Genomic DNA, 53,214 nt, shown 5'->3' with positions numbered 1-53,214 from the left:
CAACCCACTCAACCCTCCGCACAACCCGCCTGAATCTTCCGATCCAGCCTCCGCTTCCAACGTCCGTCTCAGCGAAGGGGCGCGAATCGTACATCGGTTTTTCGTTTCGTCAAGCCGCCGGTCCGATTTATTTCCAGACCCGCTTCCCAACCCCTCAAAACCGCTCCAATCCGCTCCGAATCTTCCGATTCGCCCCACTTCTCCAAAGGCGCTCGCCTCTGCGAAGGGGGATAGATCTTACTTGCCGCCGACGAAATTGAGAAGAGGGGCGACGATTATTTTCATTGCATCAGGAGACCCGCAGCCGCCACGCCCAGCGCACGGCACATAAAGTCGCCTCGATACCGTGTGCTAGGATCCGGCCATGTTTTTGCGCACGGTGGGCAATCATGGGTGAACTCTACGACGACCGCCGCCAGGAACCGCGCTACGCCACTTCCGGCATCTATTACGTTGAATCCAGCGGCCGCGGCAACCCGGGCAAGATCCTGGATCTTTCCGTCAACGGCGCCATGTTGGAACAGGTCGAAGGCCAGGCGCTGAATTCCGGCAGCCGCGTGAACGTGGTGCTCAGCCTGCCAGGCCAGCCGGAATTCGTCGCCGATGTGCTGATCCAGCACATCGTGAACGGCCGCATCGGTGTGGAGTTCTACGACATGTCGCCGGAACACTTCTCCACCCTGGCCAAACTGATCGATCAGCACCAGCGTTCGCGCTGAAGCGCCCATCACTGTCTTCAAGGCTTTTCTGCAAGGATCCTCCATGTTCCGTCGCGCACTGCGGTCGCTGGCCGCGCTGAGCCTGCTTGTTTTTGTCTCCGGCGCGCAGGCGCAGGCGATTTCCTATGTGGTGCTCAAGGACAAGACGTTCTACGTCGAGCTGGCAGAGACCGAAGCCGCCCAGGCCCGCGGCCTGATGTTCCGTGAGCACCTGGCGCCGGACCGCGGCATGTTCTTCATCTTCCGCGACGAGGACATGCGCGCGTTCTGGATGAAGAACTGCTTCATCTCGCTGGACATCATCTATTTCGACAAAAGCTTCCAGATGGTCTCGGCCCAGACCAACGTACCGCCGTGCAAGACGCCGGCCTGTCCGTCCTATCCCAGCAGCGCGCCGGCCATGTATGTGCTGGAACTGGCCGCCGGCACCGCCGACAAGCTCGGCCTCAAGCCCGGCGACAAGGTGGAATTCCACCGCTGAACCTCGCTTGCGCCCGCCGCCGCAGGCGCGGCCGCAACGCGCAGGGCGTGATGGCAGGGCAACCCTGTCTGATAAGGCACCAGCGGCATCGATGCGGCCAGCATGGCGTAAAGCTCGTCGTCGCTCAGCGGTACGAACTGTTTCATGGCGTGACTCTTGAAGCTGGCATCCGGCCCGGATGCAGCGCCATTGACGCATCCGCAGATGCCGCACTGCTGTCCCGGAAATGGCGCAATCGTGACAGGTGTTCCTGCACACTCGGCGCCATGGGGTAACATGCCCACAGCAGCAGGAGGAATCGCATGAACGATCCCTGGCTAAGCCTGCAACACGCCGCCGACCACGACATTTCCCTGCTTTCCGCCGCCTTGCTGGTAGCCAAGGACGAATATCCGGGCCTGGCCTGCGGCGACTACGAACACCGCGTAGACGACTACGCCCGCCGCCTGACGCAACAGTTGCCGGAAGACGCCGACGAAACGCAGCGCCTGAGCCGCCTCAACAGCTTCCTGTTCGAGGAATTGGGTTTCGCTGGTGACGAGCACGACTATTTCGATCCGCGCAACAGCTACCTGAACGAGGTGCTGGACCGGCGCCTGGGCAACCCGATCTCGCTGGCCATAGTGCAGATCACGCTCGCGCAACGGCTGAGCCTGCCACTGGAAGGCGTGTCCTTCCCCGGCCATTTTCTGGTACGCATGCCGCTGGAAGGCGGCATCGTAGTGCTGGACCCGTTCCACCGCGGCCGCACCCTGGATCTGCCGGAACTGCGCCGCCGTGCCCGCAGCGAGCTGTCGGCGCGGGAGATCGACGACCAGCGCCTGGCCACCCTGCTCGAACCGGCCAGCCACCGCGCCATCGTCACCCGCATGCTGCGCAACCTGCGCCTGGGCTATGTGCAGAATGAAGCCTGGGACAAGGCACTGCGCTGCACCGACCGTATCGTGACGCTGGATCCGTTCGCCGTGGCCGAATTCCGCGAGCGCGGCAATCTGTACCTGAAGCTGGAGCATCACCGCGCCGCGCGGGACGACTTCAGGCGCTATCTCGCCCTGGCGCCGCAGGCCGAGGATGCCGAAGCGGTGATGAATCTGCTGATCGCCAGTTCCGCCAAGGCCGAGCGGCTGCATTGAATCGCGCGGGCGTGGCGGCCCGCGGGAGGATCAGACCTCGACCATCTCGAAGTCGGACTTGGTCACGCCGCAGTCCGGACAGGTCCAGGTGTCGGGTACATCTTCCCAGCGCGTGCCTGGCGCGATGCCATCGGCGGGCCAGCCTTCTGCCTCGTTGTAGAGGTAGCCGCAGACCACGCACATGAAGGTGCGGAACGGGGCGTCGGATGCGGTCGGGGCTGCGCTCATGGATGCAGGGGCCTGGCGAAGAGGGCGCGCATTGTCGCAGTGCAACGCACCCGGCTTCAAATAGGCCAGAATCCACCGGTTCCGCCTGTCCGGTTTCGCTTGCCCATGCGCCATCCCCTGCTGCCGCCGCCCGGCCTGTACGCGATCACCAACGGACCGCGGCCGGACCTGATCCCGGCCGCCGCCGCCGCCCTGCGCGGCGGCGCGGCGCTGCTGCAATACCGCGACAAGACCGCCGACGCGCCGCGCCGGCGCGAGGAAGCCGCCGCCCTGCAGGCGCTGTGCGCGGCGCACGGGGCGCTGTTCGTGGTCAATGATGACATCGAGCTGGCCCTGGCCTGCGGCGCCCGCGCGGTCCATCTGGGCGAGGACGACGGCGATATCGCCGCCGCCCGGGCCAGACTGGGCGATGCCGTGATCGGCGTGTCCTGCTACGACGATCTCGAACGCGCGCGCCGGCTCGCCGCCGCCGGCGCAGATTACCTGGCCTTCGGCGCCTTCTTCCCCTCGCCGACCAAACCCCAGGCCCGCCGCGCCAGCCTGGACCTGCTGCGCGACAGCGCCGGCCTGGGCCTGCCGCGGGTGGCCATAGGCGGCATACGGCCGGACAATGCCGCCGCCCTGGTCGCGGCCGGGGCCGATTACCTGGCCGTGATCAGCGACCTATTCGAAGCCCCGGACATCGCCGCCGCCGCCGCGGCCTATGCCCGGCTGTTCTCCTCAGCCCGGAAAACTTCCGCATGACCAGCAATCACGAACTGTTCGACCGCGCCCGCCAGCTCATGCCCGGCGGCGTGAACTCGCCGGTGCGCGCCTTCAAGTCCGTAGGCGGCGAGCCGTTCTTCACTGCCCGCGCCGACGGCCCCTATCTGTGGGACGTCGAAGGCCGGCGCTATATCGACTACGTCGGCTCCTGGGGGCCGATGATCGTCGGCCACAACCATGTGCACGTGCGCAGCGCCGTGGCCCGGGCGATAGAAAACGGCCTGTCCTTCGGCACGCCGTGCCCGGCCGAGGTGACCATGGCCGAGACCATCACCCGCCTGCTGCCGGCGGTGGAAATGGTGCGCATGGTGAATTCCGGCACCGAGGCGACCATGGCGGCGATCCGCCTGGCCCGCGGCTTTACCGGCCGCAGCAAGATCGTGAAGTTCGAGGGCTGCTACCACGGCCACGGCGACGCCTTCCTGGTCAAGGCGGGCTCCGGCGCACTGACCTTCGGCGTGCCCACCTCGCCGGGCGTGCCGGCCGGCCTGGCCGATCTCACCCTCACCCTGCCCTATAACGACCTCGCCGCCGCCCAGGCGCTGTTCGCCGAGCACGGCCGCGACATCGCCGGCCTGATCATCGAGCCCGTCGCCGGCAACATGAACTGCATTCCGCCGCGGCCGGGCTATCTGCAGGGCCTGCGCGAGCTGTGCACCCAGCACGGCGCGCTGCTGATCTTCGACGAGGTAATGACCGGCTTCCGCGTCGCCCTGGGCGGCGCCCAGGCGCTGTACGGCATCACGCCGGACCTTTCCACCTTCGGCAAGATCATCGGCGGCGGCATGCCGGTCGGTGCCTACGGCGGCCGGCGCGAGGTCATGCAGCAGATCGCACCCGCCGGGCCGGTCTACCAGGCCGGCACGCTGTCGGGCAATCCAGTCGCCATGGCCGCAGGCCTGGCGATGCTGGAGCTGATCCAGACCCCGGGCTTCTACGCGGAGATCGAACGCAAGACCCGCCTGCTCACCGACGGCTTGCGCGCGATGGCGGTGGAAGCCGGCGTGGCGATGACGACCAACCAAGTCTGCGGCATGTTCGGCATCTTCTTCACCGACCAGACCGTGGAAACTTTCGCCCAGGCTACCGCCTGCGACACCGCGCTGTTCAACCGCTTCTTCCACGGCATGCTCAAGCGCGGCGTCTATCTGGCGCCGTCGGCTTTCGAGGCCGGCTTCCTCTCCAGCGCGCACGACGACGACGTGATCGCCGAAACCTTGCGCGCCGCGCGCGAGGCGCTGCGCGAGGCGCGCCAGGCTTAAGCCTTCAGATCGGCCAGCGCGGCTCCCAGCCGCGCCAGGCCTTCGCCAATATCCGCGTCGGCGATGTTCAGCGCCGGCACGAAACGCAGCACGTCCGGGCCGGCCTGCAGCAGCAACAGGCCGCGCGCGGCGGCCTGGTCGAGGATGGCGCCCGCCTTGCCGCGCCAGTCCTGCGCCAATACCGCGCCCAGCATCAGGCCGCGGCCGCGCACCTCGGCGAACAGGCCCAGGCGCTGGTTGATCGCCGCAAGCCCGTCGCGCAGCGCCTGCGCCTGGCGCTGCACATTGGCCAGCAGGGCCGGCTCGGCAAGGCGCCGCAGCGCCACCCGCGCCACCGCTGCGGCGAGCGGATTGCCCCCGAAGGTGGTTCCGTGCGCGCCGAACTGCAGCACTTCGGCCACGCGCGCATTGGCCAGCATCGCGCCGATCGGGAAACCCGCGCCCAGCGCCTTGGCCACGGTGAGGATGTCCGGCGCGACGCCGTCGTGCTGCCAGGCCCAGAGCTTGCCGCTGCGACCCATGCCGCACTGGATCTCGTCGAAAACCAGCAATGCATCGTGGCGCTCGCACAGGCCGCGCAGGCCAGCCAGGAAGCCGGGCGCGGCCGGCACCACGCCACCTTCGCCCTGCACCGGCTCGACCAGGATCGCGGCCACGTCGCCCTGATCCATCGCCGCTTCCACCGCGGCCAGATCGTTGAAGGCGCAATAGCGGAAGCCGCCGGGCAACGGCTCGTAGCCCTGCTGGTATTTGGGTTGGGCGGTGGCCGTCACCGCGGCCAGGGTGCGGCCGTGGAAGGAGCCGTGGAAGGTCAGGATCACCCGGCGCTCGGGCGCACGGCCGTTGGCGGCAGCCCATTTGCGCACCAGCTTGATCGCGGCCTCGTTGGCCTCGGCGCCGGAATTGCACAGGAAAACACGCTCGGCGAAGCCCGAGGCGGCGACCAGTTCCTCGGCCAGGTGCAGCGGCGGTTCGCTGACGAAGACATTGCTGGTATGCCAGAGCTTCTGCGCCTGCTGCTGCAGCGCCTGCAGCAGTTCCGCATCGGCATGGCCCAGTGAATTCACCGCGATGCCGGCGCCGAAGTCGACGTAGTCGCGGCCTTCGCTGTCCCAGACGCGCGAACCCTGGCCGCGCTCCAGCACAATGCGGCGCGGCTGGTAAACCGGGACGTAGTAGCGGTCGGCTAGGCCCAGCAGGGCGGCGGTTTCGGGCGAGGCTTGGCTTGTGCTCACGGACAGCTCCGGCGAAGGGCGAATCCGGCCATTATGCGGCACGCCGCCGCCGCAGCCGGCGGTATCAACGCCATTGCGACCATTGGCCTTTGTCATTTGCGCCGGGCCTGCCGACACTGCGGCGACAACCGGCGGAGACCACCATGCGCTTTGAAACCCTGGCCATCCATGCGGGCGGCGAGCCCGACGCGGAAACCGGCGCGATCGCGCCGCCCATCCATATGTCGACCACCTTCCGCCACGGCCCCGCCGGCGAGCGCGTGGCCGGTTACGAATACGTGCGCGAAGGCAACCCGACCCAGGACCGCCTGGAAACCGCCGTGGCCGCACTCGAACAGGGCCAGGCCGCACTGGCCTTCGGCTCCGGCATGGCGGCGATGACGGCGCTGCTGGAATACCTGCCCGCCGGCTCGCGCCTGCTCTACCCGCGCGACTGCTACATGGGCCTGCGCGTGCTGCTGAGCGAATTCCTGCCCCAGCGCGGTGTGCAGACCGAAGCCGTGGACATGCGCGAGCCGGCCGCCCTCGCCGCCCGGCTCGATGCCTCGGTGCGTGCGGTCTGGCTGGAGACGCCGTCCAATCCGCTGCTCGAAGTGACTGACATCGCCGCAATTGCCGCGCTGACCAAGGCCAACGGCAGCCTGCTGTTCTGCGACAACACCTTCGCCACGCCGGCGCTGCAGCAGCCGCTGACCTTGGGTGCCGATGCGGTGATGCATTCCACCACCAAGTATTTCGGCGGCCACAGCGACGTCATGGGCGGTGCGCTGGTATTCGCGCGCAAGGACGAGCTGTACGAACGCACACTGCACCGGCGCCATGTCACCGGCGCGGTGCTGGCGCCGTTCAACGCCTGGCTGACCCTGCGCGGCCTGCGCTCGCTGCCGGCGCGCATGAGCTGGCACTGCGCCAACGCACGCCGGGTGGCCGAATTCCTCGCCGCCCATCCGCGCGTGACCGCGGTGAACTACCCCGGTCTTTCCGGTCATCCCGGCCACGCCGTCGCCGCGCGCCAGATGCGCGACTTCGGCGCCATGCTCAGCTTCCACGTAGCCGGCGGCCGCGAAGCGACCCTGGCCGCAGCCGGACGCCTGAAGCTGATCCACAACGCCACCAGCCTGGGCGGCTGCGAAAGCCTGATCGAGCATCGCGCCTCGGTGGAAGGACCGAATCCGGTCTCGCCGCAGGATCTGCTGCGGCTGTCGGTAGGCCTGGAGCATGCGGACGATCTGATCGCCGATCTGCAGCAGGCGCTTGGCTAGGAATTCAGGATTCGAGATCCGGGATGACAGGATTCGGATTGCAGCCGCGCCGCGCTCTTCGAATCGAATCCCGACACCGGCGCTACCAGGCGCCGGTGTTCGCCATTGAGGCCCAGGGCTCCCGCGGCGGCAGCGCCTCGCCGTTCTGCAGCAGTTCGATCGAGATGTGGTCGGGCGAACGCACGAAGGCCATGCGGCCGTCGCGCGGCGGCCGGTTGATGGTCACGCCATGCCGCTGCAACCGCTCGCAGGCGGCATAGATATCGTCCACGCCGAAGGCCAGATGGCCGAAGTTGCGCGCGCCGCCGTAGTCCTCGTCGTCGTAGTTGTAGGTCAGCTCGATCTCGGCCTCGGGATTGTCCGGCGCGCCGAGGTAGACCAGGGTGAAACGGCCCTGGGGATAATCCTTGCGCCGGGTCTCGACCAGGCCCAGGCCGTCGCGGAAGAAACGCAGCGAGGCTTCCAGGTCGCGCACTCGCACCATCGCATGCAGATAACGCATGGCTTGCTCCAGATTCAGGCTGGGCGGCGCCGGCTGCGGCGTCGCCGTGGCGGGCCGGATCGCACGCGGCGAAATCCGGCCGGAAATTTCAATCGAGGAAAAGATCGGGCAGTAAGGTCTTGCCCGGCGCCACTGCGTAGTGGCTGAAATCCTTCACGCCGGCGCGCTTGAGCACTTCCTCGTCGAGCAGGAACTGGCCGCTGAGCTGGCGCGCCGGCTGGGTGAAGATCCAGTGCGCCGCGTCGGCCATGATGTCGGGCTTGCGGCAGTTCTCCGGCCGGGCCATGCCGCCGAGCATAGCCAGCGCGGCGGTGTCGATCACAGTGCGCGGCCACAGCGCGTTGACGGCGATGCCGTCCTTGGCCAGTTCCGCCGCCAGGCCGAATGCAGCCATGCTCATGCCGTACTTGGACATGGTGTAGGCGGTGTGGTGCTGGAACCATTTGCCCGCCATGTTCAGCGGCGGCGCCAGCATCAGCACGTGCGGGTTCAGCGATTTCTTCAGCTGCGCCAGGCAGGCCTGGGTGCACAGGTAACTGCCGCGCACGTTGACCTGGTGCATGAGGTCGTAGCGCTTCATCGGCGTGCCCGACACGCCGGCCAGCCAGATCGCGCTGGCATTGTTGACCAGGATGTCGATGCCGCCGAAATGCTCCACCGCCTTCGCAACGGCGGCCTGCACCTCGGCTTCCTCGCGCACGTCGACCTTGAGCGGCAGGGCTTTGCCGCCGGCGGCCTCGATCTCCTCCGCAGCGCTGTAGATGGTGCCGGGCAGCTTGGGATTGGCCACGTTCGACTTGGCCGCGATGACGATGTTGGCGCCGTCGCGGGCCGCGCGCTTGGCGATGGCTAAGCCTATGCCGCGCGAGGCGCCGGTGATGAACAAGGTGCGGCCCTTGAGATGATTCATGGCGTTCCAGATGACGTTCAGGGATGCCCGAGCATCGGCGACTGCCGCCGCCAGGGCAAGAGTCAGGCGGCCTGGAAACGCGGGATGCAGCGCATCAATCCGTCCAGGCGCTGCAGCGGATCGGTCAGCTGCAGCCAGTGCTGGCGCTCGGCCGGCTGCACCGGCAGCAATTCCGCCAGACGGAAGCCGACCCAGCTCGCATCATCGAAACGGCGCCGCCCGGCCTGGGCATGTTCGCCGCCGACCTGTTCCAGCAGGCGTTCGAGAATCAGCGCGAGCAGGCTGTATTCCGGCGGCAGCGCCACAGCGGGCTCGTCCGGCCACCAGCGCACCTGGCCGTGGACCAGGCCGTTGTCGCGCACGCGCGTGGCGCCCGCGCGGAAGCGCCGGCCGCCGCGGGCGCGGATACCGAGCAGGCCGTCAGGCAGGGAATAAAAGTCTTCGATACGCGCCACGGTGCCCACCGCCGCCGGCGTGGCGGGCTCACCGCTCTCGCGCCCGGCCAGGATCAGGCAGACGCCGAAACCCGAATCGTTGCGGCTGCATTCGCGTACCAGGTCCAGGTAGCGCGGCTCGAAGATGCGCAGTGACAGCAAGCCGCCCGGAAACAGCACGGTATTGAGGGGAAACAGCGGGATATCGTCCTGGTTCACGCCGGCAGTGTAGGCGGCCGGGGCGTTCAAGGCGATGCCTGGCCGGCGGAAGGCTTGTGCACAGCGCCTGCACGGCGGCACCCGCTGTGTTCGTCCCGTCCGACGCGGGACCAGGCCGCCGGCCTTACGTCCCGCGAGGGTCCTGCTCCAGCGCCGCCACGAAGCGCCGCGGTGCATTCTCGAAGCCGCCGTTGGACATGAACACGACATGGTCGCCGGGGCACGCCTGCTGTTTCAGCGCGGCGAGCAGCGCGTCCACGCTCGCGGCCGCTGCGCCGCGGCCCTGCAGCCCGGCCACCACCTGGCCCGCATCCCAGGGCAGTTCAGGCCGCTGCAGCAGCACCACCGCATCGGCGTCGCGCAGCGACGGCGCCAGTTCCTGCGCATGCGCGCCCTGGCGCATGGAATTGGAACGCGGCTCCAGCCCGACCAGGATGCGCGCCGCGCCGACGCGGGCGCGCAGCCCGGCCAGGGTGGTTGCGATCGCGGTCGGGTGATGGGCGAAATCGTCATAGACCGCGATGCCGCTGACATCGCCCACCCGCTCCAGCCGCCGCCGCGCGCTGCGGAACGTGGCCAGGGCGGCGATGGCCGCGGCAGTGTCCAGGCCGGCGGCGTCTGCGGCCGCCAGCGCGGCCAGCGCATTCATCACGTTGTGCCGGCCGATCAGCTCCCAGCGCACTTCGCCGCGGTCTTCGCCGCCGGCCAGCACGCGGAAGGCGCTGCCGTCGGCCGCGACCAGGCGCGCCTGCCAGTCGCCGCTGTCCAGGCCAAAGCGCGTGACCGGCGTCCAGCAGCCCTGCGCCAGCACTTCAGCCAGGCGTGCATCCTCGGCGTTGACGATGAGCCGGCCATTGCCCGGTACGGTGCGCACCAGGTGGTGGAACTGGCGCTGGATCGCTTCCACATCCGGAAAAATGTCCGCGTGGTCGTATTCCAGATTGTTGAGAATGGCAATCTGCGGCCGGTAGTGGACGAACTTGGAGCGCTTGTCGAAGAAGGCCGTATCGTATTCGTCGGCCTCGATCACGAAGGCGCGGCCGCGGCCCAGCCGCGCCGACACCGGGAAGTTCTGCGCCACGCCGCCGATCAGGAAGCCGGGCTCGGCGCCGCAGCAATCGAGGATCCAGGCCAGCATGGCGCTGGTCGTAGTCTTGCCATGGGTGCCGGCCACGGCCAGCACCTGTCGGCCGCGCAGCACCTGCTGGCCCAACCACTGCGGGCCGGAGACGTAGTCCAGGCCCTGGTCGAGGAAATGTTCCACCGCCGGATTGCCGCGCGACAGCGCATTGCCGACCACGACCAGGTCCGGCGCCGGCTGCAGATGCGCGGCGGAATAGCCGGATTTCAGGTGGATGCCCAGTTGTTCCAACTGGGTGCTCATGGGCGGGTAGACGTTCTGGTCGGAACCTTCGACGTCATGCCCCAGCTCGCGCGCCAGCGCCGCGACGCCGCCCATGAAGGTGCCGCAGATGCCCAGGATATGCAGACGCATGCTCAGGCGCCTTCCGGCGGTTTGCCGAACAGCGCGCTGACCAGCACGGTCACGGCCAATTCCATCGCAAACGCGATCAGCAGGGCCGGCATGAAGCGGATCTCCAGCGCATGGCGCAGGATGTGCGCATCGATGACGAACTTCCACAGCCCGGCAATGATGATCAGCAGCATGCTCAGCATCTGCGTGCCGGTGACGCTCTCCGGCGGCGTGCCCGGCGTGGGCAGCGGCCCGGACAGGGCCAGTACCGGCAGCAATACCAGGGAGAACACCGCCGACACGAGCAGGCTGGCCAGGGCGGTCTGATTGAAGCGGGCCTGGCGCTGCTGCGACAGCAGCAGCAGGTAGAGCAGGCCCAGGCTCAGCGCGACCAGCACGGCGGTGCGCACCATCGCGACTTCCATGCCCTCGCCGAGCAATGAATTGGCAATGCCGGACACCGCCACCGTGGCCACGGCCACCGTGCCCAGTGCGGACGGTGAATACGGCAGATCCTGCGGACCGCGCCGCAGCAGCACGATGTCGCGCAGGATGGACAGGAATTCAGGCATGGGCGGTTCCGTTGGGCTCACGCCGCGGCGTCCGCAACGGACGCGCGGCGCGGGCAGCGCAGCAACCGGCGGCGGCTCAGGCCGCGCGGCGCGGCAGGGCCGACAGGATGCGCTGGTAGACTTCGCGCAGTTCGCCTACGCCGTCGAGCACGGTCAGGCGGCCCTGCTGCTCGTAGTAGCCGGCGACCGGCGCAGTCTGCTCGGCGTAGACGCGCAGACGTTCACGTACGGTTTCCGGCGTGTCGTCCTTGCGCCCCTGCTCGGCAGCGCGGCCGGCCAGGCGTTCAACGATGAGTTCACCGGGGACGACCAGCTGCAGCGCCACGTCGACCGGCTGCTGCAGGCGTTCCAGCAGCTGCTGCAGGGCTTCGCACTGGGCCAGGTTGCGCGGATAGCCGTCCAGGATGAAGCCGGCGCGGGCGTCGGGCTGGGCCAGGCGCTCTTCCAGCATGCCCAGTACGATATCGTCGGAGACCAGCTGGCCGGCATCCATCACGGCCTTGGCCTTGAGCCCGAGCGGCGTGCCCGCCTTGACCGCGGCGCGCAGCAGGTCGCCGGTGGAAATGTGCGGAATTTTCAATTCAGTCTTCAACATTTCCGCCTGGGTGCCCTTGCCCGAACCGGGCGCCCCGAGTAGCACGATACGCATGGATGGATGATTCCTGGAGAGGCCGCGGCAAACCGGGCCTAGGTTAGACTTGTACGTGAACGCTAGCGGGCGCCACCCGGTTAGTCAAACAACGGCCGGGGCGGCCCGGCGCGGCGATTTGTCGCTGCCCGCCGCGCCGCAGCGCCCGGCCCACGCCTTTCCAAACCAGCACGGCGGCCGCCCGCGCCGCCCGATTAGGAGTTTTTCATGCGTCAAGGCAAGCTCTTGTATGCCCAGTCCGGCGGCGTCACCGCCGTGATCAACGCCACCGCGGCGGCGGTGATCGAAACCGCCCGCGCCGCCGGCGTGCCGGTGCTGGCCGGCCGCAACGGCATCATCGGCGTGCTGCGCGAGGAACTGATAGACACGCGCAAGGAAAGCGCCGCCGCCATCGCCGCGCTGCGGCACACGCCGGGCGGCGCGTTCGGCTCCTGCCGCTTCAAGCTGAAATCGCTGGAGCAGAGCCGCGCCCAGTACGAGCGCCTGATCGAGGTGCTGCGCGCCCACGACATCCGCTATTTCCTCTACAACGGCGGCAACGATTCGGCCGACACCTCGCACAAGGTGTCGCAGATCGCCCAGGCCCTGGGCTATCCGCTGACCTGCATAGGCGTGCCCAAGACGGTCGACAACGACCTCGCCGTGACCGACTGCTGCCCCGGCTTCGGCTCGGTCGCCAAGTACACCGCCCTGTCCATACTCGAAGCCGGCTACGACGTGGAATCCATGGCCGAGTCTTCGACCAAGGTATTCATCATGGAAGTGATGGGCCGCCACGCCGGCTGGATCGCCGCCGCCGCCGGCCTGGCCGGCAAGAGCGCCGACGAACCGCCGCACCTGATCCTGTTCCCGGAAGTCACCTTCAACGAGGAAGCCTTCCTGGCCAAGGTCAAGGCCACGGTGGAAAAGGTCGGCTACTGCACCGTCATCGCCTCCGAAGGCCTGAAGAACGCGGCCGGCGAATTCCTCGCCGAAGCCGGCACCCGCGACGCCTTCGGCCACAGCCAGCTCGGCGGCCTGGCGCCGGTGCTGGCGCAGCTGGTCAAGAGCAAACTTGGCTACAAGTATCATTGGGCACTGCCGGACTATCTGCAGCGCTCGGCCCGCCACATCGCCTCGCAGACCGATTTCGAGCACGCCACGGCGGTCGGCAAGGCCGCGGTGGAAATGGCCCTGGCCGGCAAGAACGCGACCATGCCGGTAATCAAGCGCACCTCGGACGCGCCCTACCGCTGGAAGATCGAGGCGGCACCGCTGGCCAAGGTGGCCAACCACGAGAAGAAGCTGCCGAAGAACTACATCCGCAAGGATGGCTACGGCATCACCGAAGCGGCGCGCAAATACCTGGAACCGCTGATCCGCGGCGAAGCCTATCCGCCCTACGCCAAGGACGGCCTGCCCAAGTACGCCCGCCTGAAGAAAGTGCTGGTGGCCAAGAAGCTGCCGGAATACGTCATCGCCGACAAATGAACCGGTCCGGCCGCGCCGCCAATTGCGGCGCGGCCGGCTCCGCTCAGCTCGGGTTGCCGAAGCGGTTCGGCCCCGGCGTGCCGGGCAGGAAACCGTTGAACACCAGCGCGATCAGGCCGCCGACCGCCGGCACCAGGCCAATCAGGATCCACCAGGCGGATTTGTCCACGTCGTGCCAGCGCTTGGCCTGCACCGCGAGCGAAGGCCAGATCACCGCCAGGCTGGCGATCACGACAAGCACGCTGCCTATGCCGCCGCCGGCCTGCGGATTGCTCATGTCCGTAGTGAAAAACATGACGCAGCCCAGGATCAGGAACAGCACCAGCACGGCGACGACGAAGCCCCAGTACGCGCCGCGACCGATGCGCCCGTCAAACGAAAACAGCAATTGCCCCCAGCTCATGATCGGTCTCCCATTGATTGGCGATGCCGGCCGCACCCCGCGGACGGCGCCCCGGCGACCGCCCCGCAGGGCCGGGGTCGCCGGAGTCAACGCAAAGAACGCGCGCTGAAGGCCAGAGCGAACGCGGCGGACCGCACCGAACAGGCCGGCCGGCATTCCCCGGCGCGCGGCGAAGAAGCGCGGCCTCCGGATACCGGGGCAGCGCCGCCGCGGACACCGATGTATTGCAGCGCAAAAAACCACAACGCCGATCCGTGGCTATACTCGGCCGGTAGGTCTGCTGTACTTCCGCTTGAGTGTGCCGTCAGGTTCGCAAGCCCGGGGGAACGGGGCGGCGAACGGGGCGATTGCGTGTCCGGAAGCTGCATGCCGCCCGGGAAAGCCCGGACGGCGAGACTGTCAGTACGACTCCGGCCAACAATCGGCACCCACCTCCGGCCTGCTCGGGCATTCGAGCAATTGGGTTTGGACGGGAGGGTTCGATGCTGCAACAGTACGGTTTGTGGATTGCCCTGGCGTGTGCGGTTCTGGCCATCGCCTACGGTGGCTGGTCGATCAGCTGGATTCTGGCCAAGCCGGCCGGCAACGAACGGATGCAGGAAATCGCCGCGGCGATCCAGCAAGGGGCACGCGCCTATCTGAACCGGCAATACACGACCATCGGTGTGGTCGGTGTCGTGCTGTTCGTGGTCATGGGCTTCGCCCTGCACTGGTCCACCGCCATAGGCTTCGCCCTGGGTGCGGTGCTCTCCGGCCTCGCCGGCTACATCGGCATGAACATCTCGGTGCGCGCCAACGTGCGCACCGCCGAGGCCGCGCGCAGCGGGCTCAGCGCCGCGCTGGATGTGGCGTTCCGCGGCGGCGCCATCACCGGCATGCTGGTGGTCGGCCTGGGCCTGCTCGGCGTGGCCGGCTACTACGCCGTGCTGCTCAAGCTGGACTACAGTGTCAACGACGCGCTGCATGCGCTGGTCGGCCTGGCCTTCGGCTCGTCCCTGATCTCGATTTTCGCCCGCCTGGGCGGCGGCATCTTCACCAAGGGCGCCGACGTCGGCGCCGATCTGGTCGGCAAGGTGGAAGCCAACATTCCCGAGGACGACCCGCGCAATCCGGCGGTGATCGCGGACAACGTGGGCGACAACGTCGGCGACTGCGCCGGCATGGCGGCAGATCTGTTCGAAACCTATGCCGTGACCGTGATCGCGACCATGCTGCTCGGCGGCATCATGGCGGCCAAGATCGGCATTGACGCTTCCAGTGCCGCGCTGTATCCGCTGCTGCTCGGCGGCGTGTCCATCATCGCCTCGATCATCGGCACCTTCTTCGTCAAGACCAAGCCCGGCGCCAAGATCATGAACGCGCTCTACGCCGGCGTGATCGTCTCCGGCGTGCTCGCGGCCATCGCCTTCTATCCCATCACCACGGCGTTCATGGCCACGGCCCTGGTCGGTCCCATGAAGATCTACGGCTGCGCGCTGATCGGCCTGGGCCTGACCGCGGCCATGGTAGTGATCACCGAGTACTACACCGCGACCGAATACGGCCCGGTGCGGCATGTGGCCCAGGCATCGACCACCGGCCATGCGACCAACATCATCGCCGGCATCGGCGTGTCCATGCGTTCCTGCGGCTGGCCGGTGGTGGCGGTCTGCGCCTCGATCTGGGGCGCCTATACCCTGGGCGGCCTGTACGGCATCGCAGTCGCGGCCACCTCGATGCTGTCCATGACCGGCATGATCGTCGCGCTGGACGCCTACGGCCCCATCACCGACAACGCCGGCGGCATCGCCGAGATGAGCGAGCTGCCGCCGGAAGTGCGTGCGGTGACCGATCCGCTGGACGCGGTCGGCAACACCACCAAGGCCGTGACCAAGGGCTATGCCATCGGTTCGGCCGGCCTGGCGGCGCTGGTGCTGTTCGCCGACTACACCCACAACCTGGAAGCGGCCGGCAAGGTCGTCAGCTTCGACCTGTCCAACCACATGGTCATCATCGGTCTGTTCCTGGGCGGCCTGATCCCGTACCTGTTCGGCGCCATGGCGATGGAAGCCGTGGGGCGCTCGGCCGGCGCGGTGGTGGAGGAAGTGCGCCGCCAGTTCCGCGAGATCCCCGGCCTCATGGAAGGCAAGGCCAAGCCCGACTATTCCCGCGCCGTCGACATGCTGACCAAGGCGGCGATCAGGGAAATGATGATTCCCTCGCTGCTGCCGGTGCTGGTGCCCGTCGTTGTCGCCTTCCTGCTCGGTCCGCAGGCCCTGGGCGGGCTGCTGATCGGCACCATCGTCACCGGCCTGTTCGTGGCCATTTCCATGACCACTGGCGGCGGCGCCTGGGACAACGCCAAGAAATACATCGAGGACGGCCACCACGGCGGCAAGGGTTCCGACGCGCACAAGGCAGCGGTGACCGGCGACACCGTCGGCGACCCGTACAAGGACACGGCCGGCCCGGCGGTGAATCCGCTGATCAAGATCATCAACCTGGTCGCACTGCTGCTGGTGCCGCTGCTGGTGAAAATGTCGGGCTGATGGAGCCGGGACCGGGGATCCGGCATGGCGGGATTGGAAAAACCCGCCGCGCCGTGCCGCTGAACGGATGACAACCTGCCGTAGTGGAAAAGCCCTGCTCCGGCAGGGCTTTTTCTTTCCCGGCATAAGGCCGGCCCGGCTGGTTTGGTGCGTTGCACAAGGTTTTTGCCTTATCCTTCGCGCCCTTCTGCCCCACCCGGGGCCTAAACCTGGAAACTGCAATGGGCCTGGACCTCGTTCCGACCGGCAAAGATGTGCCGAACGAAATCAACGTCATCATCGAGATTCCCAAGGACGCGGAGCCGGTGAAGTACGAAGTCGACAAGGCCAGCGGCGCCATCTTCGTCGACCGCGTGCTGTCCACGCCGATGCGCTACCCCTGCAATTACGGTTATGTGCCGCACACCCTGGGCGGCGACGGCGATCCGCTGGACGCGCTGGTGATCCTGCCGCTGCCGCTGGTACCGGGTGCGGTGATCCGCTGCCGTCCGGTCGGCGTGCTGCGCATGACCGACGAAGCCGGCAGCGACGAGAAGCTGATCGTGGTGCCCGTCTCCAAGGTGTTCGCCGGCTATGCGCACATCGAGGACATCAAGCAGGTCTCGGCGCACTGGCTGGAGCGCATCGGCCACTTCTTCGAGCACTACAAGGACCTGGAAAAAGGCAAGTGGGTCAAGGTCGAGGGCTGGGATGGCGCGGAAGGCGCCAAGAAGGACGTGCTCGACGGCGTCGCCCGCTACCAGGCCGACCAGACCAAGGGCTGATCGCATAACGATCGGCAGGGACGAAAAAGGCGGCTTTCCAGCCGCCTTTTTCATGTCCGCGGTACGGAGACAGGCTCAGCCGCGCTCCAGCAGCTTGCGCAGATCCAGTATCGCCGCGTTGGCGCGCGAGACGTAGTTCGCCATCACCAGCGAATGATTGGCGAAGAAACCGAACGGCGTCCCGTTGAGCACGACCGGGCTGCCCAGCCCTTTCTGCGCTTCCTCCAGCTCGCGCACGACCTGCTGCAGGCTGACCTGGGCGTTCTTGTCGCGCAGCACCGGCGCGAAATCGCGCTGCATCGCGTGCAGTTGCTGCAGCACGGCCCAGGTATAGCCGCGCGCCTCGTAGAACACATCGTCGATCTGGGTCCAGGACGTGCGCACCAGGCGGTCGCCGCCGCTGGGACGGGACTGTTGCGCATTGGCGTCGCCGGCCAGGTCGGTGTCCAGGCGCAGCTGGCCGACACTGGCCGACAGGCGCTGCGACAGCGAGCCCAGGCGAGTGGAGACCACCTGCAGGTAATCCGAAAGGTTGTCGGCGCGGGCGTAGAACTGGCCGTCGTTCTGGTCGCCGTCGGCGAGGCGGGTCAGGTAGGCGTTGATCTGCGCCTCGGCCTTGGAATACTGGCTTTCCGAACTGGGCAGCAGCCAGCGGTCGTTGGGGCTGGACAGCAGCGGCTCGGCCTCCATCAGGTTGCGGTCTTCCGTGCTCTGGGTCTGCGAGCGGCTGAAATCGTTGCGCAGGAAGCGCACCAGGTCGCGGCTGGCGGTGAGCACGCCGAATTCCCAGTTCGGCACATTGTCCATCAGTGAACCCGGCGGCAGCAGGTCGTTGCTGAGATAGCCCCCGCGCTTGTGCAGCAGTACGTCGATGGTCGCGGCCAGGGTCGCCGTGGTCACGCTGCCGACCACCACGGGCTGGCTCACCGCCTGGGCACGGCGCTCGGCTTCGCGCTGCACATCCAGCGAGGCCGGTTCGTAGTCCCACCACCACATCAGGCCCAGCACCAGCAGCAGCAACAGGCCCAGCACGGCGCCGGCAAGGCTCAGCCAGGGCCGGCGCTTGCGGGTGGCAATCAAGGCATCGGGCGAACTCATGGGCGGCTTCCTTGGAATGATGCCGCATTCTTGGGGTGGGCGGCCCCGGCGATCAAGTGCGGACACCGCGCCATACGCCGCGTAACGGTACACGGTATTGCGCCGCGTCTGCCGCTACCATGCGCGCGGGGGGCCAGCCGGCCCGGAGGGGAAAACATGGAACACCACACCACATGGCGCCGCCGCGGCGCCAGGGGCCGCTGCGTGCGCGCCCTGCTCAGCCTGTTGCTGCTGCCGGCCGCCGCCGGCGCTGCGAACTTCACCGTCACCACCCTGGCCGACAACGGCGCCGGCAGCCTGCGCGACGCCGTGGACCAGGCCAATCGCACCGTCGGCGCCGATGTCATCACCTTCGGCGCAGGCCTCAGCGGCAGCATCGTGCTGAGCAGCGGCGCCATCGACATCTTCGATGCACTCAGCATCAACGGCCCGGGCGCCGCCCAGCTCAGCATCAGCGGCAATCACGCTTCGCGCCTGTTCCGCATAGGTCCGGCCGGCGGTTCTCGTGCCTCGCTTACGACCGCGATCAGCGGCCTCAGCCTCATCGACGCCAGCTCGCCCGACGAAGGCGGCGCCATCTTCGTCGACGACAGCGACCTGACCATCGACGGCTGCGTTTTCCGCGGCAACAGCGCCCAGCGCGGCGGCGGGCTGTATGCCTTTCCCAGCGGCTCGACCAGCCTGATCCTCCGCAACACGCGCTTTGAGAACAACACTGCCACGGCCGACGGCGGCGGCTTCGGCGCGCAGGACATCGACAATGTCAGCCTGAACAACGTCACGGTCAGCGGCAACACGGCCGCGCGCAGCGGCGGCGGCGGCTTCCTGCGCGGGGTCAACATCAACATCACGCAGAGCCGCTTCAGCGGCAACACCGGCAGCACCCAGGCGCCGGGTGTCGGCGGCGCCAGCGGCGGCGGCGCGCTGCGCATCGACGGTACCAAGGCCACGGCAGTGATCCAGATCAGCAACACGCAGTTCAGCGCCAACGCCAGCCAGCGCGGCCAGGGCGGCGCGTTGTGGCTGAGCGCGCAGCCGCCCGAGACACCGCCCGTGATCGCCAGCGCGCCGCTGGACCGGATCCAGGCGGATGCAAATACCGCCGATCTCGCCGGCGGCGCGATCTACGCCGCCAACCTCAATCTGACGCTGAGCAACAGCACCCTGGCCGGCAACCGCGCCCAGCAGGCCGGCGGCGGCATCGCTTTCCAGACAGCGGGCGCGCTGAGCCTCAGCAACGCGACCGTGAGCGGTAACAGCAGCGTGCAGGCCAGCGGCGGCGGCATCTACAGCGCCGCGGCGACCACGCTGGAGCTGGCCTCGTCCACCGTCGCCGGCAACAGCGCCGCCAGCGCCGGCGGTATACGCCGCGACGGCGCCGCGGCGATCCTGCGCAACAGCATCATCGCCGACAACACCGCGGCCAGCGCGGCGGACCTCGGCGGCGCATTTGCGCCAAATTTCACGTTGATAGAAAGCAGCACCGGCACCAGCCTCGCGGCCGGCAGCGGCAATCTCACCGGCGTCGATCCGCTGCTGGGTGCGCTGGCTGTCAACGGCGGCCCGACCTGGACTCTGCTGCCCGCCGCTGCCAGCCCGGCGCTGAATGCCGGCGACACCGTGACCGCCGGCCTGCCCGCGGCCGACCAGCGCGGCCTGACGCGCATCGCCGCCGGCCGCATCGACATGGGCGCAGTGGAGCGGCAGTCGCCCGAGGACGTGATTTTCCGCAACGGCATGCAGCTGTAGCGAATCGCCGCCGCGGCGCGCTTTCGCACCGCGGCTTGCCGCAAACGGAAAGGCCGGCTTGCGCCGGCCTTTCCGCTGTCCGGGACAAATCCGGCTCAGGCCTGGTGGTAGATCTCCGCGCCGCCGGCGCGGAATTCCTGCGCCTTCTCCTGCATCGCCTGCTGCAGCGCCTGGTCCTCGCTGACGCCCTTCTCGGCGGCGTAGTCGCGCACGTCCTGGGTGATCTTCATGGAGCAGAAGTGCGGTCCGCACATGGAGCAGAAATGGGCCACCTTGTGCGCGTCCTTGGGCAGGGTTTCGTCGTGGAATTCCTGCGCCTTTTCCGGATCCAGGCCCAGGTTGAACTGATCCTGCCAGCGGAATTCGAAGCGCGCCTTGGACAGGGCGTTGTCGCGCGTCTGCGCGCCGGGATGCCCCTTGGCCAGGTCCGCCGCATGCGCGGCGATCTTGTAGGCGATGATGCCGTCGCGCACGTCCTGCTTGTTGGGCAGCCCCAGGTGCTCCTTCGGCGTCACGTAGCAGAGCATGGCCGTGCCGAACCAGCCGATCATCGCCGCGCCGATGGCGCTGGTGATGTGGTCGTAGCCCGGGGCAATGTCCGTGGTCAGCGGCCCCAGGGTGTAGAACGGCGCCTCGCTGCAGACGCGCAGCTGGCGTTCCATGTTTTCCTTGATCAGCTGCATGGGCACGTGGCCCGGACCTTCGATCATGGTCTGCACATCGTGCTTCCAGGCGATGTGGGTCAGCTCGCCCAGGGTATCCAGCTCGGCGAACTGGGCGGCGTCGTTGGCATCGGCGATGGAGCCCGGACGCAGGCCGTCGCCGAGCGAGAAGGCCACGTCATAGGCCTTCATGATTTCGCAGATTTCCTCGAAATGGGTGTAGAGGAAATTCTCGCGGTGGTGCGCCAGGCACCATTTGGCCAGGATGGAGCCGCCGCGGCTGACGATGCCGGTGACGCGCCTGGCCGTCAGCGGGATATGCGCCAGACGCACGCCGGCGTGGATGGTGAAATAGTCAACGCCCTGCTCGGCCTGTTCGATCAGGGTGTCGCGGAAGATCTCCCAGGTCAGCTCCTCAGCCTTGCCGTCGACCTTTTCCAGCGCCTGATAGATTGGCACGGTACCGATGGGCACCGGCGAATTGCGCAGGATCCATTCCCGCGTCTCGTGGATGTGCTTGCCGGTGGACAGGTCCATCACCGTGTCGCCGCCCCAGCGTATCGACCACACCATCTTTTCCACTTCTTCCGCGATGGACGAAGTCACGGCGGAATTGCCGATGTTGGCGTTGATCTTGGTCAGAAAGTTGCGGCCAATGATCATCGGCTCGGATTCGGGATGATTGATGTTGTTCGGAATGATGGCGCGGCCGCGGGCAACCTCGTCGCGCACGAATTCCGGCGTGATCAGGCGCGGCAGCGCGGCGCCGAAGCTTTCGCCCGGATGCTGCACGCGCAGGTGCGCCTCGGCGGCTTCCAGACGCTGGTTTTCGCGCAGGGCGATGTATTCCATCTCCGGCGTGATCATGCCGCGGCGGGCGTAGTGCATCTGGGTGACGTTGGCGCCGGCCCTGGCGCGCAGCGGCCGGCGCAGGTTGGGGAAGCGCACCGCGTCCAGGCGCCGGTCGGCTTCGCGCTTGCGGCCGTATTCGGAGGAAAGGCCGGCCAGCTGTTCCACGTCGCCGCGCTCGGCGATCCAGGCCGCGCGCAGCGGCGGCAGGCCGGCGCTGAGGTCGATGCGGTAATCCGGATCGGTATACGGGCCCGAGGTGTCGTAGACCGTGACCGGGGCGTTCTTCTCGGCACCGAACACCAGCGGCGTGTCCGACAGCGCGATCTCGCGCAGCGGCACGCGCAGGTCTGCACGGCTGCCGACGACATGGATCTTGCGCGAGCCCGGAATCGGGCGCGTCACCTGTTCGGACAGTTCCTGGGTCTGGCGCACCAGGTCGGAAGGAAGGGCATTCATCGGCATCGTCCTAAATGGTCTGGGGACGAAGCGGCGGCGCGCAGCGCCGCTCACGGCGCTGCCACGAAGCTTCCTACGCCGGCATTATCCGGGTCAGGTACGAAGGGACTCTCTCAGCCCAGGCCTGGGCACCCCCGCTTCAGGTGCGCATTCAAGCACGAAGCGGGGGCCGGCGCGAGGGTGTGCCTCAGGCGCGGCCGCGGCAGGGCGAATACGCGCGCAGGAACATGTCGACGGTGGCGGCTATATGTTCTTCCACCGCCTGCGCGCAAAAGGGCTCGGAACAGCCGCACATCATGCGGGCGTGCAGTTCGCCCTTGAGCAGGCAGAAGAACTGCGAGGTGGCGCGCCAGACTTCGGGAATCTCCAGCTGGCCGCCGTCGACCTCGGCCTGCAGGAAGGCCTCGAACGCGGCCTGCAGCTTCTTGGGGCCGGCCTCCCAGAACAGCTGCGCCAGCTTCGTCGGCTGCGCCTGCGAGGTCATCATGCGATGCAGCGCGATCGATTCCTCGCTGGTGATGAGGGCAAAGAAGGCCTGCGCGATGGTCATGAGCTGGCCGCGGATCGGCCCTTCCAGATCCGCCAGGAACAGGCCGGGCGGCAGCTGCTCCTCGCACTTGGCCTCTATGACGGACTTGAAAAGCGTCTCTTTGTCATTGAAGTGACTGTAGACAGTCAGCTTGGAGACGCCGGCTTCGGCGGCGATCGCATCCATGCTCGTGCCATCGAAGCCCTGTTTCGGAAAAAGGCGCTTGCCGGCTTCAAGAATGGCAGCACGTTTTTCGAGGTCTTTCGGTCGCCCGGGAGCGGCCTGTTTCATCAATGATGACATGGCAAATGAAATACTAGACAGTGCAGTTTAGTAATGATACTGTACCGGCGAGTTCAGGTAAACCCGCCAGTCAATTCTCCTGAAGGATTGTAACAATGCGTGCCTCTCCCCCTCCCAGCCCGTTGGTCTCGGTCAACCGCCTGGGGACCGGCCTCATTCTCCTCTTTCTGGCCCTGGGCATTTCCGGCTGCAATACCCGCGCTGAAGTCCAGGAACCCGTCCGCCCCGCTATCGTAGCCCGTCCCCAGTCCGCGGCGGCCGAAGCCGGCACCTTGTACAGCGGTGACATCAAGGCGCGCTATGACAGCGCCCTGGGTTTCCGCGTCGGCGGCAAGATCAGCAAGCGCAACGTCGATGTAGGTGCGCATGTGAAGGCTGGCGACATCATCGCCGTGCTCGATCCTCAGGATCTCAACCTGCAGGCCAGCAGCGCCAAGGCCGCGCTGGCGGCCGCCGAGGCCGACCTGGCCACCGCCCAGTCCGAACGCACCCGCTACGAAGCGCTGCGCGGCAAGAATTTCGTCAGCGCCACCCAGTTCGACGCCGTCGACAACCGCCTCAAGGCCGCGACCGCGCGCGCCACCGAAGCCCGCGCCGCGCTCAACGTGGCGCAGAACCAGGCCGGCTACAGCGAACTGCGCGCCGACCAGGACGGCGTCATCACCTCCATCGCCGCCGAGGCCGGCCAGGTCGTCGCACCGGGCCAGACCATCGCTACCCTCGCCCGCGACGGCGAGCGCGAAGTCGAGATCAGCGTGCCGGAAAGCCGCATCGCCGACTACCGCAAGGGACAGCCGGCGACGATCGAACTCTGGGCCGAATCCGGCAAGCACCTGAGCGGCACCCTGCGCGAGATCGCGCCGGAAGCCGATGCGACCACCCGCACCTACCGCGTCCGCGTCGCCCTGGGCGAGAACTCGGCCGCGGCCAAGCTGGGCCAGACCGCGCGCGTCTACTTCGCCGGCGGCGCCGGCGCCGAGGCACACCTGGTGCCGCTGTCGGCACTGTACGAGAAAGAAGGCAAGCCGGCCGTGTGGGTGCTGGATGCCAAGACCCGCCAGGTCCACCTCAAGCCCGTCACCGTCAGCGCCTACCGCGAACAGGGCGTGCTGCTGACCGACGGCGTGGACACGCAGGACTGGATCATCGCCGCCGGCGTGCACAAGCTGCGCGAAGGCCAGCCGGTCAATCCGGTCGATCAGAGCAACAAGCCGCTGACCCTGTAAACCGCTTCCCCGCCCGGCCGTTGTCTGCCGTCTCCTCCCTCCCCTCCCGGGCGGCAGACAGCGGAACGGGCACCCCGGTTGTCTTCGCAGCGGGCCGCGCGTGGAGCGCGCGCGGGCCGCCATACCTTCCCCAGCCGGAGTCCGCGGGTTGACGCACCCGGCGCCGGCACTCGCCACAAGCCTAACAATGAGCACATTCAACTTGTCCGAGTGGGCGCTGCGCAATCAGTCCATCGTGCGCTATTTCATCGTCGTGCTCGCCCTGGTCGGCCTGTTCGCCTACCGTTCGCTGGGCCAGTCCGAAGATCCGCCGTTCACCTTCAAGGCCATGGTCATACAGACCAACTGGCCCGGCGCCACCGCCGCCGAGATCAACGAACAGATCACCGAACGCATAGAAAAGAAGCTGCAGGAGCTGCCGGACCTGGAATTCCTGCGCAGCTACGCGCGCCCGGGCGAATCGCAGATCATCGTCGTGGCGCGCGATTCGCTGGATTCGCGCCACGTGCCCGATCTCTGGTACCAGGTGCGCAAGAAGGTCGGCGATATCCGCCACACCCTGCCGCCGGGCGCGATAGGCCCGTTCTTCAACGATGAGTTCGGCGACACCTTCGGCAATATCTACGCCCTGACCGGCGACGGCTTTTCCTACGCCCTGCTCAAGGACTACGCCGAGCGCCTCAAGCTCGAACTGCTGCGCGTGCCCAACGTGGCCAAGGTCGATCTGATCGGCCTGCAGGACGAGAAAATCTTCATCGAAGTATCCAATGCCAAGCTGGCCACGCTCGGCGTCAGCTTCGCCCAGGTGCAGGCCACGCTGGAAGCGCAGAACGCGATCACGCCGGCCGGCAGCTTCGAGACCGCGACCGACCGCATCTACCTGCGCACTTCCGGCGCCTTCGATTCGGTCGATGCGATCCGCGACATCGCCATCCGTGCCAACGGCCGCCTTTTCCGCCTCGGCGACGTGGCCGAAGTGCGGCGCAGCTACAGCGACCCGCCGCAGCCGCGCATGCGCTTCATGGGCAAGGAAGCGCTGGGCATCGCCGTATCCATGAAGAAGGGCGGCGACATCATCCAGCTCGGCCGCGATCTCGACACGGCCACGCATCGCCTGCAGGCCAGCCTGCCGCTGGGCCTGGAGCTGTCGCGCGTCGCCGACCAGCCGCATGCGGTGGAACGCTCGGTGCACGAGTTCGTGCGCACCCTCGCCGAAGCCGTGATCATCGTGCTGCTGGTGAGCTTCTTTTCGCTGGGCTTCCGCACCGGCCTGGTGGTGGCGCTGTCCATCCCGCTGGTGCTGGCGATGACCTTCGCCGCGATGCGCTATTTCAACATCGACCTGCACAAGATCTCGCTGGGCGCGCTGGTGCTGGCCCTGGGCCTGCTGGTCGACGACGCCATCATCGCGGTGGAAATGATGGCGGTGAAGATGGAACAGGGCTACGACCGCATCAGCGCCGCCGCCTTCGCCTATACCTCGACTGCCTTCCCCATGCTGACCGGCACCCTGGTCACCGCGGCCGGCTTCCTGCCCATCGCCACGGCCCAGTCGGGCACGGGCGAATACACCCGCTCGATCTTCCAGGTGGTCACCATCGCCCTGATCATTTCCTGGGTCGCGGCGGTGATCTTCATTCCCTATCTGGGCTACAAGCTGCTGCCGGATCTGGGCAAACCGGCCGAGCCGCCGCGGCCGGATTCCTTCGCCGCGCGCGCGCATTCGCTGCGCCTGCGCCTGATCCAGCTGCTGCCACGCCGCCTGCGCGCCGCCTTGGCCGGGGGTCCGGCCCACGGCCATGACAATGGGCACGATCCCTATGCCTCGCCCTTCTACCGCAGCTTCCGCCGCCTGGTCGACTGGTGCGTGGGACACCGCCGCACCGTGATCGCTGCGACGCTGGCGCTGTTCATCGCGTCCATCGTCGGTTTCGGTTTCGTGCAACAGCAGTTCTTCCCCGACTCGACCCGGCCCGAACTCATGGTGGACATGAAGCTGACCGAAGGCTCGTCGCTGGAAGCGACCGCGGCCCAGGTCAAGAAGCTGGAATCCTGGCTGGCCAGGCGGCCGGAGCTGGAGAACTACGTCAGCTATGTCGGCACCGGCTCGCCGCGCTTCTACCTGCCGCTGGACCAGCAGCTGCCCCAGGCCAGCTTCGCCCAGTTCGTGCTGCTGACCAAGGGTTCGCAGGAGCGCGAGAAACTGCGCGCCGAACTGCTCAAGCTGTTCGAGACCGATTTCCCGGAGCTGCGCGGCCGCGTGCTGCGCCTGGAGAACGGCCCGCCGGTCGGCTATCCGATCCAGTTCCGCGTCTCGGGCGAGGACATAGGCCTGGTGCGCAAGCTCGCCCGCGAAGTCGCCGCCGAGGTGCGCAAGAATCCGCATGTGCGCAATGTGAACCTGGACTGGGACGAGCCCAGCAAGGTCATCCGTCTGGCCATAGACCAGGACCGCGCCCGCGTGCTCGGCGTCAGCTCGCAGGATCTGTCCAACTTCCTGCAAAGTTCCCTTTCCGGCGTGCCCATCTCGACCTACCGCGAGAAGGACGAACTCATCCAGGTGCAGCTGCGCGGCCCGGACGAGGAACGCGCCCAGCTTTCGCTGCTGGAGAACCTGGCCGTGCCCACGGCCTCAGGCAAGACGGTGCCGCTGGGCCAGATCGCCAAGCTCGAATACGCCACCGAGGAAGGCATCATCTGGCGCCGCAACCGCCTGCCCACCATCACCGTGCGCGGCGATACCGACGGGCTGATGCAGCCGCCGACCATCACCGGCCAGATCCAGCCCACCCTGGAAGACGTACGCGCCAAGCTGCCGGCCGGCTACCTGCTGGAAATCGGCGGCACAGTGGAGGATTCCGGCAAGGGCCAGCGTTCGGTCAATGCCGGCATGCCGCTGTTCCTGTTCGTGGTGCTGACCCTGCTGATGCTGCAGCTGAAGAGCTTCAGCCGCACCGTGATGGTGTTCCTGACCGCGCCGCTGGGTCTGATCGGCGTGACCTTGTTCCTGCTCGTGTTCAACGTACCGTTCGGCTTCGTCGCCATGCTGGGCACCATCGCCCTGGCCGGCATGATCATGCGCAACTCGGTCATCCTGATCGACCAGATCGAGCAGGACATCGCCAAGGGCCATGCTGCCTGGGATGCCATCGTCGATGCGACCGTCCGGCGCTTCCGCCCCATCGTACTCACCGCGCTGGCCGCGATCCTGGCCATGATCCCCCTGTCGCGCAGCGCATTTTTCGGACCGATGGCCGTCGCCATCATGGGTGGCCTGTTCGTTGCAACGGCGCTGACCCTGCTCTTTCTGCCAGCCCTGTACGCCGCCTGGTTCCGGATCAAACGTCCGGACGCAGCGGCCGCTCCGGCCGGCGCATAGGACCCTGCACATGTCAGCCATGCCCGAACTGCATCTGAGCCAATCGTTCAAACTCGCCCAGCGCGCCTTTGCCGTGCTGCTGGATACCGCCCATTTCGACGCCAGCCTGGCCATGGCCGCGCGGGTGCGCATCGCCGCCCTGGACAAACTGGATCTGGGCCGGCTGGTGCGCTGGCTGGCCTGGCAGGCGCGGGTGCGCAACCCGCAGGCACTCGCGCGCATCGAAAGGGTCGATCTGCGCCTGGCCGCCGGCGTACTGCATGCCCGTGCGCAACTCCCGGCGGACGGACGTCCGGCCCTGTCCGGAAGTCCGCGCCGGACAGCTTAAGGTGTTAAATGTCAGACACTTGCGATGACTTCCGGCACTACGGGCCGGGCCACGGACAGGCGATGCTGAATTTGCCGTGGACGGCGTCTGCGCCTATGCTTTCGCCCCTTTTCCGTTGGAGTCACCGCTCGTGTCCCTGAATATCGAAAGGGCCCGGTTCAACATGGTCGAGCAGCAGGTGCGTCCCTGGGACGTACTCGATGCGCGCGTGCTCGACGTGCTGGCCCACCAGGTCCGGCGCGACCGCTATGTCAGCGCCGAGCACGCCCAGCTGGCCTATGCCGACCTGGAACTGCCGCTGGCCCACGGCCAGAGCATGATGAAGCCGGTGGTCGAAGGCCGCGTGCTGCAGGCCGTGCTGGCCCAGGCCGGCGAAAGCGTGCTGGAGATCGGCACCGGCTCAGGCTTCCTGGCCGCCTGCCTGTCGCGCCTCGCGCGCGAGGTGACCAGCATAGAGCTGTACGACGATCTCGCCGCGAGCGCACGCGAGCGCCTGCAGCGCGACGGCTTCGACAATGTCAGCGTCGAAGTCGCCGAGGCGATCAACGGCTACGAGCCGCGCCGCGAATTCGACGTGGTCGTGCTCACCGGGGCGGTCTATTCCCTGCCGGAACGCATGAAGCAGTGGCTCAAGCCCGGCGGACGCCTGTTCGCCGTCATCGGCGAATCGCCGGTGCAGCAGGCCATTGTGTTTACGCGCGAAGGCACCAGCTTGCGCGAAACCTCTTTGTTTGAAACTGATCTCGCCTATCTGACGAACGCCGCCCCACCCCGGCGGTTCAGTCTGTAAGGTTCTTCGGCCGGGCGAGTTCGCATCAATTTGAGCCTTAATCCAGGACGGCTCCCTTTCCAGGAAGCGACAATGACAAAGCGAAACCCGTTCAAGCTGCTGCCCCTGACGCTGGCCATCGCGCTGGTGCCCACGCTCGCATCGGCTGAAGACCTGACCCAGATCTACGACCTAGCCCGCCAGAACGACCCCGTCCTGTCCGGTGCCGAGGCGCAGCGCCTGTCCACCGCCGAAGGGGTCAACCAGGCCACCTCGGCGCTGCTGCCGCAGATCTCCGCCGCGTATGACTTCGGCGACAGCCGGGTCACGCGCTACAGCTCCGGCATAGGGCAGGACCAGGAAGGCAATTTCGGCATCCGCGTCACTACCAGCGAATCCGACGGCCGCAGCACCACGCTGTCGGGCCAGCTCACCCAGTCCATCGTGGATTTCTCCAAATGGACGGCGCGCAAGGCTGCCAAGGAACAGGCCCTGCGCGGCGACTCCCAGTACCTGCAGGCGGAGCAGAATCTCGCCATCCGCGTCGCCACCGCGTATTTCGCCGTGCTGACCGCGGAAGACACGCTGGCCTTCTCCCAGGCCGAGGAAAAGGCGCTGAACCGCCAGCTCGACCAGGCCCAGCAGCGCTTTGAGGTCGGTCTGTCGGCGATCACCGACGTGAACGAAGCCAAGGCGCAGCATGACTCGGCCCGCGCCGCGTCGATCCTCGCGCAGAACTCGCTGGAAGATGCGCGCGAAGCGCTGCGCGAGATCACCGGCAAGGAACCCGGCACCCTGTCGCGCCTGCGCGCCGAACTGCCGCTGAAGGAGCCGGTGCCGAACGACATGCAGGCCTGGGTGGACCGCGCCCTGGCGGAAAATCCCGCGCTGAAGGCGCAGGAACACGCGGTGGAGGCCGCGAAGGCGAACATCAACACCGCCCGTTCCGGCCATCTGCCCACGCTGTCGGGCACCCTGAGCTACCAGCGCAACCCGAGCTGGGGCGATGGCTCGTCCAGCCAGAATCCGGTTCCCGGCGACATCCACAGCAACAGCCGCGACACCAATCGCAGCGTCGGCCTGCGCCTGACCGTGCCCATCTTCACCGGCGGCTACACCCAGTCGCGCGTGCGCCAGGCGGTGTACGACCGCGATGCCGCCGTCGACCAACTGGAACAGAACCGGCGTGCGCTGATCCGCAACACGCGCCTGAACTTCCGCTCGGTCGTGGCCGGCATCAGCGAGGTGGAAGCGCGCAAGCAGGCGGTCGTCTCGGCCAACAGCGCGCTGGAAGCGACCCAGGCCGGCTTTGAAGTCGGCACCCGCACCATCGTCGACGTGCTGCTGTCGCAGCGCCAGCTGTACCAGGCCCAGCGCGACCACTCCCAGGCGCGCCACAGCTTCGTGCTGAACCAGCTGCTGCTGCGCCAGTCGGCCGGCGACATCGGTCCCAAGGACCTGCAGGAAGTCAACGCGCTGCTGGTCGACTGACCGCGGCGGTATCGCATGCAGAAAGGGCGGCCCCGGGCCGCCCTTTTTTTGTGCGGAAAACCGCGCGGCCGCCGCTTCACTCGCCCGCCAGCACCCGCTCGATCGCCGCCATGTTGCGCCCCACGGCGCCGCGCTCGCGCTCGAACACCAGGCGCGCCTGGGCGCCCATGCGGCGGCGGCTGTCCTGGTCGGCGAGGTAGCGCGTGATGGTGGCGCCCAGTGCGTCGGCGTCGGCGATCTGGGCGGCGCCGCCTTCCTCGACCAGGCTGGCCGTGATGGCCTCGAAATTGAACGTGTTCGGGCCTACCACCACCGGCAGCGACAGCGCGGCGGGCTCCAGCACGTTGTGCCCGCCTATGGGCACCAGGCTGCCGCCGACGAAGGCCACGTCGGCCGCGGCGTAGTAGTGCAGCAGCTCGCCCAGCGTATCGACCACGAAGCACTGGCTGGCGGCGCCGGCACATTCGTCCTCGCTGCGCGTGCGCGTGGTGAAGCCCAGGCTGCGGCAGGCCAGCGCGACCGGGCGGAAGCGTTCCGGATGGCGCGGCGCGATCAGCAGCAGGGCATCGGGAAAGCGCCGCAGCACCGCCGCATGCGCCTTGAGCACCGGCAGTTCCTCGCCCTCGTGGGTGCTGGCCGCGATCCACACCGGCCGGTGCGGCCCCCACTGCTCGCGCAGGCGCCGGCCCGTGCCGGCCAGGTCTTCCGGCACGGCCATGTCGAACTTGATATTGCCCAGCACCGACAGCCGGGCCGGATCCGCGCCCAGCTCCAGCAGGCGCCGCGCATCGGCGCTGGACTGCGCCGCGACATGCCGCGCCGAACGTATCGCCAGCCGCGCCAGCGGCCGCACCGGGCCGTAGCCGCGCAGGCTCTTCTCCGACAGCCGCGCATTGGCGACCACCAGCGGAATCTGCCGCCGCGCGCATTCGTGGAACAGGTTGGGCCAGATCTCGGTTTCCATGATTACGCCCAGGCGCGGCTTGACCCGCTCCAGGAAGCGCGCCACCGATGCCGGCAGGTCGTAGGGCAGGTAGACATGGAACACGCGCCCGCCGAACAGCTTCTGCACGCGCTCCGAGCCGGTCGGCGTGATCGTGGTGATGACGAAGGGCAGATCGGCGTACTGGCGCATCAGCGCCTCGATCAGGGGCACGGCCGCGTTCACTTCGCCCACCGAGACGGCGTGAATCCAGATGCTCTGGCGGAAACCCGGCGCCGGAAAGAAGCCGAAGCGCTCGCGCCAGCGTCCCAGATAGCTACGGTAATGCAGGCCGCGCCGCGCAAGCCGGAACAGGATCACCGGCGTCAGCAGGTACATCACGAAGGTGTAGAGGGAACGGGGGAACACGAACCTGCGCTTGGCGGCGGTGGCGGCGCAGTATAGCGGCTGGACCCGCGGACGCCGCGCCGCTGTCCGCGCGGCGTCCGCGGACAGGCCGCGGCGATCGCGCAAGCACGGCAAAGCGCGCCACGGCGCGGTTGCGGCCGGCCTGCACGTCTGGCATGCGCATTGCGTATAGGCTGGCCGTTCCCCTGACCATCGAGGATTGCCGCATGACCCGTTCCCGCCGGTCCTATCCGATCCGGGCCCTGATCGCCGCCCTCGGCGCCGCGCTGTTCGGTGCCGCCTGCACCCCGGCCGTGCGCCAGGAAGCCGCCACGCCGCCGGCCGCGGCCGCCGCCCCCGTGGTGGTTCCCGATCCGGTGGCCGAACTCAACGCGCTGGCCGACCGCTACGTCGACGCCGTACTCGACTTCGATCCCACCGTGACCTATTTCACCGGCCTGCCGGTCAAGGCCCACGACCGCCTGCCGCGCAACTCCGCCGCCGATATCGCCGCGCTTGAGCAGCAGGAAGACGCCATGCTGGCCGAACTCGACCGCATCGCCGCCGCGCCGCTGCAGGGCACGCCGCACGCGGTCACCTACGCCATCCTGCGCGAAAGCCTGGAATCCAGCCGCGATCTGCGCATCTGCCACCGCGAGCGCTGGACCGTCAGCCACATGAACGGCTGGCTGTCCGGCCTGGCCGAAGCCGCCCAGGCCCAGCCCGTGGCCACGGCCCAGGAGCGCAGCGATGCCGTGGCACGCTGGTCCGGCCTCGGCGCCTTCATCGACAACGACATCGCCAACCAGCGCAACGGCCTGGCCACCGGCTACAGCGCACCGCGCAGCGTGGTCGACCGCGTGCTCAAGCAGCTCGACGGCATGCTCGCCGGCAAGCCCGAGGCGCTGCCCTTCTACTCGCCCGCCGAACGCTCCGACGACGCCGCGTTCAAGGCGCAGATGCGCCAGGTCATGCTGGACAAGGTGCAACCGGCGCTGCAGCGCTACCGCGACTTCCTCGCCAAGGAATACCGTGCCAAGGCGCGCGAAAGCGTCGCCCTGTCGGCCCTGCCCGACGGCGCGGCCTGCTACGCGGCGCAGCTGCGCAGCTACACCACGCTCAAGCGCAGCCCGCGCGAGGTCTACGAGCTGGGCCAGAAGACGGTGGCCGACAACGAGGCCGTGGTCGCCGAGCTCGGCCAGCGCTTGTTCGGCACGCGCGACATACCCACCATCATCAAAAAGGTGGAGAAAGAGAAAAAGAACCTGTTCAAGTCGGAACAGGAACTGCTCGACTACTCCCGCGCCGGCCTGGACCGCGCGCGCGAACTCAGCGCGCCGCTGTTCGCGCGCATGCCAAAACAGCCGGCCGTGATCGAGCCCTTCCCCGAATTCCAGCGCGGCAGCGGCGTCAGCTCGCACTACATCCCCAGCACCGATCCGGCCAAGCCGGGCGAATTCCGCATCCAGCTGGAAAACTGGCGCACGGAGACCCGCGGCGCGGCCGAAATCACCCTGGTGCACGAGACCTGGCCCGGCCATCACCTGCAGATCGCCCTGGCCAACGAGCTGCCGCCCAGCCACCGCATCGTCAAGCTGGGCTTCAATTCGGCCTACCTGGAAGGCTGGGGACGCTATTCCGAACGCCTGGCCGAGGAAGCCGGCATTTATCAGACCGAATACGCCAGGATCTCGCGCCGCATCTGGCCGGCCCGCGGCATGGTCGGCGATCCCGGCCTGCACCTGTTCGGCTGGACCCGGCAGCAGGCCATCGACTACTTCGCCGCCACCGGCCGCTTCGGCAGGAAAGGCGCCGAGGACCTGATCGACCGCATCGCCGTGATGCCGGCCCAGCTCACCTCCTACGATTCCGGCGGCCTGGAAATCTTCGCCCTGCGCGAGCAGGCCGAGCGCGAACTCGGCGCCAAGTTCGATATCCGCCAGTTCCATTCCCAGGTCATAGACCAGGGTGTGGTGCCGCTGGCGCTGCTGCGCCAGAACGTCGAGCGCTGGATTGCCCAGACCAAGTGACGCCCAAGCATCCGCAGAAATGAAAAGAGCCGGCGCCACCCGCGCCGGCTCTCTTGTTTTCAGGGCGGCCGCCAGCGACCGCCCGGGTGCCGTTTACATTGCCGAACGCACTCCGGTCCCTACGGCGTCTGCTCGTAACGTTCGTGCAGCTTGACCGGCTCGACCTTCCGGCGCGCCCGGTTGCGGATCCACAGGTTGATCATCTCGACAAAGACCGAGAACGCCATCGAGGCGTAGATATAACCTTTCGGAATCTTCTGGCCGAAGCCGTCGGCGACCAGCACCAGGCCAATCATGATCAGGAAGCTCAGCGCCAGCACCTTGACCGTGGGGTGGCGCTCGACGAAATCGCCGATGGGGCGGGCGAACATCAGCATGAAGACAATGGAGATCAGGATGGCGGCGAACATCACCCAGCGCTCCTCGACCATGCCCACGGCGGTGATGATGGAATCCAGCGAGAACACCACGTCCAGCAGCATGATCTGCACGATCACGCTGCCGAAAGTAGCCACGGCGCGGCCGCTGGCGCTGACTTCCTCGGAGGCGCCTTCCAGTTTCTGATGGATCTCGTGCGTGGCCTTGCCGATCAGGAACAGGCCGCCGCCGATCAGGATGAGGTCGCGCCAGGAAATCGTATGGCCGAAGGCGGTGAACAGCGGCGCGGTGAGCCCGACTATCCAGGCAATGGTGAACAGCAGGCCGAAACGGGTGATCGCGGCGAGCAATATGCCCAGGCGGCGCGCCTTGTCGCGCTGCTCCGCCGGCAGCTTGCCGGCCAGGATGGAGATGAAAATGATGTTGTCTATGCCCAGCACCAGCTCCAGCGCGGTGAGCGTGGCCAGGGCGATCCAGAGTTCGGGGTTGGCAAGCGATTCCATGGCTTCTGTTTGAACCGTCAGGGGCCCAGCGGGCGGGTGCGGGCCAGGCCCGCGGCAAAGAGCGGCTGCAGCAAAGCCCGCCGGCACGCGCGCTGCGATCTCCGTACGAGACCGCAGCGTGTTCCGGCAGGTCTGCAGATGTAGCCGCCCCGGCCGCGGAGACTAGGGTCATGCCCGTGAAGGCCGCGCCACGGCCGCGAGGCGGCGATGCATGCCGGACCGCTCCCGGGCGCGGCAACGCCGATGTCCCGCACCGGCAGGCCGCGCTCCCTGGGAGCGCGCTGCACGCCGCGGGGAAGCCGCGCTCACTGCGTCGTTGTAGCGCGGCCGCCGGTGGAGTGCTCCCGCACGCCGCGGAAACGCTACCGGATCGCTGGAACCCGCCGCGACGCGATGACATGCTCCGCGGCCATGCACTCCATTCCCCTGCAATTGCTGCGCACCACGTTCGGCCTGTGGCGGCAGCACTGGCCGCCGCTGGTGCTGCTGGTGCTGGCCGGCTACCTGGCCAATGAATGGCTGCTGCGCCTGGTGGTCGAGGCCGGCCTGCGCAATCACGTGCTGGGCCTGTCCCTGCTGGCGCCGCTGGTGGTGCTGGAGCTGGCCATCGTCATCGCCATGTTCCATGTGCTGCGTCCTTCGCTGCCGGCGCTGGGCAGCACCGCTGCGGTGGCGGACGACACAGCCGGGCCGGCGCGACGCGGCGACCGCCTGGCTTCGGCGCTGGCCCTGGCCCTCGTGCCGTTCTTCGCTTACTACGCGGCCTGGGGACTGCTCGGCGAAACCGTGCGCGAATATTCCCTGGCCGGCCTGGCGCGCGACCCGCTGGGCCAGTACGGGCCGCTGCTGGATGCGCTGAAATCCAGCGGCCTGCTCATTTCGGTGGCCGCGTCCTGGCTGCTGCGCCGCTACGCCAAGGCACGCGAGGCGCGCAAGCATTCGCCGGGCTGGCAGGCGCTGATCGTGCTGTGCGAGGCAAACTGGGTCTTCATCGGCCTGTTCGTCATCACCCGCGGCAAGGAAGTCGCGATGAAATGGCTGGAATCGCGCGTGGTCTGGCAGTACTTCGGCGGCGCCTCGGCCGATCTCGCCCAGGCGCCGCTGGCGCCGGGCCTGCCGACCTTGATGGATACCGTCTGGAACGCAGCCCAGGGCTTGTTCCTGGCCGCCCTGCTGCCACTGGTCTGGCTGGCGATCACCGCGCTGATCTTCGGCCGCGAGCTGGGCGAGAAATCCCTGCTCTCCACCAACCGCCGGCTGGAAAAGCTGGTCGACCGCTACGACCGCCTGCCCGCCACCCTGCGCCAGTTCGGCGATGACGTGGTCAAGGGCTACCGCACGCGCTACGTGCCGGTGGCAAACAGCCTGCGCCTGACCCTGCAAGCCGGGCTGACCCTGGTGCTGGCCTTCTGTGTGGGCTACCGCGGCCTGGAATGGCTGTCGGTACAGGCCTGGGTGCTGGCCACGCAGCTGATCGGCCCGCACCCGGCAGAGTTCTGGCGCCCGGTTGGCAATGCGCTGGCCCTGTTCGTGGGCAGTCCGCTGGGCACCGGCGCCAGCCTGCTGTTCGAGCCGCTGCGTATCTGCCTGCTGGCCGCAACGCTGGAGCTGGGCGTGGCCGCCTGGCAGCGCCGCCATGGCACCGTGCCCGCGCCGCCGCCCGCCTCAGCGCAATTGCAGCCGCAATAGACGCGGCTTTTCCGCACCGAGGCGTATCACCGCAGCCACGTCGTCGACCGCATCCTCGGGCAGCAGGAAATCCTGTTCAAAGCGGAATTCCAGCGCCACCTGGGGCGGATCGGACAGGCTGCCGCTGCAGCGCGCAGGGAACTCGCGGCGCTTGAGCGGCGCCGGCTGCGGTTTCCAGCGCCGGCCGCGGCTATCGGCGAGTTCCAGCTCGCAGCGGTCGAGGTGCTTCACCGCTTCCGCATCGCCCGGCCGCAGCGCGACGCGCACGCGCAGCAGATGCACGCCCGGCGGCAGGCTGGCCGCCTGCAAGTTCAGCCCCGGCGCCGCCGCCTCGGCCGGCAGCACGCCGCTCCAGGACTGGAAGCCGTCGATACGCCAGCTGCTGCCGCCGTAGTCCTGGCGTCCGCAGGCGGCGACCACGGTCTCGTCCACGGCCCGGCTGCGCAGATAGTCCAGCAGACCTTCGCCGCTGGCCGTCCATAGCGCCAGCGGCAACAGCAGGATCAGGCCGGCCAGGCTGCGCCGGTACAGGCGGCGCGTCCTCATGGGCGCACCAGGTCGTAGAACTCGCGCGGCGCCGGCGCGACGGCCAGGCCCAGGTCGATATGCAGCTCCGAGTCCAGCCGGCTCAGGCGGTTCTCGGACAGGGCCAGCACGGCGCCGGCCAGGGCATCGGCCGGCAGCTCGAACAGCAGCACGCCGCGGCTTTCGATGCCGGGCTGCAATTCGCGCGCGGCCAGCAACGGCGGACTCAGGGGCAGGCGCCCGCTCTGGGCGTAGCGGCGGCCGTCGCGGGTCAGCAACTGGGCATTGCCCAGGGTGACCGGCACCTGGGTCGCGCGGGCGCTGGCCTCGACCACCAGCCAGACGCCGCTGCTGTCGCGCTGCTCGACGCTGTCGGGCCGGCGTTCGTAACGGATCAGGCGCGCGGCATGCACCGCGTCCACGCGCGCCTCGAAGCGCCGGCCCGCCAGGTTTTCGCCGCTGCGGCCGCGCTGCACCAGCGGCCCGACCAAGGCGTCGTAATTCGGTGTCGACTCGCGCATGGCCAGCAGCAGGGCCAGCGCCAGCACGGTCCAGCCCAGGGCGCGCAGCCGGCTCATGGCGGCGTCACCGGCGCGTCGGGCGCGGCCACGTGGAGGTGCACTTCGGCCAGCGGCTTGGGCGTGAACCAGCCCGCGCCGCCGCTGAGATTGTCGCGGGACTTGTACACCTTGCTCAGGATCACCACCGGCAGCGGATCCGGGATCGCCGTGCCCGCCGGCACCTCCCAGGACAGGGCGACCCGCTCGGGCATCTTCGGATGCAGCATGCCCAGCACGCTGTTGTCGCGCAGCAGGGTGGGCGGCGTCTTGGGCGTGATCGCGGGCAGGCCTATGCGGAAGGCTGAGGCAATATCGCTGCTGGACTCGCGCGTACGGTTGGTCAGTTCCACGTCGAGGTTCAGCGCCACCTTGCCCGGCGGCGCCTCGCGCCCGTCGGCGCGGCGTGCGCTGAGCCAGGCGCGCTGTACGACGACGTGCCACTGGCCGGTATCCAGGCCCTTGCCGGCTTCCAGCGCCGGCAAGGCCGGCGGCTTGGCCGCGGCAAAACCACCGCTGAGCCAGGTCGCGAGCCCGGCGACGGCGCCGACCGCGCCCAGCAGCAGCCAGACCGATACCTGTTTCGCATTGCCGTCGAGCCAGCCAGGTTGGGACAGACGCCGTTTCAGAAGCCGCACCCGCAGAGGCAAAAAACGCGCGGATTCTGGCACGCCGGCCCGCGCCGACGCTGCTGATCGCGTCACCGATTGGGCAGGCCTGCAACACAGCTGCCGCGCCGCTGATTGACGCGGCCAGACCTGCCACGGCGCGCCGCCGGCGTGCCTACGGAGTCAGCGGCCGCGCCTCCAGCCACCACAGTTCATTCGGATCGCCGCCGCCCCAGCCGTCCCAGGCGGCGACGCGGCGGCCCGGCGCCCAGGGCCCGTCGCCGAGAATGTTGAGGTTGCGGTTGTAGTCGAAGTTGGGTCGCATGGCGACGCCGGGCCAATGGATATGCGTTGCGCCGGAGAACAGTCCGGCGATGCCCTGGCCGAACTGGACGAAGGCGTTCTTGATGAAATCCGCCAGGCTCTGGTTCAGCGCGCCGTTCCAGAACTCGTCCGTGGCGTAGGGTGCATAGGGGCCTGCGGGCTTGTAGCGCAGGGACAGCGCGCCCGTGTCCATGTCCGCCACCAGCACGTGCAGCGGATCGTTCCAGAAGGCGAAATTGCTGTTGCCAAGGTCCATCACGATCCAGTGCTGCAGCGTGGAATCGGGATCGCGCGCGGCGACGATCAGGCTGCTGCCGTCGGCGGGATCGACACTCAGGCAGAGACGCTGCTGCTGCAGGAAACCCGCGGGCGAGCAGATCAGGACGTTGTAGGTGCTGGCCAAGGCCAAGGCTCCGTCAGGCCGGAATCGGCGTTCGGGAGTGCTACCGGAAATCGGATGCGGCGACTGTCATGCCGGCCGGCGCCCTGCGCGGCACAAGCGAAGTCGGACGAAAGCGGGCCGCGCCGCAAGTTTTCGCTATCCACACGTTCCAGGACAGATTTTTCCACCATGGAAAAACGCCGCCGCCCGAAGGCGGCGGCGTTCCTGTTGCGGCGGCTCAGGCAGCCTGGGCGGCGTAGCTGCTGCCGGCGACGACCGGCTTGGTCTCGGCCGAGGCGTTCAGCTGGCGCCAGTGCGGCGGCGCGGGCCAGTCCGGCGTGGTCACGCCGTCCAGCACGCGGCGCAGGCCGCGGCGGTCCAGCTGCGGCGCCAGTTCGGCGACGAGGTCCAGCGCGTAGTCGCGCAGCACGCGGTCGCGGCGCAGCACGACCCAGGTCGTGCACAGCGGGAACAGTCCCGGCGCCGGCAAGGCCTTGAGGTCGGCCAGGTCCTCCGGCAGCAGCGCCATCTCGGCCAGCACGCCGACGCCGAGGCCGGCGCGGACATAGGTCTTGATGAGATCGGCGTCGCGCGCAGTGATGGCGATGCGCGGCAGCAGACCGGCGCCGAGGAAGGCGCGGCGCAGCGAGGAATCCGGCTTGAGCGAGGATTCGTAGCTGACCAGCGGATATTCCGCCAATTCATCAAGCCGCGGCGCCTTGTCCAGCTTGGCCAGCGGATGGGTGCGCGGAACCAGGACATGGCGGTCCCAGCGGAACAGCGGCACGGCCATGCCGCCGGCAGGCACGCTGCCCGCGGTGGAGACGATGGCGATATCCGCTTCACCGCGTTCCAGCAAGGCCAGCACTTCGGCATCGCCGCTGGGCTTGAGGTGGACGCTGACCTGGGGATAACGGCGCTTCAGGCTGGCGATGGTCCGCGGCAGCACGAATCGCGCCTGGGTATGGGTGGTGGCAATACGCAGTTCGCCCTGCGCTTCGTTGCGCAGGTTCGCGGCGAGGGCGCGAATGTTGGCGGCTTCTGCAAGGATCACGCGGGCACGGTCTATGACCTGTATGCCGGCGGGAGTGATGCGTTCGAGGCTCTTGCCCTTGCGGGCGAAGATCTGGAAACCGAGTTCATCTTCCAGCTGCTTGAGCTGCTTGGAGATGCCCGGCTGGGTGGCGTGTACGCGCTCGGCGGCGAGCGTGATGTTCAGGCCGGAATCGGCAATGGCGATCAGGTAACGCAGCTGAGTGAGTGTCATGACGGCCTTCTCTGGGGAGATCGCAACAGTTCGGACGTAAGCGGGCGACGCCAATTGGTAGTTACGTAATTCATACAGAATCGGGTGGCGTAATTAATCGGTTTCATTTGTTGCGCTCCTTGGGATCGAGCCTGCCCGGGGCTTTGTTCACGGAAGCCCTTTCGGTCCAGGCGGGGTGATTCGACTATAACGATAGATCATTTAGACGTCTATACGGCTGTCTGTCCCGGACATGCCTGAACGGCATAACGGCACAGCGTTTGCTCACTTCCCTGCGAAGCAGCGGGCGCACAGCATGGTCCTGCAACCGCCGCGGTGAAGTCGTGTCGGTTCTACCCATGCCTACAGGTATTCCCGCCGAAACCGCCATGCCCGCTTCCCGACTCTATCCCATCTTTGCCGAGCTTGCAGGCCGCCGCGTGCTGGTTGCCGGCGGCGGCCAGGTCGCCGAACGCAAGGTCGCCGCCCTGCTGGAAGCCGGCGCGGATGTGCATGTCGGCGCACCGGCCTTCAGCAGGAATCTCGGGCTGTGGGCCGATCAGGGCCGCATCTGCCTGATTTCCGGGGAATTCGAGCCGTCCTGGCTGGACGGTGCCTGGCTCGTCATCGCCGCCACCAGCGACAGCGCGGTGAACGCCGCCGTAGCCGCCGCCGCGGCGCGCGAGCGCATCTGGTGCAACGTGGTCGACGATGCGCAGCGCTCCAGTTTCCAGGTACCGGCGGTGATCGACCGCTCGCCGCTGGTCGTCGCCGTATCCACCGGCGGTGCCGCGCCGGTGCTGGCGCGCCTGGTGCGCGAGCAGATCGAACGTTTGTTGGATCCTTCACTCGGCGCCCTGGCGGCGCTGGCCGACCGTTGGCGGGCACGCATCCGTGGGCGTCTGGCCGACCTGGGCCGGCGCCGCCGCTTCCTGGAAAAGGTGCTGCAGGGCCGCGTGGCCGAATTCGTGCGCCGCGGCCAGATCGCGATTGCGGAATCGGCGCTGGAACAGGAACTCGCCGCGGCGGAGAAAAGCACGGCACAGGGCAGCGTGGTGCTGGTCGGCGCCGGTCCCGGCGATGCGGGCCTGCTCACCCTGCGTGGCCTGCGCGCGCTCAACGAAGCCGACGTGATCCTGCACGACCGCCTGGTCAGCCGCGAGGTGCTGGCGCTGGCGCGGCGCGATGCGGAACTGATCGAAGTCGCCAAGGAAGCCGGCACCCATCACACCACCCAGGCCGGCATACACGCGCTGCTGCTCGAACATGCGCGCGCCGGCCGCCGCGTAGTGCGGCTCAAGGGCGGCGACCCGTTTGTGTTCGGCCGCGGCGGCGAGGAACTGGAATTCCTGCAGCAGCACGGCATCGCCTTTGAAGTCGTGCCCGGCATCACTGCCGCCCTCGCCTGCGCCGCGTATTCCGGCATTCCGCTGACCCACCGCGACCACGCCCAGTCGGTACGCCTGGTCACTGCCCACTGCCGCGAATCGCTGGACACGCTGGACTGGCAGGCCCTGGCCGCCGAGCGCCAGACCCTGGTGTTCTACATGGGCGTGGCCGGGCTGGAACGCATACGCGCGCATCTGCTCGCCCACGGCCGCGCCGGCGCCACGCCGGTGGCCCTGGTCGAGAACGGCTCGCGCACCGAACAGCGCGTCGTGCTGGGCGCGCTGGACGAACTGCCGCAGCTGGCAGCGCAGCACGCAGTGAAATCGCCGGCCCTGCTCATCGTCGGCGAAGTCGCCGCGCTGGGCGGGTGCCTGCACTGGTTCGGCGCCGCGCCGCTGGGGCCGGTGCTGCCGGCGCCGCTGGCCCGCGCCGCCTGACATTGCACCTTTTGAAATTTATCTACAAATATTCGCCTGCTCCGGGAGCCGCGCCATGATCTACGACAGCATTCTCGACACCATCGGCAACACCCCCATCGTCAAGCTGCACCGCCTGGCGCCCAAGCACGTGGAGCTGTACGTCAAGGTGGAAGCCTTCAATCCGGCCGGCTCGGTCAAGGACCGCCTGGCCCTGGCCATCGTGCTCGACGCCGAACGCCGCGGCCTGCTCAAGCCCGGCCAGACCATCGTCGAAGCGACCTCCGGCAACACCGGCATCGCGCTGGCCGCCGTGGCTGCGGCGCGCGGCTATCCCTTCGTCGCGGTGATGACGGAGACCTTCTCCATCGAACGCCGCAAGCTGATCCGCGCCTACGGCGGCAAGGTGATCCTGACCCCGGCCGCCGAACGCGGCACCGGCATGGTGAAGAAAGCGAAGGAACTGGCCGAACAGCACGGCTGGTTCCTCGCCCGCCAGTTCGAGAACGAAGCCAATCCGGCCTGGCACCGCAGCACCACCGGCCCGGAAATCCTGCGCGATTTCGCCGGCAGGCGGCTGGATTACTTCGTCAGCGGCTGGGGTACCGGCGGCACCATCACGGGCGCGGGCGAAGTGCTCAAGCTGGCCCGCCCGGACATCCAGATCATCGCCAGCGAGCCCGCCGGCGCGGCCTTGCTCTCGGGCCAGGAGTGGAAGCCGCACAAGATCCAGGGCTGGACGCCGGACTTCCTGCCGGCCGTGCTCAGCCGCACCATCGCCGACCGCATCCTGCCGGTGGACGATATCGTCGCCCGCGATACCTCGCGCCGCCTTGCCGCCGAGGAAGGCATCTTCGTCGGCCTCTCCTCCGGTGCGACGCTGGCCGCCGCGCTGCAGGTCGCCCAGGACGCCGCACCCGGCTCGACCATCCTCGCCATGCTGCCCGACACCGGCGAACGCTATCTCTCCACCATCCTGTTCGAAGGCATCAGCGAAGGCTCGGACGACGAGTGGCTGGCTTCGCTGCAGAGCAAGGCACAGGCAGCCTGAGTCGCGACTACGCACATTGATACACAGGGGGACCAGGCCGCTGCGGCGGCCTGGTCCTGCCGCGCCTGCCGCGCGCTAGACTGGCCGCTCGATAGCGACCACAGGCGCGCCGCATGATCGTTCCGCAATACTGGGCCGAAAGCCGCGTACAGGAGCACCGAGGCGGCCGGCAATTCACCGTGCGCCGTTTCGGCTGGTCGGACCTGAGCCAGGAAGATGCCCAGCGCAATGCCAATGCACGCGCCGACGAGGCCCTGCGGCGCGTGCTCGCCGGCGAGAAGCTGCCGCGGCGCGAACCCAAGGTCGCGTACAACGGCGGCGCCGGCGTGCCTATCCGCGAGGAGATCCTCGCCCGCCACGGCGAAACCGTAGTCACGCGCAATACCTACGGCGCGCACTGCCTGAATTCGCCCGACGTGCTGTTCGTCGATATCGACTATGCCCGCGGCGCGCCGATGCGGTGGCATGCGGTGACGGCGCTGCTGTGGCTGTTGCTGGTGATCGTCGCGTGGCGGCAGCTTTCCGGGCTCGCGCTGTTCATGGCCGTGCTGGCAATCGGCGTCGCCTACGCCCTGCTGACGGCGCTGGCGGATCGGTGGCGGCGGCGCCATTCGATAACCGCCACCGAAATGCGCGTACGGCGCTTTGCCGCGCAACGGCCGTCCTGGGGACTGCGCCTGTACCGCACGCCGGCAGGCCTGCGCGTGCTGGTCACGCATGCCGCGTTCCGCCCCGACGCGGCGGAAACCACCGCCTGCTTCGACGCGCTCGGCGCCGACGCGCGCTACGCCGCCCTGTGCCGCAACCAGCAATGCTTCCGCGCGCGCCTCACCGGCAAGCCCTGGCGCATGGGCATCGCCGGACATCTGGGACCGCGACCCGCCATCTGGCCGGTGCCTGCGGAACATCTGCCGCAGCGCGAACAGTGGACGCGCCACTACGACGCCGTCGCTGCCGGCTATTCGGCCTGCGCCTTCCTGTACAGCCTGGGCAGCAGCAATGTGGCTGCGGCGGTCGCGCCGACACTGGAGCTGCATGACAGCGCCTGCCGCGCGCATGAGCCGCTGCCGCTGGCATAGCGCAGATGCCGTTTCGCCTGGACGCGCGGCGAGCCGCTGCCGGTCTCGGGGAACAAACGCAGCTGCAGCGCGGTGCGCCGCGAGCCACTGCCGCAAATGGAAAAGAAGCTGCTTCACCTCGGTGCATCAGGAGCCGCCGCCGCTGACCTGAACTCGTCGGCGCGAACTGATTCATCGCGCGTTTCTATTTCGCCGCGGAACCGTCCAGCGCCAGGCGCTGCTTCGCCTCCTGCTGCCACTTCCTGCCGTCGATCACGCGCGAATCCTTGTCGCCGAAGAACTGCTCCCATTTCGGTAGCCAGGTCTCCAGCACCGCGAGCAGATCTGCGGCACGGTCGGGCTGGGCCGAGAGGTTCTCGGCCAGGTCGAAGGCGTACTTGGCGGTGTTCACATGGCCCGGCGTCAGCGCCTTTTCCGAATCGGCGATGATCTTGCGCTGCAGTGTCTCGGCCTCGGCGTGGGAGCCGGTCTGCATCAGGAACATGCCTAATGTCTGCGCGTACGGCAGCGCCTGCGCGCTGCCGGCGCCGAGCACCGTCCGGGCCTGGCTGTTGATCTCCTCGAAGATGCGCCGCGCCTCGTCCACGCGGCCGGTGTACTGGCGCTGGCGCGCCTGGTAGACCTTGTGCGTGAGCGGGTTGTCGCCGCTCACCTTCGCGCGGCGGTCGTACTCGACGATGGGATCGATATGCGGCCCGGCTTCCTCGTAGCGCTTGAGCTCCATCAGCACGATGCCGACCTGCAGATGGGCGTACAGCGTGGCCGGGTGCTCCGGCCCCAGCCGCGCCTCGGCGATGGCCAGGGTCTTCTGCACCGGCACCAGCGCTTCCTCGTGGCGGTCGAGCAGGCGCAGCGCGATGCCCTCGCGCTGCAGCCATTCCAGCGCGCGCGGATCGTCCGCGCCGAAGTGCTGCCGCGCCAGTTGCAGCGCCTCGCGCGCGACGACCAGGGTCTGCTCGTAGCGGTCGGTATTGGCATAGGCGCGCATGCGGTGGTTGAGCAGGTCGAAATGCTCGTCGCTGCCGTCGCCGAAGATGCGGCGCACGGCGGGTTCGATCGCGGCCAGGCTCTGCAGCGCCTGGTCTTCCTTGCGCAGTTCCACATCCAGCGAGGCCAGCCCCAGCGTATAGCGCAGCCGCGCCGGATCGTCCGGCGCGGCACCGGCATAGTTCAGGCCTTCCTCGTACACGCGGCGGGCCTCGTTCTCCTCCACCGCCTGCAGCAGGCGGCCGAGTACGGCGCGGCTGAGCAAGGTGTCCGCGTCGCGCTCGCCGAAGCGGGCGGCCAGCACGGCGTGGGCGGCGCGGGCTTCCTCCAGCGCCGGCGCGCGCTCGCCGGCCAGGGCCAGGCTTTCGGCCAGCGCGCGGCGCACCGCGCCTTCGGTGCGCGGCTGCGCGGCGAAGCGCTGGGCGACCGAGCCGCGCGCCTGCATCAGCGCCTGGGTCACGCTCATGTCCAGTTTGCTGCGGTAGGGATTGGCCGAGCGGATCACGTCCTCGGTGAGGAAGTTGCTCACCGCCGTCGCCACCGCGGCCTGCTCGGTAGCGCGGTTGCGCTCGGCGCGCGCGATTGCCGCCTGCCATAGCGCCAGCCCCAGGCTGACGACCAGGAACAGCAGCATGGCCGAACCGGCCAGCACGCCGAAGCGGTGGCGGCGCACGAAACGGCGCAGGCGGTAGGTCGCCGTGTCGGCGCGCGCCGAGATGGTGCGGCCTTCCAGCCAGCGGCGCAGGTCGGCGCCCAGGGCATTGGCATTGACGTAGCGCCGCTCCGGCTCGCGCTTGAGCGCGGCCAGCACGATGGTGTCCAGATCGCCGCCGATCTCCCGCGCGGCGCGGTCGCGGTCGCCGCCGCGGCGGCCGTAGGTGGCCGTGGCTTCCTCCACGCTGGCGCGCCGCAGCACCTGGCTGGGGCGTTCGACCGTCGTGTCGGTATCGCCGTCCTCCAGCGCGGCGGCGCTGCGCCGGTGCGGCAGGCGCCCACAAAGCAACTCATACAGGACGGCGCCCAGCGCGTAGACGTCGGTCGCGGTGCTGACCGGCTCGCCGCGGATCTGCTCGGGCGCCGCGTAGGCCGGCGACAGCGCGCGCGCGCCGGTGCGGGTCAGCCCGTCCTCGGCGCTGTCGCTGAGAATCTTGGCGATGCCGAAATCCAGCACGCGCGGCTGGCCGTCGCCGTCGACCAGGATGTTGGAAGGCTTGAGATCGCGGTGCACGACCAGGCGCGACTGCGCATGCGCAACGGCGTCGCAGATCAGCACCATCAGCTGCACACGCTCGCGCGGCGTCAGGCCGCGGCTGCGGGCGTACTCGGTCAGCGGCTCGCCCGCGACGTATTCCATCGCATAGTACGGCCGCCCCTCGGCGCTGACGCCGCCGTCGACCAGGCCGGCGATATGCGCGTGGTTGAGCTGGGCCAGGATGCGCCGTTCCTGCACGAAGCGGCGCAGGATCTCGTCCGAATCCATGCCGCGCTTGAGCAGCTTGAGCGCGACCTGCTGCACGAAATCGCCCTGGGTGCTCTCGGCCAGGTAGACCTCGCCCATGCCGCCGCGGCCGAGCAGGCGCACCAGGCGGAAACGGCCTATCGCCACCGGGGCGGGCGTATCGGGAATTTCCGCTTCCGGCTGGGCCAGCGCCTCGACGATGGTTGGCGCCAGCGCCTGTACGCCGCGATCCAGCACGCCGCAGTCGGCCGCGTCGGCATCGAGCAGGGCACGCAGTTCGCGCGCCAGTGCCGCGTCCTCGCGCTGCAGCGCCTCCAGGCGCGCACTGCGTTCCGCCGCGTCCAGCTCGGCCAGTTCGTCGAACAGGTCGGATACGCGGCGCCAGCGCGCCAGCTCGGCTTCGTTCATGCGCAGGCTCCCCTGATAATTCCCGGCCGCGGGCCGCGCGGACGTACGCCGCGGGCCCAGGTGCTCAGCGGCGTGCAGGCGCGCGGCGGCATCAGTCGGAATCCGCCGGCAGCGCCTCGCCGCCCAGTTGCTGGTGCAGGAAGGCGCGCGCCTTGCGCCAGTCGCGCTTGAGGCTGCGTTCGGAGCGGTTGCACAGCGTCGCTATCTCGCTCAGTTCCAGGCCGCCGAAGAAACGCATCTCGACCAGGGCCGAGAGATGCGCGTCCAGGGCTTCCAGCCGGCGCAGGGCCTGGTCCAGCGCCAGCAGTTCCTGGTCGCGCTCGCCGCCGTCGTGGGCGAGCTGCGAATCCAGTTCGGTGGCAACCGCGCCGCCGCCGCGCTTGCCGGCGATGCGCTGGCGCGCGTGGTCGATCACCAGCTGGCGCATGGCGCGCGCGGCCACGGCAAAGAAATGTTCGCGGTCCTTGAGCTGCAGCGCATCGGGCCTGGCCAGGCGGAACCAGGCTTCATGCACCAGCGAAGTGGCGCGCATGTCAGCACGCATACGGCCGACCTGGCGCGCGGCCAGACTGCGCAGATCCGCATAGACGCTCTCGAACAGCCGCCCGGCCGCCGCCGCATCGCCGGCCCGCGCCTGCACGATCAGTTCCGTGACTTCCACCCGTCCCACCCCGCAAAGCCACCCCGCACCGAACTTGCCACGACTGGGCAGCGGCGGCAAATGCGCGGCGGGGGTTCTGTGGGCTGGGGCACATGCTCGAGACCACGGCAAGTGGCGGGGAGAAGGGCCGGGATTCGGATTTGCAAAAGCGGTGGCCGCCGGATGCCCGCAGTTCGCCGAAGCGGGGCGTCTACCCCGAATGCCCGATCCCCGCTCTTCTCCGAATCCCCGGTCTCGAATCGCAGGAATCCCGCTACTGCGAATCCCGAATCACGCCTCCTGGCCACCCGCACGGCTGGCCCATCCCACCGCCAGCAGCGCCGCAATCAGCAGCACGCTGTACTCCATGCCGTTGCGGCCCAGGCCGACCACGAACCAACCGGCCGGCGCATGCACCAGGACTATGCCCATGACGTAGATCGCGGCGTAGATCAGGCTGAGCTGCGGCACCAGCCGGCCCAGGGCGTACAGCGGCGTTCCCAGGATCTCGATGACGGTGACCGCCGTCGCTATGCCCAGGCCGAAGGGGAAGCCCAGGCCGTCCAGCCAGGTGCCAAAAGGCGTGATGCCGCCGTAGTACCAGCGCGCCCAGCCGTGGGCGGCGATCAGTCCGGCCAGCAACAGACGCAGCAGCAGCAGGACATGCGCTGAAGCCTGCGGTGCAGGTGTACGGGCGGCGAACAGGTTCATGGACGGGCATCCGGCGGCGATGGCGGACACCGATCAAAGCGGCTGGGCGCGGCGCATTCAAGCCGCCGGGCGCAATGGCGGGACGGACCGCACGATACAAGCAATCAGTGCAACGGACAGTCCGGCGACTCGGCTCACGAGCCTTTGTGGCCGCCGCCGAAATCCGCAGGCTTCGCCGCCGCGCGACGCGGCACCGCCGCCTGCTGTGCCAGGCGGCGCTGGCGGCGCCAGCCGCGCCACAGCCAGACCGCGGCGCCCGCCGCACCGGCCGCGACGCAGGCACGGTGCAGTGCGGACAGGCTCAGCAGATGCAGCAGCGGGCGCGCCTCGGACCAGGGCCAGAACGGGTGCAGATCGGCATGCATGACGGCGTCCAGGGCCACGTGCGCCCAGCCCCCCAGCAGCGCGCCGGCCAGCGCGGCATTTCGGCCCGGACGTTCGCCGGCGGCAAACCCGGGCAGGCCCTCGTCGCGCCAGCGGTCGTTCCAGATACGCAGCAGCGGCTGGCCCAGCCGTGGCGTCAGCAGGCCGACCAGTACGCCTATGGCCGTGGCGCCGAGCAGGCTATGCGTCCACCCGTGTAGCACCGGCCAGTCGTTGATCAGCCCCAGGAAGGGTTCCATGTCCATCGCGACCTGGACCAGGCCGAAACCGATCAGGCTGAACCGTTCGCCTCCCAGCGCCTTGAGTGCGAGACCCGGGCCCAGGTGGAACGGCGTGAACGGCATGGCGGCGGACTAGGACTGTCCGGCGGGCGCGGGTCCGTCCTTGGGCGGTTGGGTTTCGCAGGCAGCGAGCACCTGGTCGCGCTGGGCCTGCAGCTTGGCACGCTCTTCCGGCGTACCGCGCAGCGGCGGCAGGTTCAGCGGCAGGGTGACGCGGGTAACCACCGGCGTCAGCGCCTGGTTGGACGGCGCCGCGGCGTACTGCAGGCTGTCGATGGCGCTGGTGGCGACGATGCCCAGATCGCCGGCGGGGACCAGTTTTTCCAGCACTACGTCGCTGGTCGAGCCATCGCTGTTGATTACATAGCGCACGACGGCGCAGCTGGGCACGTAGAGATTGACGCCGGTATTGGGCTTGAGCGCTTCCATGGCTTCGCTGGCGACCAGCCAGTACCTGGCCAGGTCTTTGGCTGCCACCGGGCGCGGCGTGGTCTGCGCGGTGGTGGCGGTCGCGGCCAGCAGTACCGTCAGGGCGAGGCCGGCGCGGAAGGCCGGTCGTGGGGGAACGCGTCGCATCGGAAACCTTCTGTCCGCCGCAGCGGATATCGCGGGTTGATTCGGGGCGCGAAAGGCCGTCCGCATTGTCGCCGGGATGGCTGCGGCCGCACAAGGAAGCGGCGCAGTCCATGCCGCGGCCGCCATTTGTCCGTCTGCGGGCCGGGCACAAGCCGGCCATGCGGCGGCAGCGCCGGCGGTCGGCGGGAAACAGCGCCGGCGGCCGAGCAGTTATCCACCTTTGAAAACATATACAGCGACCGGGACCCGGCCGCCGCGGCGTCACAGATCGCCCAGTCCTTCCGCCAGCCCGCCAGCCCCCACGCGCAGCAGCTTGAGCGTATTGGTACCGCCGAGGCGGCCGGTGTGGTCGCCGGTGGTGACGATGACGCGGTCGTTCTCGGCCAGGCGGCCCAGGTTGAACAGGTGCTGCACCGCGGCCTTGGTCGCATGCGCCGGATCCACGCCCCGGGCGTCGAACTCCACTGCGTATACATCGCGATAAAGCTGCATGCGCCGGCGCGCCGGCGCGCTGCGCGAGAGCGCGTAGATGGGCACGGCCGAACGGTAGCGCGACAGCCACTGCGCCGTGGCGCCGGATTCGGTCAGGGCGATGATCGCGCGCGGGCTCACCTGCACGGCGAGGAACATGGCCGACATGGCGATGGCCTGGTCGGTGCGCTCCAGGCTGTGGCTGCCGCGCTGGAAGCCTTCCTGCGGCTCGAACTGGCGCTCGGCGCCGAGGCAGACCCGGCGCATCGCCGCGACCGCCTTGTCCGGATGACGCCCGGCGGCGGTTTCCTGGCTCAGCATCACCGCGTCGGTGCCGTCGATCACGGCATTGGCCACGTCCAGCACTTCGGCGCGGGTCGGGATCGGCGATTCCACCATGGACTGCAGCATCTGCGTCGCGGTGATCACGACGCGGTTGCGCGCCAGGGCCTCGCGGATGATCTTCTTCTGCAGGCCGGGCAGTTCGGCATCGCCGATTTCCACGCCGAGGTCGCCGCGGGCGACCATCACCGCGTCGGAAGCGTCGATGATCTCGCCGAGCACGTCGATGGCCTCGGCACGCTCGATCTTGGCCACCAGGGCGCCTTGCCCGGCCGCGGCGCGCAGCAGGCGGCGCGCCTCGTTCATGTCATCGGCGCTCTTGGCGAAGGACACGGCAAGGAAATCGGCGCCGATCTCGGCGGCAAGGCGGATGTCGGCGCGATCCTTGTCGCTGAGCGCAGCGATGGACAGGCCGCCGCCGAGGCGGTTGAGTCCCTTGCGGTCCGACAGCACGCCGCCGAACAGCACCTGGCAGCGCACTTCGGCATCGACCACTTCCAGCACGGTGAGCGAGATCAGGCCGTCGTCCAGCAGCAGGGTATCGCCCGTCTTCACATCGTTGGGCAGGCCCAGGTAGCTCACGCCGACGCGGCTGTCGTCGCCCGGCGGCGCATCGGCGCGGCAGTCCAGCACGAAGGGCTGGCCGGGCTGCAGTTCCACCCGGCCCCTGGCGAATTTCTCGATGCGGATCTTGGGCCCCTGCAGGTCGGCCAGCACGCCGACTTCGCGGCCCAGTTCCTCGGCCGCGCGGCGCACTTCCTGGGCGCGCCGCACATGATCGGCCGCCGCGCCGTGGGACAGGTTGAGCCGCACCACATCGACGCCTTCCTCGATGATGCGCTTGAGCATGCCGGGGGCGTCGGTGGCCGGGCCCAGGGTTGCAATGATCTTGGTGCGGCGGGTCTGCATGGGGCTGTCGTTCGTCGTCGTTGGCGGGATCGGACAAAGCTAGCACAAGGCGGCGTCGCCACACTGCGCGGCGGGATACTTGTGCACGGCAGCGGCGGCACGCGCCGCGGGCGTCGTCGCGGCGGCCGGAAACCCGGCCGCGCGTTCAGCGCGGGGCCGGGCCGAGCAGGCGTTCCAGCAGATCGGCCAGGCGTACCGCAGCCAGTTGCAGGCGCTGCTCGGCCAGCGGGCGCTGGCGCTGCAGCCAGGCATCGTCGATGCGGTTGCCGTCGGGGTAGACGGCCTCGTCGCGCACCACGCGGCAGGATTCCTCGGCCCAGGCCGTCGCGTCGCCCATCGCCGCCGGCGGCCTGATCCCGCGCTGCAGCGTCTGCGCGTACTGCGGCCAGCGCAGGCCGGAGGAATTGAGGATCAGCGAATCCCACACCGAATGCAGATTGCGCGTGCGTCCTTCGCGGCCGTAGCGCAATTGCACGCTGTTGCCGCCCTTGTCGGGCTTGAAGCTCGCATGCAGCGGCTGGTGCGCATCGGCGACGAAATGGGAGACGAAGCGCAGCGCGTCGGCGCGTTCGGCGCGCGGCCGGGAACGGTCGGCGAGCACGGCGGAATAATGTTCGATCGAAGCCACCACGCACTCGCCCTTGCGGCAGTCGCGCTGCGGCGTGTAGCGGCACTGCGCGCTGGAGAAATTCACATAGTGCAATTTTCCGGTCGCGCGGGCCCGGGCTGGATCGATGTCGCGCAGGTCGTCGGCCCAGGTAGCGATATCGACCAGGGTGCTTTCATTGTCCGGCTGCAGCAGGTTGCGCACTTCGCGCCGCACCGGTTCGGACAGACGCTCCTGCGCCATGCCGGCGATGGTGCGGTGGCCCAGCGGCCCCCAGGCCGCCGCGGTTCCGGCCGAGATCAGTCCGGCCACCGCCAGGACTGCGCTGAAGAGTTGCCGCAGGGACATCGTGGGCTCCCTCAAGGATCAATGGGCCAGTCTGCCACAGCGCGGGCGGCCGGCGGAAAGCGCGCGCCGGCGAAAAAGGGCAGCAGGAGAAGCGAGGTGGAAAATTAGCTGCGGCACGCCGCGCCGGGCTGCCGGCCGGCGCCTGCGAACGCTGCCGCCCGGCCAGCTGACCGCAGCTTTCCGGCGGCGGCAACAACGCGGGCCTGCGGCCGGGCAACCTGCCTTCAGCGCAGCGGAATACGCAGGAACGCCCGCCCGTCCGCATCCGCTTCGGGCAGCCGCCCGGCGCGGATATTCACCTGCAGCGCGGGATACAGCAGGCGCGGCACCGGCAAGGTGGCGTCGCGCTGAGTGCGCAGGGCCACGTAGTCCGCCAGCGCGGTGTCGCGGCGCAACTGCACATTGCCGCTGCGCTGCTCGACCAGGTCGACCATCTCGCGCGGCTCGGCGTCGCGCGGCGGGTAGTCGTGGCAGAGGAACAGCCGCGTCGCCGCGGGCAAGCCGTACAGGCGCTGCACCGAGGCGAACTGCAGCGCCGCGTCGCCGCCGGGAAAATCGCAGCGGCCGGTGCCGGCGCTAGGCGAGAACACGGTATCGCCGACGAAGACCGCGTCGCCGACGCAGTAGCTCATGCCGTCGCTGGTATGACCGGGCGTAGCCAGGGCTTGCAGTTCCAGCTCGCCCAGGGGCAGGCGTTCGCCGTCGTGGACCAGATGGTCGAAATCCGCGCCGTCCGCGGCAAAGTCATCGCCCAGTGCAAACACCTGCTTCCAGTGCTGCTGCACGGCGACGATGCCGGCGCCTATCGCGGTCAGCGCCGGATGACCTTCGGCGCGCAGCTCGCGCCGCAACCAGTCGGCCGCGGTCAGGTGGTCGGCGTGGGCATGGGTTTCCAGCAGCCATTCCACCCGCAGCCGATGCGCGTGCACCGCAGCGAGTATGGCCTGGGCCGATTCAGTGCTGACGCGGCCGGAGGCCGGGTCGAAGTCCAGCACCGGATCGATGACCGCGGCGGCGGTGGCGTCGCCATTGCTGACCAGATGCGACCAGGTATTGGTCGCGGCATGGAAATACGACTGGATCTGCAACGGCATCGCGCACTCCGGCATGGTCCTGGCCCGATTGTGCCGTAGAGCGACGGGATTCGGGATTGGGATTCGTGAAAGCCGCGCTGGGGGCGGCACTCGCGACGCCGGCCTTGGCCTGCTTCTGCGAATCCCGAATCAGTGATCCCGGCTCTCAGTACACGCCGTGTTCGAGGCGCATCAGCTCGCTGACCACGGCCTCGCGGTCGCCGACCATGAGCACTTCCAGCGGCGAACGCTGGTTCAGGTGATGGTTGCGCGAGCTGAACCAGGTCGAGGCGATCACGCTGTTGCCCAGGACATGGGTGGCCAGCTGGACCAGGCTGTCGTCGACGATGCGCAGGGTTTCGTACAGGGCCAGGGCGCGGCGGGCGAAGGCTTCCTGGGCGGCCTGCAGTTCGCCGCGGGCGGCGCGGGCCTGGCGCGCCAAGTCCGCCAGCACGGCGCTGTTGGACTGGTGCGGCGGCACGTTGAAGGTGTTCGGTGGCGCCGGCGCCGGACGGCCCAGCGACGGCGAAGGTGCGGCCGGACGCGCGGCGGGCGGCGGCGTGGGCATGGCCGGGCGCGCAGCCGCGGCCGGCGGAACGGAAGGAGCGGACGGCGCCGCCGGGCGCTGCGGCGGCGGTGCGGCCGGCGGGCGCTGGGCG

At 68.5% G+C, this 53,214-nt stretch carries 48 protein-coding genes and 1 riboswitch; of the genes, 20 read left to right on the top strand and 28 right to left on the bottom strand.

All coding sequences use genetic code 11. The features are described from left to right. The first annotated feature begins 389 nt into the window (after positions 1-389). The 3 genes from NM961_RS22250 to NM961_RS22240 all read left to right on the top strand — a co-directional run bounded on the left by NM961_RS22250 (position 390) and on the right by NM961_RS22240 (position 2,333). Positions 390-719, top strand: a complete 330-nt coding sequence (locus NM961_RS22250; RefSeq protein ID WP_255916633.1) for a PilZ domain-containing protein — start codon at positions 390-392, stop codon at positions 717-719. A 43-nt stretch (positions 720-762) separates the two neighbouring features. Then, positions 763-1,200: a DUF192 domain-containing protein gene (locus NM961_RS22245; protein WP_255916632.1), complete on the top strand. Its 438-nt coding sequence runs from the start codon at positions 763-765 to the stop codon at positions 1,198-1,200. 302 nt (positions 1,201-1,502) lie between these two features. Beyond that, positions 1,503-2,333 carry a SirB1 family protein gene (locus tag NM961_RS22240; RefSeq protein WP_255916631.1) on the top strand — a complete coding sequence of 277 codons (831 nt, stop codon included), beginning with the start codon at positions 1,503-1,505 and terminating at the stop codon, positions 2,331-2,333. A 30-nt stretch (positions 2,334-2,363) separates the two neighbouring features. Here the strand turns inward: NM961_RS22240 and NM961_RS22235 are convergent, their stop codons facing one another. Then, on the bottom strand, positions 2,364-2,606 hold the full coding sequence (locus tag NM961_RS22235) for a rubredoxin (protein WP_439334240.1): 243 nt from the start codon (positions 2,604-2,606) through the stop codon (positions 2,364-2,366). A gap of 60 nt (positions 2,607-2,666) precedes the next feature. On the opposite strand from NM961_RS22235, the gene thiE reads away from it, so the two are divergent. Both thiE and hemL read left to right on the top strand, forming a co-directional pair. Further along, positions 2,667-3,305: a thiamine phosphate synthase gene (gene thiE / locus NM961_RS22230; protein ID WP_255916629.1), complete on the top strand. Its 639-nt coding sequence runs from the start codon at positions 2,667-2,669 to the stop codon at positions 3,303-3,305. Further along, entirely contained in the window at positions 3,302-4,588 is a 1,287-nt protein-coding gene (gene hemL, locus NM961_RS22225; RefSeq protein ID WP_255916628.1) for a glutamate-1-semialdehyde 2,1-aminomutase, read from the top strand. The genes thiE and hemL overlap by 4 nt, the downstream gene beginning before the upstream one ends. Here hemL and NM961_RS22220 read toward each other — a convergent pair. Beyond that, positions 4,585-5,823 carry an acetylornithine/succinyldiaminopimelate transaminase gene (locus NM961_RS22220; protein ID WP_343231935.1) on the bottom strand — a complete coding sequence of 413 codons (1,239 nt, stop codon included), beginning with the start codon at positions 5,821-5,823 and terminating at the stop codon, positions 4,585-4,587. The two genes, hemL and NM961_RS22220, sit on opposite strands and share 4 nt — an antisense overlap. 143 nt (positions 5,824-5,966) lie before the next feature. Here NM961_RS22220 and NM961_RS22215 point away from each other — a divergent pair, with 143 nt between their 5' ends. Continuing rightward, entirely contained in the window at positions 5,967-7,085 is a 1,119-nt protein-coding gene (locus NM961_RS22215) for a trans-sulfuration enzyme family protein (protein ID WP_255916627.1), read from the top strand. A gap of 82 nt (positions 7,086-7,167) precedes the next feature. Here the strand turns inward: NM961_RS22215 and NM961_RS22210 are convergent, their stop codons facing one another. From NM961_RS22210 to NM961_RS22185, 6 genes are all read right to left on the bottom strand, one after another. Continuing rightward, positions 7,168-7,587, bottom strand: a complete 420-nt coding sequence (locus NM961_RS22210; RefSeq protein ID WP_255916626.1) for a VOC family protein — start codon at positions 7,585-7,587, stop codon at positions 7,168-7,170. An 88-nt stretch (positions 7,588-7,675) separates the two neighbouring features. After that, positions 7,676-8,497: an SDR family oxidoreductase gene (locus NM961_RS22205; protein ID WP_255916625.1), complete on the bottom strand. Its 822-nt coding sequence runs from the start codon at positions 8,495-8,497 to the stop codon at positions 7,676-7,678. A gap of 62 nt (positions 8,498-8,559) precedes the next feature. Further along, complete coding sequence (locus NM961_RS22200) at positions 8,560-9,180, bottom strand: LON peptidase substrate-binding domain-containing protein (RefSeq protein ID WP_305119307.1); 621 nt, start codon at positions 9,178-9,180, stop codon at positions 8,560-8,562. 94 nt (positions 9,181-9,274) lie between these two features. Next, positions 9,275-10,645: a UDP-N-acetylmuramate:L-alanyl-gamma-D-glutamyl-meso-diaminopimelate ligase gene (mpl, locus tag NM961_RS22195; RefSeq protein WP_255916624.1), complete on the bottom strand. Its 1,371-nt coding sequence runs from the start codon at positions 10,643-10,645 to the stop codon at positions 9,275-9,277. Between the two features lie 2 nt (positions 10,646-10,647). After that, complete coding sequence (locus NM961_RS22190) at positions 10,648-11,196, bottom strand: hypothetical protein (RefSeq protein ID WP_255916623.1); 549 nt, start codon at positions 11,194-11,196, stop codon at positions 10,648-10,650. A 76-nt stretch (positions 11,197-11,272) separates the two neighbouring features. Continuing rightward, positions 11,273-11,845 carry an adenylate kinase gene (locus NM961_RS22185; protein WP_255916622.1) on the bottom strand — a complete coding sequence of 191 codons (573 nt, stop codon included), beginning with the start codon at positions 11,843-11,845 and terminating at the stop codon, positions 11,273-11,275. A gap of 207 nt (positions 11,846-12,052) precedes the next feature. Between NM961_RS22185 and NM961_RS22180 the strand changes: the two genes are divergently transcribed. Then, positions 12,053-13,315 (top strand): 6-phosphofructokinase, encoded by a 1,263-nt coding sequence (locus NM961_RS22180; RefSeq protein ID WP_255916621.1) that lies wholly within the window; start codon positions 12,053-12,055, stop codon positions 13,313-13,315. 43 nt (positions 13,316-13,358) lie between these two features. Here the strand turns inward: NM961_RS22180 and NM961_RS22175 are convergent, their stop codons facing one another. Then, a complete protein-coding gene (locus tag NM961_RS22175; RefSeq protein WP_255916620.1) occupies positions 13,359-13,718 on the bottom strand; it encodes a DUF805 domain-containing protein in 360 nt (119 codons plus the stop codon). Between the two features lie 482 nt (positions 13,719-14,200). On the opposite strand from NM961_RS22175, the gene NM961_RS22170 reads away from it, so the two are divergent. After that, positions 14,201-16,246: a sodium-translocating pyrophosphatase gene (locus tag NM961_RS22170; RefSeq protein WP_255916619.1), complete on the top strand. Its 2,046-nt coding sequence runs from the start codon at positions 14,201-14,203 to the stop codon at positions 16,244-16,246. A 221-nt stretch (positions 16,247-16,467) separates the two neighbouring features. Next, the gene (ppa, locus tag NM961_RS22165; protein ID WP_255916618.1) at positions 16,468-17,010 is read left to right on the top strand and encodes an inorganic diphosphatase; all 543 of its coding nucleotides are present in this window, start codon (positions 16,468-16,470) and stop codon (positions 17,008-17,010) included. Between the two features lie 75 nt (positions 17,011-17,085). Here the strand turns inward: ppa and NM961_RS22160 are convergent, their stop codons facing one another. Continuing rightward, positions 17,086-18,108 carry a DUF2333 family protein gene (locus NM961_RS22160; RefSeq protein ID WP_255916617.1) on the bottom strand — a complete coding sequence of 341 codons (1,023 nt, stop codon included), beginning with the start codon at positions 18,106-18,108 and terminating at the stop codon, positions 17,086-17,088. A 156-nt stretch (positions 18,109-18,264) separates the two neighbouring features. Between NM961_RS22160 and NM961_RS22155 the strand changes: the two genes are divergently transcribed. Beyond that, complete coding sequence (locus tag NM961_RS22155; RefSeq protein WP_255916616.1) at positions 18,265-19,857, top strand: choice-of-anchor Q domain-containing protein; 1,593 nt, start codon at positions 18,265-18,267, stop codon at positions 19,855-19,857. 95 nt (positions 19,858-19,952) lie between these two features. Here the strand turns inward: NM961_RS22155 and thiC are convergent, their stop codons facing one another. Together thiC and NM961_RS22145 are read right to left on the bottom strand one after the other, a co-directional pair. Then, entirely contained in the window at positions 19,953-21,827 is a 1,875-nt protein-coding gene (thiC, locus tag NM961_RS22150; protein WP_255916615.1) for a phosphomethylpyrimidine synthase ThiC, read from the bottom strand. Between the two features lie 53 nt (positions 21,828-21,880). Then, positions 21,881-21,973: riboswitch (TPP riboswitch) on the bottom strand. Between the two features lie 41 nt (positions 21,974-22,014). Further along, on the bottom strand, positions 22,015-22,647 hold the full coding sequence (locus NM961_RS22145; RefSeq protein WP_255916614.1) for a TetR/AcrR family transcriptional regulator: 633 nt from the start codon (positions 22,645-22,647) through the stop codon (positions 22,015-22,017). Positions 22,648-22,754: 107 nt separating this feature from the next. On the opposite strand from NM961_RS22145, the gene NM961_RS22140 reads away from it, so the two are divergent. From NM961_RS22140 to NM961_RS22120, 5 genes are all read left to right on the top strand, one after another. After that, the gene (locus NM961_RS22140; RefSeq protein ID WP_255916613.1) at positions 22,755-23,885 is read left to right on the top strand and encodes an efflux RND transporter periplasmic adaptor subunit; all 1,131 of its coding nucleotides are present in this window, start codon (positions 22,755-22,757) and stop codon (positions 23,883-23,885) included. 187 nt (positions 23,886-24,072) lie between these two features. Next, positions 24,073-27,264 (top strand): efflux RND transporter permease subunit, encoded by a 3,192-nt coding sequence (locus NM961_RS22135; RefSeq protein ID WP_255916612.1) that lies wholly within the window; start codon positions 24,073-24,075, stop codon positions 27,262-27,264. 10 nt (positions 27,265-27,274) lie between these two features. Beyond that, positions 27,275-27,592 carry a hypothetical protein gene (locus NM961_RS22130; RefSeq protein WP_255916611.1) on the top strand — a complete coding sequence of 106 codons (318 nt, stop codon included), beginning with the start codon at positions 27,275-27,277 and terminating at the stop codon, positions 27,590-27,592. A gap of 130 nt (positions 27,593-27,722) precedes the next feature. After that, positions 27,723-28,382, top strand: a complete 660-nt coding sequence (locus tag NM961_RS22125; protein ID WP_255916610.1) for a protein-L-isoaspartate O-methyltransferase family protein — start codon at positions 27,723-27,725, stop codon at positions 28,380-28,382. 72 nt (positions 28,383-28,454) lie between these two features. Then, complete coding sequence (locus NM961_RS22120; protein WP_255916609.1) at positions 28,455-29,852, top strand: TolC family outer membrane protein; 1,398 nt, start codon at positions 28,455-28,457, stop codon at positions 29,850-29,852. 76 nt (positions 29,853-29,928) lie between these two features. Here NM961_RS22120 and waaA read toward each other — a convergent pair whose 3' ends face one another. Next, positions 29,929-31,203 (bottom strand): lipid IV(A) 3-deoxy-D-manno-octulosonic acid transferase, encoded by a 1,275-nt coding sequence (gene waaA / locus NM961_RS22115; protein WP_255916608.1) that lies wholly within the window; start codon positions 31,201-31,203, stop codon positions 29,929-29,931. A 206-nt stretch (positions 31,204-31,409) separates the two neighbouring features. Between waaA and NM961_RS22110 the strand changes: the two genes are divergently transcribed. Continuing rightward, on the top strand, positions 31,410-33,212 hold the full coding sequence (locus NM961_RS22110) for a DUF885 domain-containing protein (RefSeq protein WP_255916607.1): 1,803 nt from the start codon (positions 31,410-31,412) through the stop codon (positions 33,210-33,212). A gap of 119 nt (positions 33,213-33,331) precedes the next feature. On the opposite strand, the gene NM961_RS22105 is transcribed toward NM961_RS22110, so the two are convergent. Next, a complete protein-coding gene (locus NM961_RS22105; protein WP_255916606.1) occupies positions 33,332-34,093 on the bottom strand; it encodes a TerC family protein in 762 nt (253 codons plus the stop codon). A gap of 411 nt (positions 34,094-34,504) precedes the next feature. Between NM961_RS22105 and NM961_RS22100 the strand changes: the two genes are divergently transcribed. After that, positions 34,505-35,782 carry a hypothetical protein gene (locus NM961_RS22100; protein ID WP_255916605.1) on the top strand — a complete coding sequence of 426 codons (1,278 nt, stop codon included), beginning with the start codon at positions 34,505-34,507 and terminating at the stop codon, positions 35,780-35,782. Here the strand turns inward: NM961_RS22100 and NM961_RS22095 are convergent. The 5 genes from NM961_RS22095 to NM961_RS22075 form a co-directional block, all read right to left on the bottom strand. Then, positions 35,759-36,328, bottom strand: a complete 570-nt coding sequence (locus NM961_RS22095) for a hypothetical protein (RefSeq protein ID WP_255916604.1) — start codon at positions 36,326-36,328, stop codon at positions 35,759-35,761. The two genes, NM961_RS22100 and NM961_RS22095, sit on opposite strands and share 24 nt — an antisense overlap. Continuing rightward, on the bottom strand, positions 36,325-36,885 hold the full coding sequence (locus tag NM961_RS22090; RefSeq protein ID WP_255916603.1) for a hypothetical protein: 561 nt from the start codon (positions 36,883-36,885) through the stop codon (positions 36,325-36,327). Before NM961_RS22090 ends, NM961_RS22095 begins: the two co-directional genes overlap by 4 nt. After that, positions 36,882-37,502, bottom strand: a complete 621-nt coding sequence (locus NM961_RS22085) for a hypothetical protein (protein WP_255916602.1) — start codon at positions 37,500-37,502, stop codon at positions 36,882-36,884. The genes NM961_RS22090 and NM961_RS22085 overlap by 4 nt, the downstream gene beginning before the upstream one ends. A 145-nt stretch (positions 37,503-37,647) precedes the next feature. After that, on the bottom strand, positions 37,648-38,199 hold the full coding sequence (locus NM961_RS22080; RefSeq protein ID WP_255916601.1) for a hypothetical protein: 552 nt from the start codon (positions 38,197-38,199) through the stop codon (positions 37,648-37,650). Positions 38,200-38,416: 217 nt separating this feature from the next. Continuing rightward, a complete protein-coding gene (locus NM961_RS22075) occupies positions 38,417-39,445 on the bottom strand; it encodes a LysR family transcriptional regulator (protein ID WP_255916600.1) in 1,029 nt (342 codons plus the stop codon). A gap of 368 nt (positions 39,446-39,813) precedes the next feature. Between NM961_RS22075 and cysG the strand changes: the two genes are divergently transcribed. The 3 genes from cysG to NM961_RS22060 all read left to right on the top strand — a co-directional run bounded on the left by cysG (position 39,814) and on the right by NM961_RS22060 (position 43,359). Beyond that, a complete protein-coding gene (gene cysG / locus NM961_RS22070; RefSeq protein WP_255916599.1) occupies positions 39,814-41,250 on the top strand; it encodes a siroheme synthase CysG in 1,437 nt (478 codons plus the stop codon). Positions 41,251-41,305: 55 nt separating this feature from the next. Then, positions 41,306-42,280: a cysteine synthase A gene (gene cysK, locus NM961_RS22065; protein ID WP_255916598.1), complete on the top strand. Its 975-nt coding sequence runs from the start codon at positions 41,306-41,308 to the stop codon at positions 42,278-42,280. Between the two features lie 113 nt (positions 42,281-42,393). Beyond that, complete coding sequence (locus tag NM961_RS22060) at positions 42,394-43,359, top strand: hypothetical protein (RefSeq protein ID WP_255916597.1); 966 nt, start codon at positions 42,394-42,396, stop codon at positions 43,357-43,359. 184 nt (positions 43,360-43,543) lie between these two features. Here the strand turns inward: NM961_RS22060 and NM961_RS22055 are convergent, their stop codons facing one another. The 9 genes from NM961_RS22055 to NM961_RS22015 form a co-directional block, all read right to left on the bottom strand. Beyond that, positions 43,544-46,213 carry a serine/threonine-protein kinase gene (locus NM961_RS22055; protein WP_255916596.1) on the bottom strand — a complete coding sequence of 890 codons (2,670 nt, stop codon included), beginning with the start codon at positions 46,211-46,213 and terminating at the stop codon, positions 43,544-43,546. A gap of 91 nt (positions 46,214-46,304) precedes the next feature. Then, positions 46,305-46,874: an ECF-type sigma factor gene (locus NM961_RS22050; protein ID WP_255916595.1), complete on the bottom strand. Its 570-nt coding sequence runs from the start codon at positions 46,872-46,874 to the stop codon at positions 46,305-46,307. Positions 46,875-47,144: 270 nt separating this feature from the next. Beyond that, on the bottom strand, positions 47,145-47,564 hold the full coding sequence (locus NM961_RS22045) for a DoxX family protein (RefSeq protein WP_255916594.1): 420 nt from the start codon (positions 47,562-47,564) through the stop codon (positions 47,145-47,147). A 134-nt stretch (positions 47,565-47,698) separates the two neighbouring features. Next, positions 47,699-48,292 carry a metal-dependent hydrolase gene (locus tag NM961_RS22040; protein ID WP_255916593.1) on the bottom strand — a complete coding sequence of 198 codons (594 nt, stop codon included), beginning with the start codon at positions 48,290-48,292 and terminating at the stop codon, positions 47,699-47,701. A gap of 9 nt (positions 48,293-48,301) precedes the next feature. After that, complete coding sequence (locus tag NM961_RS22035) at positions 48,302-48,805, bottom strand: hypothetical protein (RefSeq protein ID WP_255916592.1); 504 nt, start codon at positions 48,803-48,805, stop codon at positions 48,302-48,304. 261 nt (positions 48,806-49,066) lie between these two features. Continuing rightward, positions 49,067-50,527 (bottom strand): pyruvate kinase, encoded by a 1,461-nt coding sequence (pyk, locus tag NM961_RS22030; RefSeq protein ID WP_255916591.1) that lies wholly within the window; start codon positions 50,525-50,527, stop codon positions 49,067-49,069. A gap of 145 nt (positions 50,528-50,672) precedes the next feature. Continuing rightward, the gene (locus NM961_RS22025; protein WP_255916590.1) at positions 50,673-51,482 is read right to left on the bottom strand and encodes a S1/P1 nuclease; all 810 of its coding nucleotides are present in this window, start codon (positions 51,480-51,482) and stop codon (positions 50,673-50,675) included. Between the two features lie 224 nt (positions 51,483-51,706). Then, entirely contained in the window at positions 51,707-52,576 is an 870-nt protein-coding gene (locus NM961_RS22020; RefSeq protein WP_255916589.1) for an MBL fold metallo-hydrolase, read from the bottom strand. Positions 52,577-52,721: 145 nt separating this feature from the next. After that, on the bottom strand, positions 52,722-53,214 hold a 493-nt coding region (locus tag NM961_RS22015; RefSeq protein ID WP_255916588.1), incomplete at its 5' end, for an MbcA/ParS/Xre antitoxin family protein.

The organism is Tahibacter harae (assembly GCF_024437735.1).
GTDB classification, from domain to species: domain Bacteria; phylum Pseudomonadota; class Gammaproteobacteria; order Xanthomonadales; family Rhodanobacteraceae; genus Tahibacter; species Tahibacter harae.
This window is presented reverse-complemented; position numbering and strand designations above follow the sequence as displayed.

Coding starts and splice junctions, on each gene's coding strand:
- NM961_RS22035 (WP_255916592.1), bottom strand. CDS start 48,805: ATGCGACGCGTTCCCCCACGACCGGCCTTCCGCGCCGGCCTCGCCCTG.
- NM961_RS22095 (WP_255916604.1), bottom strand. CDS start 36,328: ATGAGGACGCGCCGCCTGTACCGGCGCAGCCTGGCCGGCCTGATCCTG.
- NM961_RS22075 (WP_255916600.1), bottom strand. CDS start 39,445: ATGACACTCACTCAGCTGCGTTACCTGATCGCCATTGCCGATTCCGGC.
- NM961_RS22025 (WP_255916590.1), bottom strand. CDS start 51,482: ATGTCCCTGCGGCAACTCTTCAGCGCAGTCCTGGCGGTGGCCGGACTG.
- NM961_RS22020 (WP_255916589.1), bottom strand. CDS start 52,576: ATGCCGTTGCAGATCCAGTCGTATTTCCATGCCGCGACCAATACCTGG.
- NM961_RS22140 (WP_255916613.1), top strand. CDS start 22,755: ATGCGTGCCTCTCCCCCTCCCAGCCCGTTGGTCTCGGTCAACCGCCTG.
- NM961_RS22110 (WP_255916607.1), top strand. CDS start 31,410: ATGACCCGTTCCCGCCGGTCCTATCCGATCCGGGCCCTGATCGCCGCC.
- NM961_RS22135 (WP_255916612.1), top strand. CDS start 24,073: ATGAGCACATTCAACTTGTCCGAGTGGGCGCTGCGCAATCAGTCCATC.
- NM961_RS22100 (WP_255916605.1), top strand. CDS start 34,505: ATGCACTCCATTCCCCTGCAATTGCTGCGCACCACGTTCGGCCTGTGG.
- NM961_RS22145 (WP_255916614.1), bottom strand. CDS start 22,647: ATGAAACAGGCCGCTCCCGGGCGACCGAAAGACCTCGAAAAACGTGCT.
- NM961_RS22250 (WP_255916633.1), top strand. CDS start 390: ATGGGTGAACTCTACGACGACCGCCGCCAGGAACCGCGCTACGCCACT.
- NM961_RS22185 (WP_255916622.1), bottom strand. CDS start 11,845: ATGCGTATCGTGCTACTCGGGGCGCCCGGTTCGGGCAAGGGCACCCAG.
- NM961_RS22055 (WP_255916596.1), bottom strand. CDS start 46,213: ATGAACGAAGCCGAGCTGGCGCGCTGGCGCCGCGTATCCGACCTGTTC.
- pyk (WP_255916591.1), bottom strand. CDS start 50,527: ATGCAGACCCGCCGCACCAAGATCATTGCAACCCTGGGCCCGGCCACC.
- NM961_RS22045 (WP_255916594.1), bottom strand. CDS start 47,564: ATGAACCTGTTCGCCGCCCGTACACCTGCACCGCAGGCTTCAGCGCAT.
- NM961_RS22060 (WP_255916597.1), top strand. CDS start 42,394: ATGATCGTTCCGCAATACTGGGCCGAAAGCCGCGTACAGGAGCACCGA.
- NM961_RS22245 (WP_255916632.1), top strand. CDS start 763: ATGTTCCGTCGCGCACTGCGGTCGCTGGCCGCGCTGAGCCTGCTTGTT.
- thiC (WP_255916615.1), bottom strand. CDS start 21,827: ATGAATGCCCTTCCTTCCGACCTGGTGCGCCAGACCCAGGAACTGTCC.
- NM961_RS22105 (WP_255916606.1), bottom strand. CDS start 34,093: ATGGAATCGCTTGCCAACCCCGAACTCTGGATCGCCCTGGCCACGCTC.
- NM961_RS22240 (WP_255916631.1), top strand. CDS start 1,503: ATGAACGATCCCTGGCTAAGCCTGCAACACGCCGCCGACCACGACATT.
- NM961_RS22130 (WP_255916611.1), top strand. CDS start 27,275: ATGTCAGCCATGCCCGAACTGCATCTGAGCCAATCGTTCAAACTCGCC.
- NM961_RS22120 (WP_255916609.1), top strand. CDS start 28,455: ATGACAAAGCGAAACCCGTTCAAGCTGCTGCCCCTGACGCTGGCCATC.
- cysG (WP_255916599.1), top strand. CDS start 39,814: ATGCCCGCTTCCCGACTCTATCCCATCTTTGCCGAGCTTGCAGGCCGC.
- hemL (WP_255916628.1), top strand. CDS start 3,302: ATGACCAGCAATCACGAACTGTTCGACCGCGCCCGCCAGCTCATGCCC.
- NM961_RS22180 (WP_255916621.1), top strand. CDS start 12,053: ATGCGTCAAGGCAAGCTCTTGTATGCCCAGTCCGGCGGCGTCACCGCC.
- NM961_RS22040 (WP_255916593.1), bottom strand. CDS start 48,292: ATGCCGTTCACGCCGTTCCACCTGGGCCCGGGTCTCGCACTCAAGGCG.
- NM961_RS22090 (WP_255916603.1), bottom strand. CDS start 36,885: ATGAGCCGGCTGCGCGCCCTGGGCTGGACCGTGCTGGCGCTGGCCCTG.
- NM961_RS22215 (WP_255916627.1), top strand. CDS start 5,967: ATGCGCTTTGAAACCCTGGCCATCCATGCGGGCGGCGAGCCCGACGCG.
- thiE (WP_255916629.1), top strand. CDS start 2,667: ATGCGCCATCCCCTGCTGCCGCCGCCCGGCCTGTACGCGATCACCAAC.
- NM961_RS22190 (WP_255916623.1), bottom strand. CDS start 11,196: ATGCCTGAATTCCTGTCCATCCTGCGCGACATCGTGCTGCTGCGGCGC.
- NM961_RS22205 (WP_255916625.1), bottom strand. CDS start 8,497: ATGAATCATCTCAAGGGCCGCACCTTGTTCATCACCGGCGCCTCGCGC.
- ppa (WP_255916618.1), top strand. CDS start 16,468: ATGGGCCTGGACCTCGTTCCGACCGGCAAAGATGTGCCGAACGAAATC.
- NM961_RS22170 (WP_255916619.1), top strand. CDS start 14,201: ATGCTGCAACAGTACGGTTTGTGGATTGCCCTGGCGTGTGCGGTTCTG.
- NM961_RS22210 (WP_255916626.1), bottom strand. CDS start 7,587: ATGCGTTATCTGCATGCGATGGTGCGAGTGCGCGACCTGGAAGCCTCG.
- cysK (WP_255916598.1), top strand. CDS start 41,306: ATGATCTACGACAGCATTCTCGACACCATCGGCAACACCCCCATCGTC.
- NM961_RS22175 (WP_255916620.1), bottom strand. CDS start 13,718: ATGAGCTGGGGGCAATTGCTGTTTTCGTTTGACGGGCGCATCGGTCGC.
- NM961_RS22160 (WP_255916617.1), bottom strand. CDS start 18,108: ATGAGTTCGCCCGATGCCTTGATTGCCACCCGCAAGCGCCGGCCCTGG.
- mpl (WP_255916624.1), bottom strand. CDS start 10,645: ATGCGTCTGCATATCCTGGGCATCTGCGGCACCTTCATGGGCGGCGTC.
- NM961_RS22155 (WP_255916616.1), top strand. CDS start 18,265: ATGGAACACCACACCACATGGCGCCGCCGCGGCGCCAGGGGCCGCTGC.